We start from the raw sequence: 57,415 nt of genomic DNA on the forward strand, positions 1-57,415 counted from the left end.
GTATCAGTCAAGCATGTATCGACTGACACTCCGCGTTCGCGAGCAAGCCCGCTCCCACAGTTTGAATCGGTGTTTACAAGGGAATTCCGGCCTTGACCCGATACTGATTTCTCACTGGCGTCGCGTATTGCACCACCAGGAATGGTCGGTGTTCAGCCGGGCATTCCGCCAGGCGCCGCTCCCACTCCGTCTTGGCCTTGGCCAGCTCATCGGCCGGAAACACCTCGGCTGCCGTCGGCACCTGCAATTGCGGGTCGGCTTCACTCCACTGGGCGTAAGCCAGGTAGTGCACCGGAAACAACCGGTAACCGCCCAGAATCTGCCGGTCCATTTCCGCAGCCAGCAGCTTGGTGTCTTCGAAACGTTCGGTGATCGGCGGCGCGAAGTTCACATGCACACGGCCCTTGTAGCCGGTAATGCCCAAGGCAATGCTCACGTCGTCTTCGCCCGGCGCCTTGCTGTAGGTGCCCGTGGTGGCGCGGATGTACAGCTCGCGCGCCTTGGCCGAGTCGCAGGGGTCGTACTCGTAGCTGATGGACACCGGCGTCAGGTGCAACGACTGGATCACCTCGGCAAACGGCTCGTCCTTGCGGCTGACATGAAACATCTTGAGGATCGCCGACTCGGTGCGGTCATCGCCGTCTTTGGCACGGCCTTCGGCCTGGGCAATCCAGATGGAGGCGCCGTCGTTACGGATCGAATGGTTGATGTAAGCCGACAGCAATTGATAGGCCGCCATCTTCTCTTTGCGCCCGGTAATCGAGCGGTGCACGATGAAACTCTTGTTCAGGCGCATCAGGTCGCTGACGAACGGCTTTTGCAGCAGATTGTCGCCAATGGCGATGCGCGGCGTCGGCAGGCCCGCGTGGTAGACGGCATAGTTGACGAAGGCCGGGTCCATCACGATATCGCGGTGGTTGGCGAGGAACAGGTACGCGGTGCCGGACTTGAGCTGTTCCACGCCGGTATAGGTCACGCCGTCGGTCGCCCGGTCAATGGTGTGGTCGACGTAGTACTCCACCTTGTCCTGCAACGTAGCCACAGTGGTCACGCCGGCAAATTCACGGCGCAATTTGCGGGCGATCATCGGCTTGAGCAGCCAGCCCAGCGCGCCGGCAAAGCGCGGGAAGCGAAAGTGGGTCAGGATGTCCAGAAAGGCCTTGTCACTGAACAGGCGTGCCAGCACTGCCGGGACTTCGCTGTCGTTGTAAGGTCGGATGGTATCGAATTCGCCCATCATGCTCTCTTGTTAGAAACGGCTAGGGTAAGTAAAGGTTCGGATCGAAAAAAGACAGGGCGCGGTCTGAACAAGCGGTGCAAACGTCAATAGCCCTGCCAATAGACCGGCGATTATACGCACAAGTCACCTGGGAGGCCGCGATGCTGGAAACCGAGTCGTACGATTGTCCTTATTGTGGGGAGCCGGCGGAGGCTTTGCTGGACCTTTCCGGAGGGGATCAGTCATACATTGAAGACTGCCCGGTATGTTGCCGGCCGATTGTTTTTGAGCTGCAGGTTCACGATGACGAATGGATGCTCACGGTCCGCAGCGAGAATGAATGACAGGTGGGCCCATGCAGCGAATCTATGAACCGGAAAACCTGATGGAAGGCGAGTTGCTGCAACAGATGCTCGCCAGCGAGGGCATCGAGGCGTACCTGGTAGGGCGCCATTTGCTCGGTGGCACCGGCGAGCTGCCGATCTTCGGCCTGCTGGGGCTGGAGGTCGATAATGACCGGGCCGTCGATGCCCGTGCGTTGATTACCGCCTATATCGGCGCGCAGCCCTTGCCCGGCGATGAACCCGACAGTTTTCCCGACGTGCTGGTCTGTTAGGCTGTCGGTCGGTTTACCCAAGAGTCGTGTTACCCCATGTGTGGACGTTATGCCCTGTTTCGCTGGAACCCTGCCTTTGCCGCCTTGCCGGGCTTTCCGGCCGATCAGCAGCCCCAGTGGAACATCTCCCCGAATGATTCGGTGCTGATACAGCGTGTTCTCGACGGCCAGCGCAACCTGGCGCGTGCCCGCTGGGGGCTGACGCCGCCCTGGCTGACTGACCTTTCCCGCACACCGGCCCACGCCCGTGCCGAAACCCTGGCCGAACAGCCGATGTTCCGTGAAGCGTTTCGACAGCGCCGCTGCCTGCTCCCGGCCAACGGTTTCTACGAATGGCGCGGTACCCAGCGCAAGCGCCCGTACTGGCTGACGCCAGGGGAGGGCTCCACACTGTTTTTTGCGGCGGTGTGGGAGGCGTATCCGGTGCAGGAGCAGGTGTGGCTGAGTACGGCGGTGGTGACCCAGGCCGCGCAGAATCAGCGGCGACCGCTGATTCTGGACGAAGCCGGACAGGACGCCTGGCTCAATCCCGAGACGCCGCTGCATGTGTTGCAGGGTTTGTTGGCGAGTGAGCCCGCCGCGTTGCGCGAGCGGGTACTGGCCAATATGGTCAATGATCCGAAACTGAATGGGCCGGAATGCCTGACCCCGGCCTGATTGGCCTCATCGCAGGCAAGCCAGCTCCCACACTCGGAGGTGTGAATACAGTCAAATGTGGGAGCTGGCTTGCCTGCAATAGGGCCCTCGAGATCGCCGAAAATCTTAGACTTTGAACTGGTTGATCAGTCGCCGTTGCTGCTCCGCCAGCTTGGTCAGATCCGCACTGGCCGCGCTGGATTCATCCGCACCGCCCGCCACTTCATTGGCCACCTGGCCGATATTGATCACATTGCGGTTGATATCTTCGGCCACTGCGCTTTGTTCCTCGGCCGCACTGGCGATCTGGGTGTTCATGTCGTTGATCACCGACACGGCCTGGGTAATGGTTTCCAGCGCGTCTGCCGCCTTGGCGGCGTGTTGCACGCTCTCGTCGGTACGACTCTGGCTGTCCTCCATCACCCGTACCACGTCCCGCGTGCCTTGTTGCAACTGCTGGATCATGGTCTGGATTTCTTCGGTGGCCTTCTGGGTTTTCTGTGCCAGGTTACGCACCTCGTCGGCAACCACCGCAAAACCGCGACCTTGCTCGCCAGCGCGCGCGGCTTCGATGGCTGCGTTGAGCGCCAGCAAATTGGTCTGTTCGGCAATGCCGCGAATCGCAGTGAGGATGGCATTGATGTTTTCGCTGTCCTTGGCCAGCGTCTGCACCACCCCTACCGCCTTGCCGATTTCCTCGGCCAACGCGCCGATGGACGTTGAGGTGTCCCGCACAATGCGCATGCCCTGGCTGGCGGCCTGGTCGGCATGGCTGGCGGCTTGGGCGGCCTGGGTGGCGTTGCGTGCCACGTCTTGCGCGGTGGCGGTCATTTCGTGCACGGCAGTGGCGACCTGATCAATCTCCACCATCTGCTTGTGCACACCCTGGTTGGTGCGAATCGCGATGTCGGCAGTGTGCTCCGACGAATCGCTGACCTTCTGCACCGAGCTCACCACCTGGGTGATCATGCCTTGCAGCTTGATCAGGAAGGTGTTGAAACCACTGGCGATGGCGCCCAGTTCGTCGGCACGGTCGCTGGTCAGCCGGCGCGTCAGGTCGCCTTCGCCCTGAGCGATGTCATTGAGCATGGCCACCATCTGCTTGAGCGGGCGGGCGATACCGTGGCCTACCAGCCAGATCACCAGCAAACCGATACCGGCGATCAGCAAACCGGCGACGGTCATGCCGAAGATATCGGTCTTGCGTTGGGTTTCCAGGTCGTTCTGCAGCTTTTGCGAGTCGGCCATCACCGCGCTGAGGGGCAGTTGCAGCATCAAGGTCCAACGCGCTTCGGCCTGGCCGATGTTGAACGGCAGGAACAGCTCAATGTGGCCGTGTACCTTGTCGATGTCATAGCGCACTTCGCCGACCTTCAGTTGGCCCAGGTTGGCCAGTTCATTGCTGTCGAGCAGATCGCTGGCTTTTTCGCCCAGTTTGCTGGCGTCCTTGGTATAGGCCACCAGGCGCCCGTTGCTGGAGATCAGGGCCAGTTCGCCGGCGCCGTTGTAGAGCTTCTGATCGGCGTTGGTGAGCATCTCCTGGATGAAGTTCACCGACAAGTCGGCGCCGACAATGCCCTGGAAAGTACCGTCGATCATGATCGGCTCGATGAACGAAGCGAGCATCACCATGGCGTTGCCCACCTTGTACGGGGCGGGATCGATGGCGCAGGGCTTTTTGCTTTCCTTGGAGCACAGGTAGTACTCGCTGGCGCGTACACCGGTGGAGAGGATTTTCTGGTCGGCCACGTCGGCCAGTTTATCCAGGCCCAGGCTGCCATCGGCGTTGCGGTACCACCATGGCATGAAGCGACCGTCGGCATCCACGCCAACCACCGGGCTGTTCACGTAGGCGGCATCGTTGTGGTCGATGGCATTGGCTTCCCAGCCGATGTAGGCGCCGAGGATTTTCGGGTTGCGCACCACGGTTTCGTGCAGCAGGTTGATCAGTTGTTCGCGACTGATCGCCAGGGCCGGCTCGCCCTTGGCGTCTTTCATGCCGAGCAGGGCGTTGGCGGTGGCCAGGCTTTTGGCGGTGACCAGCGGAGCTTCCAGTTCACGCTGGATCAGCGTGGCCTGGGTTTGCGCCAGCGCCGTGAGGCGTTGTTCGATGATCTGTTCGAATTGCACCTGGGTGCGTTCCTGCACCATCTCTTGCGTCCGGGCGCCGGCAAACAAGGCGTAGAGCACCAGTACCGCGACTACGCTCAGGACAATGGCCCCGGCCAGGGCCGCGACAGAAAACTGAATCGACTTGAATTTCATGAAAGCTCCGGGCGCAGGAGAGATGGGCTGCTTTTTTGTATCGGCCACGGAGTCGGCGGTTATAGGGTTTGTCCTACAAAATAATGCGGCATGTCGCAAATTGGATGCTCGCCGCCGCTGTTGAAGTGTGGGATGTATCTGAAAGTCAGCGGTTAAACGTCTGGTGTATCTGGCGTGGATATAAATGAACGCCTAGGATACGCGCCAGGTTTTCAGGGAGAGTCTCATGAATATGAAAGGCATGAAGAAGCCAGCGGCCGTTACCGGGCTGGTTGCAGCGATGTTGCTGGCCGGCTGCCAGTCGGTTAATACCACCAGCGGCGGTGCGGTCGGCGTTGAGCGCAAGCAATACATGTTCAGCATGTTGTCGAGCCAGGAAGTCGACCAGATGTACGCCCAGTCGTATCAGCAGACCCTGGGTGAAGCCAGCGGCAAGGGGCTGGTGGACAAGACCAGCACCAACGCCAAGCGGGTGCAGGCCATTGCCAACCGCCTGATCGCGCAGGCACCGAGCTTCCGTGCGGACGCCGCGCAGTGGAAGTGGGAAGTGAACCTGATCAAGAGCGACGAGATGAACGCCAACTGCGGGCCAGGTGGCAAGATCTTTGTGTACAGCGCGTTGATCGACAACCTCAAGCTGACCGATGACGAGCTGGCTGCCGTGATGGGCCATGAAATCGCCCACGCCTTGCGCGAGCATGGCCGCGAAGCGATGTCCAAGGCCTACGGTATCGAGATGGCCAAGCAGGGTGCGGGTGCGTTGTTCGGCCTTGGACAGGACAGCCTGGCACTGGCGGACACGGTGGCCAACTACGGCATGACCTTGCCCAACAGCCGCAGCAATGAAAACGAAGCCGACCTGATTGGCCTGGAGCTGGCCGCTCGCGCCGGTTACAACCCGAATGCGGCCATCACACTGTGGAACAAGATGGCCAAGGCCTCGGAAGGCGCACCGCCGGAGTTCATGAGTACCCACCCGGCTTCTGACAGCCGAATCGCCTCGTTGCAGGCGGCGATTCCGAAGGTGATGCCGCTGTACCAGCAGGCAAAAAAATCCTGAGTTAACGCAGATCAATGTGGGAGCCGGGCTTGCCCGCGATGCAGGCGGCTCGGTGTTTCAGTTGCACCGGGTTGCTGCCATTGCAGGCAAGCCAGCTCCCACAGGGATCGGGTTTGCAGCCTTAGATCCAGCCGCTGCTCTGCATGGCCTTGTACACCGCCACTACCGCCAGGATGAAGAACGCCGACGCCGCCAACCGGCGAATCAAGGTCAAGGGCAGTTTCTCCGCCGCAAAATTCCCCGCCAAAACCACCGGCACGTTGGCAATCAGCATGCCTGCCGTGGTCCCGATAATCACCAGCCACAGTTCCGGGTATTGCGCCGCCAGCATCACCGTGGCGATCTGGGTCTTGTCACCGATCTCCGCGAGGAAGAACGCGATCAGCGTGGTCAGGAATGGGCCGAATTTGCGCGTGGTGCTGGCTTCGTCGTCGTCGAGCTTGTCCGGCACCAGCGTCCACAGCGCCGTAGCGCAGAAGCTCGCCGCCAGGATCCAGTGCAGCACCGCATCCGAGAAGAAACTTCCGAACCAGGCCCCCACGGCACCGGCGGCCGCATGGTTGGCCAGGGTCGCGGCGACGATGCCGGCGATGATCGGCCAAGGTTTGCGAAAGCGTGCGGCAAGGATGAGCGCAAGCAGTTGCGTCTTGTCGCCGATTTCGGCCAAGGCAACGATTGCGGTAGGAACGAGTAGTGAATCCAGCATCAGGTAGTTTCCAGGGGCGGGTCGACACGGCTATGACACGTACAGCCTTCCCGCCCCGGGTAAGGTGTGCGTGTCATAGGTCTTGTCAAACCCCGGTCCGTCTGTGCGGACTCCTGGGTCGCATACGCCATGGTCTGCTGACCAAGTATGTTGACGTACGCCGGACGAGCGTGGCGCTCGTGGGAGACTACTCCCCTAGGACGGAGCGGATTCTGCCTAGCCAAATGCCATTCGGCAAGCCTTCTTTTTCAAACGCCCGTCAGTCGCGCTTCGCACGGTAGATACGAAAACCGTTGCCCTCGGCCTTGATCGCACACGTGCCCAGATGTTCTTCGATCAGCGGTTGGTATTTCAGGAAGCTGTTGGCAACCAGGCGAAGTTCGCCGCCTTTTGCCAGGTGTTTCGCCGCTTTTCGCAGCAGGTTTTCCGTGGCGAAATAATCGGTGTGCACCCCGACGTGGAACGGTGGGTTGCTCAGGATGGTGTTCAAACCGAGGGGGGCGGCGTCGATGCCATCACCGGTCAACACGTCGGCCTCCAGACCGTTGGCGGCCAGGGTCAGGCGGCTGCTGGCGGCGGCGAAGGCGTCCACGTCCAGCATCGTCACGGTATTGTGCGGGTAGCGACGTTTGACCGCAGCCCCCAGCACGCCAGCGCCGCAACCAAAGTCCAGCAGGTGCCCGCCGGGCAGTTTGTCCAGGTGTTCCAGCAGCAGCTCGGTGCCACGATCCAGCCGCCCATGGCTGAACACGCCCGGCAGGCTCACCACCTTCAAGGGGCCCTCGGCCAGCGGCACCTCGAAGACCTGGGCCAGGCTCTCCAGCTCGACCGCCTGCGGAGCATTGACCACAGTGACTTGCCACAGCTGGCAATGCCGCGCGCTGTCGAGCTTGCGCGGTTTGCCGAAGGGCGTCATCTGCTTGGAAGCACTTTCGATCCCGGCTTTTTTCTCGCCCACCAAGAACAATTCGGCGCCGGGCAGGCGTGCGGCCACGGCGTTGAGCAGGTAGTCGGTGAGATCCTTGGACTTGGGCAGGAAGATCACCGCCGCATCGAACGGGCGCTGCGGTGCCGTTACGCCGAACTGGCTGCGTCCGGGGAAGCGTGCGTCGAGCGCGGCCTGGTCGCCGGCATGCCAGCACCAGCCGTGGGCATTGGGCAGGCGACCCAGCAGGTCGTCGGCGGGCAACCCCACCAACAGCAGGTTGCCTTGAAAAAGTTCGGCCTGACGAAGCAGTACTTCACTGCGCGGATCCATGGTCTGCTCCTTGAAAAAGGCGCGCAGTTTATCAACTCACGACGCGCAGGGGGGCGCCGGCGAAAAAGCCTCGGGCGTTTTCCGTCAGTTGACCGACGATACGTTGCCGCGCTTCGCGGCTGCCCCAGGCGTTGTGCGGCGTGACGATCAGCCGTGGGATATCGCCCGCCAGCAGCGGGTTGCCATTGACCGGCGGTTCCACGCTCAGCACATCGGTGGCGGCCCCGCCCAGATGACCGCTACGCAGGGCGTCGGCCAGTGCCTGTTCGTTGATCAGGCCACCGCGTGCAGTGTTGACGATGAATGCGCCTGGCTTGAGCAAGGCCAGTTCGCGGGCGCCGATAAAGTCGCGGGTGTGTTCGTTGAGCGGGCAGTGCAGGGTGAGGGCGTCGACCTGCGCCAGTAGCTGGTCCAGCGGCACGCGGTCGGGCCGGGCAGGGCGCCCGGGGATCGCACCGAGTACCACGCGCATGCCAAAGGCTTCAGCCAGACGCGCCACGGCACTGCCCAGTTCTCCGTGGCCGAGCAGGCCCAGGGTTTTGCCTTCCAGCTCGACAATCGGGTAATCCAGCAGGCAGAACTGCCGGGCTTGCTGCCATTTGCCGGCAGCCACGTCGCGCTGATAGTCCTTCAGCCGCGTCGCCAGGTTGAGCAGCAGCATGAGTGTGTGCTGCGCCACCGACGGCGTGCCGTAGCCCTGGCAGTTGCTCACGGTGATGCCGTGGGCACGGGCGGCTTCGAGGTCGACGTTGTTGGTGCCGGTGGCCGAGACCAGAATCAGCTTCAAATCGGGGCAGGCTGCCAGGGTTTCGGCGTTTAGAGTGATCTTGTTGCTGATGACCACCTGGGCGCCCTGCACGCGCGCCGTGACGTTCCGGGGCGTGGTGTCGGAAAACAACTGCAACTCGCTGAAGCTGTTGCGCAGCTCGCTGAGGTCGAGGTCTCCCAGGTCCAGGGAGGGGTGATCGAGGAAGACGGCGCGGCGATTGTTCGTCATCAACTGTACCTTTTGCGGCAGGGTTCTAAGGCGTAATCTGCCGAGCCTATCAGATGAAATAATCAGTTACTCAATGGGAGTGAGCATGTACGTCGCCGAGTTTTTGACCGTAGCGCTGATTCACTTGTTGGCGGTGGCCAGTCCCGGACCGGATTTCGCCGTGGTGGTGCGCGAGAGCGTGACCCATGGCCGTCGCGCCGGCACCTGGACTGCCCTGGGTGTTGGCACGGCGATTTTCTTGCACGTAGGCTATTCGTTGCTCGGCATCGGCTTGATCGTGTCCCAGTCCATCGTGTTGTTCAACGCGCTCAAGTGGGCCGCCGCCGCCTACCTGCTGTACATCGGCTTCAAGGCCCTGCGCGCGCAGCCGGCCAAACCAACCGCCGACGGCGAGCTGCACCGCGAGGCGGGCGAGCGCACTCCGCGTGGCGCGTTTACCGCAGGCTTCGTGACCAATGGCTTGAACCCCAAGGCCACGCTGTTCTTCCTGTCGTTGTTCACCGTGGTGATCAACCCGCACACACCGCTGGCGATCCAGGCCGGTTACGGGGTGTACCTGGCGGTGGCGACGGCGCTGTGGTTCTGCCTGGTGGCCATGCTGTTCAGCCAGCAGCGCGTGCGCGCCGGGTTTGCACGCATGGGGCACTGGTTCGACCGCACCATGGGGGCGGTGTTGATTGCGATTGGGGTGAAGCTGGCGTTTACCAGCATGAAGTAACTACGGGAGGCTACCGTGCTCTTAAGTGGGCGCGGGCCAGGTGGGAGCCGGGCTTGCCCGCGATGCAGGCGACTCGGTGTCGTCAGTTGTCACGAGGCGATGCCATCGCAGGCAAGCCAGCTCCCACAGGGAGTCTGTGTGAGGTTGCGATAGTGGCTCAAGGCTAGCATTCGTCGGGCTCTGCAAATCATTCCTTTGGCTGATTTGGTTGAAACATAACGTCTCTAAAGTGCAGGTCTTCAAGCCAAGACCGTGCAGTCAGAAAAGGGATTCGTATGTTGCAGACCCGTGTCATTCCGCCCGCCGAAGGTGCGTACCAATACCCGCTGTTGATCAAGCGTCTGTTGATGTCCGGGACACGCTACGAGAAGACCCGGGAAATCATCTACCGCGACAAACTGCGCTACACCTATCCCACGCTGGTCGAACGGGTGGCGCGCCTGGCCAATGTCTTGACCGAGGCCGGCGTCAAGGCCGGCGATACGGTGGCGGTGATGGATTGGGACAGCCACCGTTACCTGGAGTGCATGTTCGCGATCCCGATGATCGGCGCGGTGATCCACACCATCAACGTGCGGCTGTCGCCTGAACAGATTCTCTACACCATGAACCACGCCGAGGACCGCTTCGTGCTGGTCAACAGCGAATTCGTGGGGCTTTACCAGGCCATCGCCGGGCACCTGACCACGGTCGACAAGACCTTGCTGCTCACCGACGGCGACAGCAAGACCGCCGAGCTGCCCGGCCTGGTTGGCGAGTACGAAACCCTGCTGGCCGCCGCCAGTCCCAGGTACGACTTCCAGGACTTCGACGAAAATTCGGTCGCCACCACCTTCTACACCACCGGCACCACTGGCAACCCCAAGGGTGTGTACTTCACCCATCGCCAATTGGTGCTGCACACCATGGGCGTGGCGACCATCATGGGCAGCGTCGATAGCGTGCGATTGCTGGGCACCAATGACGTGTACATGCCGATCACGCCGATGTTCCACGTGCATGCCTGGGGTCTGCCTTACGTGGCGACCATGCTCGGGCTGAAACAGGTCTACCCGGGCCGTTACGATCCTGAATACCTGGTTGAGCTGTGGCGTAAGGAAAAGGTCACCTTCTCCCATTGCGTGCCGACGATCCTGCAGATGGTGCTCAACGCGAAGGCCGCCCAGGGCGTGGATTTTGCCGGCTGGAAAATCGTAATCGGCGGCAGTGCGCTCAATCGTTCCCTGTACGAAGCGTCCAAGGCGCGCGGCATTCAGCTGACCGCCGCCTACGGCATGTCCGAGACCGGGCCGCTGGTGTCCTGCGCCCATCTCAACGAAGAATTGATGGCCGGCAGCGAGGACGAACGCACCACCTACCGCATCAAGGCCGGCGTGCCGGGGCCGCTGGTGGAGGCGGCGATCATCGACAGCGACGGCAACTTCCTGCCCGCCGATGGCGAGTCCCAGGGTGAGTTGGTGCTGCGCGCGCCGTGGCTGACCGAGGGCTATTTCAATGAGCCGCAGAAGGGCGCCGAGCTGTGGGAAGGTGGCTGGATGCACACCGGTGACGTGGCCACGCTGGATGCGTTCGGCGTGATCGACATTCGCGACCGCATCAAGGATGTGATCAAGACCGGGGGCGAGTGGATCTCGTCCCTGGCCCTCGAAGACCTGGTCAGCCGCCACCCGGCGGTACGCGAAGTAGCGGTGGTAGGCATCGCCGACCCGCAGTGGGGGGAGCGCCCGTTTGCGCTGCTGGTGGTGCGTGATGGCCACGAGATAGACGCCCGTGTGCTCAAGGAACACCTCAAGCCATTCGTGGAATTGGGCCACCTGAGCAAGTGGGCGATCCCGAGCCAGATTGCCGTTGTTACGGAAATTCCCAAGACCAGCGTCGGCAAGCTCGACAAAAAACGTATCCGCGTTGACATCGTCGAATGGCAGGCCAACAACAGCACATTCCTGTCTACCCTCTGAGCCCATCTGCCGTGCCCGTGTGGCACGGCAATGCTCTATCTTGCGCCTTCACTTGTGATTTGCCGATTTTCAGCCATCCTTCCCGCGTCGGCTGTTGCCGATATGGCGAAAGGACTGTGGCAGACGGGTTGGTGATGCAAATCACACTTTAGAGGGATCAAGCGGTACCCCTTGCTGGCTATAGTCCCTCCCAGAGTTTTTCACGGATGTTCCGCGTCGGGCCAAGGGGGCCTGGTTGCCGAGCGGCATTGGAATCGTTGTATTCCGGCCGTTACATGCATCACACAAAGAACTCACTGCCATAACAATAATGCACATGGAGTAGCGTCGATGACCTCAGTAAACCAGTTCTGGCGCCGGGCAAGACTGCCCCTGGCCGTCAGTCTCGCCTCTACGCTCGCCGGGCCCGCATTCGGCGTCAGTTTCAATATCGGTGAAATCGAAGGGAGTTTCGACTCCTCCCTGTCCGTGGGTGCCAGCTGGTCCACAGCCAAGCCCAATCGCGACCTGATCGGCGTCAACAATGGCGGCAAGGGGCTGTCCCAGACCTCCGATGACGGCCACTTGAACTTCAAGCGTGGGGAGACGTTCTCGAAGATCTTCAAGGGTATTCATGACCTGGAACTGAAATACGGCGACACCGGCGTGTTCGTGCGCGGCAAGTACTGGTACGACTTCGAACTCAAGGACGAAAGCCGGCCGTTCAAGGACATCAGCGACAACAATCGCAAGGAAGGCGCCAAGTCCTCCGGCGGGCAGATCCTCGACGCCTTCATCTACCACAACTACAACATTGCCGATCTGCCGGGCAACGTGCGTTTCGGCAAGCAGGTGGTGAGCTGGGGTGAAAGTACCTTCATCGGCGGCGGCATCAACTCCATCAACCCGATCGACGTGTCGGCATTCCGTCGTCCGGGGGCCGAAATCAAGGAAGGCTTGATTCCGGTCAACATGTTCTATGTGTCGCAAACCCTGACCGATAACCTGTCGGCCGAAGCGTTCTATCAGTTGGAATGGGACCAGACGGTTACCGACAACTGCGGCACGTTCTTCTCGCAGCCCGACGTGATTTCCGACGGTTGCAATAACAACCTGCGCGTACTCAACAGCCGCCGCTTCCTACCAGCTGCTGTGCTGCCGGGGCTCGCCGCGAATGGTGTCGACGTTAATAACGAGGGCGTACTGGTGCGTCGCGGCCCGGATCGAGACGCGCGCGATAGTGGGCAGTTCGGTGTCGCGTTTCATTACAACTTCGAGCCTCTGGACACAGAGTTCGGCGCTTACTTCATGAACTACCACAGTCGGGCGCCGATCTTCAGCGCACAGGGCGCGCCACAATCGGCATACACGGGCGCAACACCCGGTGTGCCTGCCCAGTTGCGTCCGTTGGTGGTCGCGGGTAACTCCAACTACTACGTTGAGTACCCGGAGGACATCCGTCTATATGGCTTGAGTTTCTCCACCACGCTTCCGACGGGCACCGCCTGGAGCGGCGAGCTGAGCTATCGCCCTAATGCCCCGGTGCAGCTGAGCACGACCGACATTCTGTATGCCGGTGTCACCCCGCTTCCGCCCTTCAGCAATGCGTCGGTGTTGAAGGGGTCGCCGGGTCAGGACTTGCACGGCTACAACCGTAAGGAAATTACCCAGTTCCAGACCACTTTTACGCACTTCTTCGATCAAGTCATGGGCGCCAGCCGCTTGACCACCGTCGGTGAGATTGGCGTGACTCACGTCGGTGGACTGGAGAGTAAATCCGAGGCGCGTTATGGCCGCGATCCAGTATTCGGTCCGGGCCAGTTGCCTGGTGGTTTCTGTACCGCGCTTAATAACTCCACCGCCCAAGGCGGAGGCTTGGCCAACGCGGCCAACCTCAATACCAACTGCAATAATGACGGCTTTACCACCGCAACTTCCTGGGGCTACCGCGCACGCGCAATCTGGGAATATCCGGACGTGTTCGCTGGTGTCAACCTCAAGCCCAACGTAGCCTGGTCCCACGACGTCAAAGGTTACTCGCCAGGCCCTGGCGGTAACTTTGAAGAAGGTCGCAAGGCGGTCAGCCTGGGCCTGGATGCCGAGTATCAGAACACCTACACCGCCAGCCTGGCCTACACCAACTTCTTTGGTGGCAAGTTCAGTACGGTGGATGACCGCGACTTCGTCGCTTTGAGCTTCGGCGCCAACTTCTAAGCACACTGGATTTCAGGAAGACCAGAACATGAAAATAACTAAAAGTCTGTTGCACGTGGGTGTGCTTGGGCTGTCGATCCTGGCGAGCAGCGTCATGGCGGCAGTCTCGGCGGATGAAGCCGCCAAACTGGGCACGACCCTGACGCCGATGGGCGCCGAGATGGCCGGTAACGCGGCGGGCACCATTCCCAAGTGGTCGCCGCTGCCGACCAACGCCGGCGCGGTCGATTCCCGCGGGTTCCTGGCCAACCCTTACGCCAGTGAGCAACCGCAATTCACCATCACCGCCGCGAACGTCGAGCAGTACAAGGACAAGCTGGCGCCGGGGCAGTACGCGATGTTCAAGCGCTACCCGGAAACCTTCAAGATGCCGGTCTATCCGACCCATCGCGGCGCCACCGTGCCGGCGGATGTGTTCGCGGCCATCAAGAAGAACGCCACCACCACCAACCTGGTGTCGGGCGGCAACGGTCTGGAGAACTTCGAGACCGCCATCCCGTTCCCGATTCCAAAAAGCGGCGTGGAAGTGATCTGGAACCACATCACCCGTTATCGCGGTGGCAGCGTGACGCGCCTGGTAACCCAGGCCACGCCGCAAACCAACGGCTCGTTCAGCCTGGTGTATTTCAAAGACCAGTTCGTGTTCCGCGACAAGATGAAGGACTTCGACCCGAAAAACCCGGGCAACGTGTTGTTCTACTTCAAGCAGCAAGTGACCGCGCCGGCGCGTCTGGCCGGTGGTGTGCTGCTGGTGCACGAAACCCTGGACCAGGTGAAGGAACCGCGTTCGGCCTGGGTCTACAACGCCGGCCAGCGCCGTGTGCGCCGGGCGCCGCAAGTGTCGTATGACGGCCCGGGTACCGCCGCCGACGGCCTGCGTACTTCCGACAACCTCGACATGTACAACGGTGCACCGGACCGCTACGACTGGAAGCTGGAGGGCAAGAAAGAAATCTATATCGCGTCCAACAGCTACAAGATCGACGATCCGAAGCTCAAGTACGCCGACATCATCAAGGCCGGCCACATCAACCAGGACCTGGCACGTTACGAGCTGCGCCGCGTCTGGCACGTCGTTGCCACCTTGAAGGAAGGCCAGCGCCACATCTATGCCAAGCGTGACTTCTTCATCGACGAAGACACCTGGCAAGCGGCGGTCATCGACCACTACGACGGTCGTGGCCAACTGTGGCGCGTCGCCGAGGCCCATGCCGAGAACTACTACGACAAGCAAGTGCCGTGGTACGCCCTGGAAACCCTCTACGACCTGCAGTCCGGTCGCTACCTGGCCTTGGGCATGAAGAACGAAGAGAAGCAGGCGTATGACTTTGGCTTCACCGCCACCACCAGCGACTTCACCCCGGCGGCTCTGCGTCAGGATGGGGTTCGCTAAGCTGCGATAAATCGCCCATCCGGAAGTCGGGCTTGTGTGGGAGCTGGCTTGCCTGCGATAGCATCACCTCGGTAGGTCTGACAGACCAAGGTGACTGCATCGCGGGCAAGTCCAGCTCCCACATTTGTTTGGGTTGAGATTTCTTGTCGCAGTTCTTTTTCAGACAAATGTTGCAAAGCTCTACAACCTCGCCGCTTTTACCGCTAGTCTGCGGACATCTGCAATGCCGACCACAGCCTTCTACAAGAGCCCGGCGATGACTGATCTGTCCCGCATCCAGGGGCCTGCCAGTGCGGTAATTCCGACCCTGGAAGGTCGCTTCTACAGGCCTCCGCTGCCTGACGGCTATGTGCCGCGCCCGCGTTTGTGCGAGCGGCTGAGCGCCGGGCTGGAAGGGCGGTTGCTGCTGGTCAGTGCACCCGCAGGGTTCGGCAAGAGCTCATTGGCGGTGGAATTCTGCCAAAGCCTGCCGGCCCATTGGCAAAGCCTGTGGCTGGGCCTTAGCCCGCGTGACAACGACCCCGGACGTTTTCTGGAACGTCTGCTCGACGGCTTGCAGCAATACTTCCCGCAGCTTGGCGCCCAATCCCTGGGGCTGCTGAAGATGCGCCAGCGCCACCAACCCTTTGCCTTTGAAGAATGGCTCGATGGCCTGCTCGATGAGCTGGCGGTGCACCTGTCCACCCGCGCGCCGCTGTTGCTGGTGCTGGATGACTACCATCTGGCCCAAGGGCCGGTGCTTGACCGCTGCCTGCAGTTCTTCCTCAATCATTTACCTGATGGTCTGGTGGTCTTGGTCACCAGTCGTCAGCGCCCGGACTGGCATCTGGCGCGGCTGCGTTTATCGCGCCACCTGATGGAACTGTATGAGCAGGACTTGCGCCTGACGCATGGTGAATCTCTGGCTGTGCTCGATCATCACAGCACCTCTTTACGGGGGGAGGCCCTCGACAACCTGATCCGCCGCAGCGAGGGCTGGGTCGCTGGTCTGCGTTTCTGGCTGCTGGCAGCCTCCGAGGCCGGTAACGACGGCGTCTTGCCGCAAAGCCTGCACGGCGGGGAAGGGCTGATCCGCGATTACTTGCTGGAAGAAGTCATCGACTGCCTGCCGACCGACGTGCAGGCGTTTTTATACGACACAGCCCCGCAGGACCGTTTTTGCAGCGCACTGTGCGACGCGGTGCGTGAAGCCCACGACAGCGCCGAAATCCTGCGTTACCTGCAAGCCCATCAAGTGTTCCTGGTGCCGCTGGACGACCAGGGGCATTGGTATCGTTATCACCATCTTTTTTCTGATCTGCTGCGTACACGACGTGCCAGCAGCCACGTGCTGCCGACGGCCAGCCTGCACCTGCGCGCCTGTCGCTGGTTCAACGCCCAGGGCCTGATCGATGAGGCGGTGGAACAGGCGCTGCGTGCCGGCCATCTCGATGTCGCGGCCAACCTGGTGCAAAACCTGTCGGAAGAACAATTGCTGGCCGAGCAGAACGTGGGCATGTTGCTGCGCTGGAAAATGGACTTGCCCGACAGCCTGCTGATCAGCACGCCACGCCTGATCGTGCTGTATAGCTGGGCGCTGGGCCTGGCCTGCCAGCTGGATGCGGCGCAGGAGTTGTCCAGCTACCTCAGCCGTTTTCTGCCGGCACCTTCGGCCACTGCGCAAAAATCAATGTTGGCGCAGTGGCTGGCGCTGAGCGGGATCATCGCCCGAGGGCGCGGGGATCGCGAGTTGACCCAACGCTATTGCAGCGAGGCCCTGGAGAGCCTCCCGCAGCGGCGTTACGGGCAGCGGTTGATGTGCTTGTCGACGTTGTCCAACCTGGCGATTGTCGATGCCGACCTGTGGCGCGCCCGAGGCCTGAACCGCGAATCCCTGGAGCTGGCGCAGCGCGTAGGCAATCCCTTGTTCGAGGCGCTGGCCCATTACGATCGGGCTCGCGTATTGCAAGCCCGTGGTGAAATCCTGCGCGCCCTCGACGAAGTGCGTCAGGGTTTGCAGCGCTTGCAGGGCCTGGCACCGCAGCGCTTGTACGCTGTACGTGCCCGGTTGTCGCTCTACGAAGGCTTTTTGCTGGTGGTGCGCTGCCAGCCCGAGGCTGGCCTTGCACGACTGCGTGCCGGCCTTGCCGAAGCCCGTGCCTGTCGCGATATCAGCGTGCTGATCGGTCATTGCGTGATCGCCAGCTTCGAGGGGCGCAAGGGTGATTTTTCCAAGGCTTTCGCCGAGCTGGCCGAGGCCGAGCGCTTGATGCACATCTGGGACGTGCCGCCGATCTACTACCTGGCGATGATCACCCTTATCAAGTGCGAGCTCTGGCTGGCCCAGGGCCGGACCGACCTGGCCGACGCCTGGCTAACGCGGTTGGGGCAGACCTACACCGGTGAACACGCCGCCGCAGCGCCCGAATATCACCCGCACCTGCCGCAGCATATCGAGCTGCAGCAAGCTGCGCTGGACGCCACGCGTCATCAGGCTGCTGTTGCGTTGCAGCGGCTGGAAGATCTGGCGAACCAGGCAATGGACAACGGGCGCCAGATGATTGCCTTGATGGCGCTGACCCAGCAGGCCCACGTGCTGTTGGAGGGCGGGCACGACGCCAGAGCGCGCGCTGTATTGGCCCGGGCGCTGGAAGTGGGTGTCGGCGGTGCGCTGCAACCTTTCCAGCGCCTGCTGGAGCATTATCCTGGCTGGATGCGCGAACAACTGGCCAAAGACCCCCATGGCCTGCTGAGTCAGAGCTTGCTGGCGCTGTTGCCGGCAGATGTGGTGATCGATACGGCGTCCACCCACGAAACCCTCAGTGCACGCGAACTGGCGGTGCTGCAATTGATCGCCCAGGGCTGCTCGAACCAGGAAATCAGCAACCGCCTGTTTATCTCCTTGCACACGGTCAAGACCCACGCCAGCCACATCAACAGCAAGCTGGGTGTGGAGCGGCGCACGCAGGCGGTAGCCAGGGCGCAGGAGCTGCGGTTGATCGGTTGAGCCTGTCTGTTTTACTCGTGCAGGCAATCTGGCGACAATCGTCGCAAATATTCAATGATTTGCACGTGAGGCCCTTGATGGAACCTGTACAGCCGACACTTATCCGCGAAACCTTCCCCGTCGGCCCTTTGCAGTGCAACTGCACGATCATTGGCGACCCGGTCACCAAAAAGGCGATTGTGGTCGACCCGGGCGGCAACCCTGAATTGATCCTCGCGCGGCTCGATGCCTTGGGGCTCAAGGTGGTGAGCATCATCCATACCCATGCCCACCTCGATCACTTCCTCGCGTCTGGCCAGATGAAGGAAAAGACCGGCGCGACCCTGCACTTGCACAAAGAGGATCAATTCCTCTGGGACAACCTGGAAATGCAATGCCAGATGTTTCGCGTGCCCTACACCCCGGTGCCGTCGCCTGACCGTTGGCTGGAGCATGACGAGGAATTGGCTTGCGGTTGCGGGGTGGCCATCCATACCCCTGGACATACGCCAGGCTCGATGAGCTTCTGGTTCGCCGATGCCAAATTGTTGATAGCCGGTGATACGCTGTTTCGGCGTGGAGTGGGGCGTACCGACCTATGGGGCGGCGACCAGGCGACCATCGTGCGTTCGATCAAGCAACGGCTCTACACCTTGGATGAAGGCGCGACGGTCGTGGCCGGTCACGGGCCCGATACCCGCCTCGGGGATGAGATGCGCGAGAATCCGTTTGTGCGGGCCTGAAGGTTGGTGTGGGAATAATCCAGGGACCAGCGCTGTTCTCCACGGAGAATCGTCGTAGCAAAAACACAGGTCGCGTTCAGCCTGCGTCTGCTACGGTTTCTGTAGCGGCGATGGGGGTCAGTGTTTGGTGGCGGGCACGGAATTTTTGCCGTTTATCGCGTTCCAAGCTCGGCACGGGTCCATTGCCAATGTCCTTTGCGCCACAGAATGCAAAAGTAGGAGCTCCCTTCATGTTTACTCCGCGTCGTCTTCTTGTTGTTGCTACCGCCGTGGCCCTGTTATCGGGTTGCGCCACACCTAATCCTTATGACGGCAGCCAGGGGCAGGCAAATAACGAATCGGGCGGTATCAGCAAAACCGCCAAGTACGGTGGCCTGGGTGCCCTGGCCGGTGCATTGGCCGGTGCCGCAATCGACCACAACAACCGTGGCAAGGGCGCGCTGATCGGCGCGGCGGTTGCGGGTATCGGTGCGGCGGGCTACGGCTACTACGCCGACCAGCAGGAAAAGAAGCTGCGTGAAAGCATGGCCAACACCGGCGTTGAAGTGCAGCGCCAGGGTGACCAGATCAAGCTGATCATGCCGGGCAACATCACCTTCGCCACCAACTCGGATGCGATCTCCAGCAGCTTCTACCAGCCGTTGAACAACCTGGCCAACTCGCTCAAGCAGTTCAACCAGAACACCATCCAGATCGTTGGCTACACCGACAGCACCGGCAGCCGACAGTTGAACATGGACCTGTCCCAGCGTCGTGCGCAGAGCGTGGCCAATTACCTGACTTCGCAAGGTGTCAGTCCGACCAACCTGAGTTCCCGTGGTGCCGGTCCGGATAATCCGATTGCCAGCAACGCCGACGTCAACGGGCGTGCCCAGAACCGTCGTGTCGAGGTGAACCTCGGCCCGATCCCTGGCCAGCAATACGGTCAGCCCGGTGCCCAGCAGCAGGCGCCGCAGCAGAACAACCAGTTCCAGGGCAACCCGTACTCCCAGTACCAGTAAACAGCCTCAATGAAAAAGGGCGCCGTGCAGTTCATGCACGGCGCCCTTTTTTGTGGCTGTCGCCTGGATCAATCGATGTATTCGAACACCTTCACGATCTTCTGTACGCCCGACACGCCCTGCACCAAATTGGCTGCACGGGTAGCCTCGGCCTGGGTCAGCAGGCCCATCAGGTAGACGATGCCGTTGTCGGTGACGACTTTGATGCGCGAGCCCGGAATAGCGCTGTCGGTGAGCATTTGCGTCTTGATCTTGGTCGTCAGCAGGGCGTCATTGCTGATAGCCAGCAGGGTGATCGGGTCCATCACCTGCAATTCGTTGTGGACCTTCTTGACCCGTTGTACCGCCGAGGCGGCTTGCTCGGCCTGGGCCTTGAGGTCGGCACGCGGTGTCTGGCCGGCGAGCAGCACCACACCGTTGAAGCTGGTCACGACGATGCGCGAGGCACCGTTGCCCAGGTCGGGGGCCGCCTTGGCCACGTTGACTTCGACCTTGGTCTCGATCAGGGAGTCATCGATCTTGCTGCCAAAGGTGCGGGTGCCTTTGTCGTCCTCGATGGGGGTGTCGCGTGTTGCGGTGATTGCCGTGCTGCAACCGCTGATAGCGAGGCACAGCGTGATGGCCAAAAGGCTAAGGCGATTAACGGTCATTCTTCACTCCCGAACAGTTGGCTGTCGATCAGATCGCACAGGCAGTGGATCGCCAGCAGGTGGACTTCCTGGATACGTGCGGTGACGTTGGCCGGGACGCGAATTTCCACGTCCTCGGGCAGCAGCAACGAGGCCATGCCGCCGCCGTCGCGCCCGGTCAATGCTACGACAATCATTTCGCGATCATGTGCGGCCTGGATCGCCTGAATAATATTCGCCGAGTTGCCGCTGGTGGAAATCGCCAGCAGTACATCGCCCGGTTGACCAAGGGCACGAATCTGCTTGGAGAAGACTTCGTTGTAGCTGTAGTCGTTGGCGATCGAGGTGATCGTTGACGAGTCGGTGGTCAAGGCGATGGCCGGCAGGCTCGGACGCTCGCGTTCGAAACGGTTGAGCAGTTCGGATGAAAAGTGCTGGGCATCGCCGGCCGAACCGCCGTTGCCGCACGAAAGCATTTTGCCTTCGTTGAGCAGGGCATTGACCATGACTTGACTGGCTTGCTCGATGTGCGGTGCAAGTACGTCCATCGCCTGTTGCTTGGTGTCGATGCTGGCCTGGAAAAGCTGGCGAATTCGGGATTGCATGTCCATCTGTGTGACCTTAAGTAGCGCGGCTCTTCAGCACGGAAATGTGCAGCCCGCAAAGCAAAGAGCAAAAGTGTGGGGTGAAAATGTCCGGAAAATCAGCTGTCGAAGGCCTCTTTGAGCCAACTCAGATCAGTCTGGCCAGACGGTGTGCTTTGTATGGCAACCACATCGAAACGGCAGGGAGCGTCAGCCCAGCGATGCTCTTCGTGCAGGAAAAACTGCGCGGCGAGTATCAGTTTCTGACGCTTGCGCTCGTCGATACTGGCGAGCGCGCCACCCCATTGTGCGTGTTTTCTGTAGCGGACTTCGACGAATACTACTGTATCGCCGTCAAGCATGACCAGATCAAGCTCGCCGCGTTTACACAACCAGTTCTGCGCCAGCAGGCGCAGACCTTGTTGTTGCAAGTAATGGAGCGCTTGACGTTCGGCTTCCTTGCCGCGGTTGGCGTCGGGACGCTCAGGCATCAGCGCGGGGTGTCGGGCAGGCGCTGGACTTCGCCACCGACGAACTTCGCCCACGGCATCTGGCGGTCAACACGCTGGTGGGTGCCGACACCCAGGCTGCCGGAGAGGCCATCGACACGGGTGTCCGGCAGCGCCTTGAGCTGACCCAGGCGGGGGGCCAGGCGGTAGGCGTCGACGCCCATCGCATACAGGCGACCGAGGCTGCTATTGGCTTGCGGCCATTGCGCGGCAACCTGGTTGCGCAGTGGATCCGTGGTGTTGAGCAGCCAAGGGGTTTCGCAGAACATCACGTTGGTCATGTCCAGGTACTGGTTCTTGTCGCCGCTGGCGCTGAACACATGGGAAGTTGCGTAGACAGGTACGTCACCGGCGTACTGGAAGTTCAGTGTCGGCTTGATCTGCTGGGCCAACTGCGGAGGCACGGCCAGGAAGATCATCTCGATGTCCTGGCGACGCGAAGGCTGTGCGGCAACATCGGTGCCGACGGTGCTTTGCAGGCTTTTGGCGCGGCCTTCGCTCTTGCGCAACTGGAACAGGTCGGCGATCTGCTGGGCAAGGGCCACCGGCTGGTCGACATACTCGACGCCCAGGACGGTACCGCCATTGGCTTCCCAGTCCTGGCGGAAGGCTTTATAGACGCGCTCGCCCCATTCGCCGCGGGGCACCATGGCAGCGGCACGGTGCAGGCCGTCGGCACGGGCGCGACGCGATACTTCGCGTGCTTCGTCTTCAGCCGCCAGACCGAACTGGAACAATTGGGGTGGGTTGTTATCGATTTCGCTGTAGTTCAATGCCAGGGTGGTGATCGGCAGTTGCCCGCGTGCACTGAGTTGCTTGACCAGCGGTTTCTCCAGCGGGCCGACGACCAGTTGCACGCCGGCGGCCTGGGCCTTGGCATAGAAGTCGTCGAGCGCGTTCAGGCGTGAACTGTCGTAGAACTCGATGGCCGGCGGCTTCTGCCCGGCTTGTTCAGCCTGGTAGTGGGCGGCCATGAACCCTTCACGCAGGGCTTTGCCGACGGAGGCCAGAGGGCCCTCCTGAGGCAGCAGCAGGGCGATCTTGTTCAGCGGCTGGGTGGTCAGCTCCTTCAACTTGGTCAGTGGCAAAGGCAGTTGCACCGCAGCTGGATGCCCCGGGTTCCGCGCGCGCCAGGTGTCGATGGCCTCCTGCTGCTGTTCCAGGGTGCCGGCGCCCTTGACCGCCTGGGCCAGGGTGATCCATCCGTCCAGTTCCGGATTGCCGGAGGCTTGCAATTGTTCGGCAGGCAGCGCGGCAATCAGGGTCCAGATGGCTTCGTGATTGCTTTTGGCGGCGTCACCGCTGAGCAGGGGGGCCAGAGCGACGCGCTCACGGGCGGCGGCCAGGGTCTGGCCGTCGGCTTCATAGGCGCGGGCATGAACAGTGCCGGTGCGGACCTGCTGGTCGGCTGGCAAGTCCTTCAGGTTCTGCAAGCTCGGGTGGTTCAAGGCGGTCAGCGCGGCCTTGGGCTGGTTGCGCGCCATGGCCAGTTCGGCGGCCAGGGTGCTGGCGTACACTTGCGCTGCAGGCTTGAGAACATCCAGTGGCACCTGCGCAAGAATCTGCGACGAGCGGGCCGGGTTGTTTTGGTGGAAGGCCATATCCGCTGCACTCAAACGCAGCAATGCGGCCTTTTCTGGTGTCTTGGCGCTGGTGGCCTGTTCGAGCAGTTGCTCGATACTGGCGTCCGGGGTTCGTGGAAGGTCGCCAAGGCTGGACGAGGGCGAGCTGGCGCAAGCGGCCAGCAAGGCAGCGAGGCAGAGGGCGGAGAGCAGCCGCAGGCAAGCGATCATGTAAGTGTTCCTGATACCGATCAAATTAGTGTGGAAGTGTACCCAAGCACTGGCCCAGGCGCGATGTTGCTGGCGTGAAACCGTCTATTTAGGTCGTGGAAATGTTGCGAACCCCCATCGACGGCTGACCTTGTGGGCATATTATCGAGGCGTCTACGCGCTACAATGCGACTTTTCCCAACCGTCGAGGTGTGCGTTTTGACTGCTCCAGGTCCTTTGAATTCCACTGCTGGCTCGCTTTTTGTGGTGGCGACGCCCATTGGCAACCTGGACGACATCAGTGCGCGGGCATTGAAAGTGTTGCGCGAGGTGAAGCTGATCGCGGCGGAAGACACGCGCCACTCCCAGCGGCTGATGCAGCATTTTGGTATCGGTACGCCACTTGCGGCCTGCCACGAGCACAACGAACGTGAAGAGGGCAGCCGCTTTATCACGCGCCTGCTGGCTGGCGATGATGTGGCGCTGATCTCCGATGCCGGCACGCCGCTCATCTCCGACCCCGGCTATCACTTGGTACGCCAAGCGCGCGCCGCTGGTATCAATGTAGTACCCGTTCCGGGGGCGTGCGCGCTGATCGCGGCGTTATCGGCGGCGGGCCTGCCGTCTGACCGCTTCATTTTCGAAGGTTTTCTGCCGGCCAAGGCGGTAGGGCGTCGCGCGCGTCTTCAGGCGCTGAAAGAAGAGCCCCGCACGTTGATCTTCTATGAAGCGCCACACCGCATCCTTGAATGTCTGCAGGACATGGAGTCGGTATTTGGCGGCGAGCGCGTGGCGTTACTGGCCCGGGAACTGACCAAGACGTTTGAAACCTTGAAGGGCTTGCCGCTGGAAGCGCTGCGTGCCTTCGTCGAGGGCGACAGCAACCAGCAACGTGGCGAATGCGTGGTGCTGGTCGCGGGCTGGACGGCGCCGGAGAGTGAAGATGCCGTGAGTAGCGAAGCCTTGCGTATCCTGGACCTGCTGCTTAAGGAGATGCCCCTCAAGCGCGCTGCGGCGCTGGCGGCGGAAATCACCGGCGTGCGCAAAAATGTGTTGTATCAGGTGGCGCTCGATAAACAGAAGGCTGAATAGTTCCGGGGTTGAGCCGGCATTTCGTCTGAAGATGATGGCAATGCTGTACTTTTAATACTTGTTCTAAGTGCGCCGTGCCGTTAACCTGCGCGGCGGAGAGTCGATTGGACAGTCGCTGCCCTCTATGAAAATTAGAGGGGGGAGGAAAGTCCGGGCTCCATAGGGCGAAGTGCCAGGTAATGCCTGGGAGGCGTGAGCCTACGGAAAGTGCCACAGAAAATAACCGCCTAAGCACTTCGGTGCCGGTAAGGGTGAAAAGGTGCGGTAAGAGCGCACCGCACGTCTGGCAACAGTTCGTGGCTAGGTAAACCCCACTTGGAGCAAGACCAAATAGGGTCCCAAGGCGTGGCCCGCGCTGGGACCGGGTAGGTTGCTAAAGATGTCCAGTGATGGCCATCGTAGACGAATGACTGTTCAAGACAGAACCCGGCTTATAGATCGACTCTCCACCTTTTTCCTTCTGTCCGAATCTCGAGCAGAAACCCGGTAGTAGCGCAAGAATCCCTCGCTGCCGAATCATTGGCAGATACATCTTCGTAATACCAAAAAAATCTTACTCTTAATAAATTACTTTAACTTCGCGCTATAGCTCTCTGAGTTATTTGCAGTTGCCGGGCGAAAATCATCTCCGAACTCCTGTTTCTCCTCCTTTTACGCTCCTAAATCTCCGTTCTGTAAGGCTTTTCCTTGAATCCGCGCCTTGACGGTGTGGTGGGCGCATTCCTATAGTGTGCGCAAGTGGCGGAAAGTGGCACAAAGTGGGTTTTTTGAACGTAAAACGCTAAAATTTGGAGAAACGCATCTGTGTTTCGCGGAGCTAACGCTATCAGTCTCGATGCAAAAGGCCGTCTCGCCATGCCGAGCCGGTATCGTGACGAGCTCATTTCGCGAAGTTCCGGACAGTTGATCATTACGATCGATGCCGTTGATCCCTGTTTGTGCGTTTACCCGCTCGATGAGTGGGAGTTGATCGAAACCAAGTTGCGCGCCTTGCCTTCATTGCGTGAAGAGAACCGCCGCCTGCAGCGTTTGCTGATCGGTAATGCCGTCGACCTCGAACTCGATGGCAGTGGTCGTTTTCTGGTGCCGCCGCGTTTGCGCGAGTACGCCAAGCTGGATAAGCGCGCGATGCTGGTGGGCCAACTGAACAAGTTCCAATTGTGGGACGAAGATGCCTGGGATGCTGTGGCTGCAGCTGACCTGGCGGCTATTCAACAACCGGGCGCCATGCCTGATGAACTGCGTGATTTGATCCTGTGACTATTGATAGCGGCTTTAACCACATCACCGTACTGCTCGACGAAGCCGTTGAGGCTCTCGCCGTACGCGCGGATGGCTGCTATCTGGACGGTACGTTCGGCAGGGGCGGGCACAGTCGGTTGATACTCAGCCAGCTCGGGTCCGACGGAAAACTCCTCGGGTTCGACAAAGACCCTCAAGCGATTGCCACCGGGCAAGCGCTAGCGGCCGAAGACGGCCGCTTTGTCGTTGTACAGCGCAGCTTTGCCGAGCTGGGCGCGGAAGTGGCCGAGCGCGGCATGGCAGGCAAGGTGGCCGGGGTTCTGCTCGACCTGGGCGTGTCCTCGCCTCAGCTCGATGACCCGGAGCGCGGCTTCAGCTTCATGAACGACGGCCCCCTCGACATGCGCATGGACCCCACCCGGGGCATCAGTGCTGCGCAGTTCATCGCCACCGCTCCCCACGAAGAAATTGCCCGCGTGTTCAAGGAGTACGGCGAAGAGCGCTTCGCCGGGCGCATGGCCCGTGCCGTGGTCGAGCGTCGTGAAATCCAGCCGTTCGAACGCACCGCCGATCTGGCCGAAGTGCTGAAAGTCGCCAACCCTGCCTGGGAGAAGGGCAAGAACCCGGCTACCCGTGCGTTCCAGGGGCTGCGCATTCACGTCAACAATGAATTGGGCGATCTGGAGGCAGGCCTCGAGGCTGCCCTCGAGGCGCTGGAAGTAGGCGGTCGCCTGGTGGTGATCAGCTTCCACTCCCTTGAAGACCGCATCGTCAAGCTGTTCATGCGTCGTCTGGTCAAGGGCGAATCCGATAACCTGCCGCGCAACCTGCCGGTGCGTTTCGACGCCTTTGTGCCGAAAATCAAAATCCATGGCAAAGCGCAGTTCGCTTCCGAAGCCGAACTCAAGGCCAACCCGCGTGCCCGCAGTGCTGTCATGCGTGTTGCGGAGAAGTTGCGGTGAGCAAGCTCTTCGCCAAGCCCCTCCCGGGCGGCAGCTTCTTCATGTTGCTGCTGTTTGTCGGCGTGCTGGTGTCCGCGATTGCGGTGTCCTACAGCGCTCACTGGAACCGCCAATTGCTCAACACCCTGTACGGGGAATTGAGTGTGCGCGACAAGGCTCAGGCGGAATGGGGTCGGCTGATCCTGGAACAAAGCACCTGGACGGCCCACAGCCGTATCGAAGTGCTGGCCACCGAGCAATTGAAAATGCACATCCCCGGCGCAGCTGAAGTGCGCATGGTGGCGCCATGATGAAGCTCGAAGGCGCACTCTACCCCTGGCGCTTCCGCCTGGTGCTTGGCTTGCTGGCACTGATGGTGGGTGCGATTGCCTGGCGGATCATCGACCTGCAAGTGGTCGACCGTGACTTCCTTATCGGTCAGGGCGATGCCCGCAGCTTGCGTCATATTCCCATTCCAGCGCACCGCGGCCTGATCACCGACCGTAACGGTGAGCCTCTGGCCGTCAGTACGCCGGTGACCACCCTGTGGGCCAACGCCAAGGAACTGCAGGTCGCCAAGGACAAGTGGCCGGAGCTGGCGGCGGCTCTTGGTCAGGATCCAAAAGCCCTGGCTGAGCGTCTGGAAGCTCAGGCCAACAAAGAGTTCATCTACCTGGTTCGTGGCCTGACGCCCGAGCAAGGCCAGCAAGTGCTCGACCTTAAAGTCCCCGGTGTCTACGGCATCGAGGAATTCCGTCGTTTCTACCCGGCGGGTGAAACCACCGCGCATATGGTGGGGTTCACCGACATCGATGACCACGGCCGCGAAGGGGTGGAACTGGCCTACGATGAATGGCTGGCCGGGGTGCCCGGCAAACGACAAGTCATCAAGGATCGGCGTGGCAGACTGATCAAGGATGTCCAGGTCACCAAAAACGCCAAGGCCGGTAAGCCCTTGGCGTTGTCGATTGACCTGCGTCTGCAATACCTGGCCAACCGCGAGCTGCGTAACGCGATCATCGAAAACGGCGCCAAGGCCGGCAGCCTGGTGATCATGGACGTCAAGACCGGCGAAATCCTCGCCATGGTCAACCAGCCGACCTACAACCCGAACAATCGTCGCAACCTGCAACCGGCGATGATGCGCAACCGCGCCATGATCGACGTGTTCGAGCCGGGCTCGACCATGAAAGCCATCTCCATGAGCGCCGCCATCGAGACCGGTCGCTGGAAACCCACCGACAAGGTCGAGGTGTATCCGGGTACGTTGCAGTTGGGTAAATACACCATTCGCGACGTGTCCCGTACCGAAGGTCCGGTGTTGGATCTGACAGGTATCCTGATCAACTCCAGTAACGTGGGCATGAGTAAGGTCGCCTTCGATATCGGCGGCGAAACCATCTATCACCTGGCGCAGAAAATCGGCCTGGGCCAACCCACCGGTCTGGATTTCCCCGGCGAGCGCGTGGGTAACCTGCCCAACTACCGCGACTGGAAAAAGGCCGAGACGGCCACGCTTTCCTATGGTTACGGCCTCTCGGTGACCGCTATCCAGCTGGCTCACGCGTTCTCGGTGCTGGCCAACAATGGCCGCATGGTGCCGTTGAGCCTGATCCATGTCGACGAAGCGCCGAAAGCGACGCAGATCATCCCGGAAAACGTCGCCAAGACCATGCAGGGCATGTTGCAACAAGTGATCGAAGCGCCTCGCGGCGTATTCCGTGCCCAGGTGCCGGCTTATCACGTGGCTGGCAAGTCGGGTACTGCGCGTAAGACGTCGGTGGGCACCAAGGGCTACGCCGAAAACTCCTACCGTTCGTTGTTCGCCGGCTTCGGCCCGATGAGCGACCCACGCTACGCCATCGTCGTCGTGATCGATGAGCCGAGCAAGGCCGGCTACTTCGGTGGCCTGGTATCGGCGCCGGTGTTCAGCAAAGTGATGTCCGGCACCCTGCGCCTGATGAACATCACCCCTGACAACCTGCCGCCGACCCAACAGGCGAACGCCGGACCACCGGCCGCTGCAGTAAAAGCCAATGGAGGGCGCGGCTGATGTCTCTTAGCCTGAACAAGATTTTCGCCCACGCCGGCCGTGATCTGCTGATTCGCGAATTGAGCCTGGACAGCCGCAATGTACGCGCCGGTGACCTGTTCCTGGCGGTGCCGGGTGGCAAGTACGACGGCCGTGCCCATATTGCCGACGCGCTTCAGCGCGGTGCGGCGGCGGTGGCCTATGAAGTCGAAGGTGCCACCGTGCTGCCGATCACCGACGTACCGTTGATTCCGGTGAAAGGGCTGGCCAAACAACTGTCGGACATCGCCGGGCGTTTCTATGGCGACCCGAGCCGTCAGCTCAACCTGGTGGGCGTGACCGGTACCAACGGCAAGACCAGCGTGACGCAACTGATTGCCCAGGCGCTGGATCTGCTGGGCCAGCACTGTGGCATCGTCGGCACCCTGGGCACCGGCTTTTATGGTGCGCTGCAAAGCGGCCTGCACACCACGCCGAACCCGATTGCCGTGCAAGCGACCCTGGGCGACCTGAAAAAGGCCGGCGCCAAGGCGGTTGCCATGGAAGTGTCGTCCCACGGTCTGGACCAAGGTCGCGTCACCGCCCTGGCGTTCGACGTAGCGGTGATGACCAACCTGTCCCGCGACCACCTGGACTACCACGGCACCATGGAAGCGTACGCCGCCGCCAAGGCCAAGTTGTTTGCCTGGAATGACCTGAAGTGCCGGGTGGTGAACCTGGATGATGAGTTCGGTCGCCAGTTGGCTGCCGAGGGCCGCGAATCACGCCTGATCAGCTACAGCCTGGAAGACGCCAGCGCCTACCTGTATTGCCGCGAAGCCCAGTTCAATGACCAAGGCGTGCGCGCCACACTGGTCACGCCGCAGGGCGAGCACCATCTGCGCAGCAGCTTGCTCGGTCGCTTCAACCTGAGCAATGTGTTGGCCGCCATCGGGGCCTTGCTCGGCCTGGACTACGCCCTGGATGAAATCCTGCGGGTGCTGCCGAAGCTGGAAGGCCCGGCCGGCCGCATGCAGCGCCTGGGAGGCGGCACGCAGCCGCTGGTGGTGGTCGATTATGCGCACACCCCGGACGCACTGGAAAAAGTCCTGCTCGCGCTGCGCCCCCACGCCAAGGGCAGATTGCTGTGCCTGTTCGGCTGCGGTGGTGATCGCGATCGCGGCAAGCGTCCGTTGATGGCCGAGATCGTCGAGCGCCTGGCCGATGGTGTGCTTGTCACCGACGACAACCCGCGCACTGAAGACCCAAGCACGATTTTCGATGACATCCGCGTCGGCTTTAAAGATGCGTCCAAGGCCACGTTTGTGGCAGGTCGCGGTGCAGCCATCGCCCAATTGATCGCCAGTGCCAGTGCCGATGACGTCGTGGTGCTGGCTGGTAAAGGGCACGAGGACTATCAGGAAATCAACGGCGAGCGCCATGCGTTCTCCGACCTGGTCGAAGCTGATCGCGCCCTGACCGCCTGGGAGGTTGCCCATGCTTAAGGCACTGAAATTCAGCGAACTGACCCAGGCCTTGTCGGCCCGCGTGCTGTCGAGCGATTGCAGCTTCGACGGTGTCAGCATCGACAGCCGCAACATCAAGCCGGGCCAGTTGTTCGTTGCTCTGGCCGGCCCGCGTTTTGATGGCCACGATTACCTTAACGATGTCGCCGCCAAAGGTGCCGTGGGTGCACTGGTGCAGCGCGAGGTGGCTGATTCCACCTTGCCGCAACTGCTGGTGGCGGACACCCGCCTGGCCCTCGGCCAGTTGGGCGCACTCAACCGTGCCTCTTTTGACAAGCCAGTGGCGGCCGTCACCGGTTCCAGTGGCAAGACAACGGTCAAGGAATTGCTCGCCGGTATCCTGCGCACGCGCGGTCCGGTGCTGGCGACCCGTGGCAACTTGAACAACGATTTCGGTGCGCCCCTGACCCTGCTCGAACTGGCCCCGGAACACACCGCAGCGGTGATCGAGCTGGGTGCTTCGCGCATCGGCGAAATCGCCTACACCGTGGCGCTGACCAAACCCCACGTGGCCATCATCAACAACGCCGGAACCGCCCATGTCGGCGAGTTCGGCGGCCCGGAAAAGATCGTTCAGGCCAAGGGTGAAATCCTTGAGGGCCTCGATGCCTCGGGCACTGCGGTATTGAACCTGGACGACAAGGCCTTCGAGACCTGGCGTGTACGCGCCGCCGGTCGCAAGGTCCTGACATTTGCCGTGCTCAATGCTGCCGCTGATTTCCATGCATCCGACATCAATGTGGATGCCCGTGGTTGCCCGTCCTTTACCTTGCACACCCCGCAAGGCAACGAGCATGTGCAACTGAATCTGCTGGGCAATCACAACGTTGCCAATGCCTTGGCCGCCGCCGCTGCCGCGTACGCCCTGGGCGTGTCGCTGTTCGGTATCGCCACGGGTCTGGGCGCGGTGCAGCCGGTCAAGGGTCGCACGGTGGCGCAGTTGGCCACCAACGGCATGCGCGTGATCGACGACACCTACAACGCCAACCCCTCGTCCATTAATGCGGCGGTAGATCTGCTCACCGGTTTCAGCGGTCGCAAGGTTCTGGTCCTGGGCGACATCGGCGAGCTGGGCGACTGGGCCGAACAAGGCCATCGCGAGGTCGGTGCTTATGCGGCCGGCAAAGTGGACGCGCTTTACGCCGTCGGTACGAACATGGCTCACGCCGTCAACGCTTTCGGGCCCGGCGCGCGGCATTTCGCGACCCAGGCCGAGCTGATTCAGGCCCTGACAGGCGCTGAACACGACAAACACACAACCATTTTGATCAAGGGATCGCGCAGCGCGGTGATGGAAAACGTCGTCGCGGCCTTGTGTGGCTCAAGTACGGAGAAACATTAATGCTGCTGCTGCTGGCTGAGTATCTGCAACAGTTCTACAAAGGCTTCGCGGTCTTTCAGTACCTGACCCTGCGCGGGATCCTGGGTGTGCTGACCGCGCTGTCTCTGTCGCTGTTCCTGGGACCGTGGATGATCCGCACCCTGCAGAACCTGCAAATTGGTCAATCGGTTCGCAATGACGGCCCGCAGTCGCACCTGTCCAAATCCGGCACCCCGACCATGGGCGGCGCGTTGATCCTGTCGTCCATCGGCGTGAGCACCCTGCTGTGGGCCGACCTGCACAACCGCTATGTCTGGGTGGTGTTGCTGGTGACCCTGCTGTTCGGAGCCATCGGTTGGGTGGATGACTACCGCAAGGTGATCGAGAAAAACTCCAAGGGTCTGCCAAGCCGCTGGAAATACTTCTGGCAGTCGGTGTTCGGCATTGCCGCCGCGGTGTTCCTGTACACCACCGCGCCCAGCGCCGTGGAAACCACGCTGATCATCCCGATGCTCAAGGACGCCAGTATTCCGCTGGGCGTTGGCTTCATGGTGCTGACCTATTTCGTGATCGTTGGCTCCAGCAACGCGGTCAACCTTACCGACGGCCTCGATGGCCTGGCGATCATGCCGACGGTGATGGTGGGCGGCGCGCTCGGCATCTTCTGCTACCTGTCGGGTAACGTGAAATTCGCCGAATACCTGCTGATCCCGTATGTCCCGGGCGCGGGCGAGTTGATCGTGTTCTGCGGCGCCCTGATCGGTGCGGGCCTGGGCTTCCTGTGGTTCAACACCTACCCGGCGCAGGTTTTCATGGGCGACGTCGGTGCGCTGGCGCTGGGCGCGGCCTTGGGCACTATCGCGGTGATCGTTCGCCAGGAAATCGTGCTGTTCATCATGGGCGGTGTGTTCGTGATGGAAACCCTGTCGGTGGTCATCCAGGTGGCCTCTTTCAAATTGACCGGGCGCCGTGTGTTCCGCATGGCGCCGATTCACCACCACTTTGAACTCAAGGGTTGGCCCGAGCCGCGTGTGATCGTCCGTTTCTGGATCATCACCGTGATTCTGGTGCTGATCGGCCTTGCCACCCTGAAACTGAGGTAGAAACGAGTGTCCCTGATCGCTTCAGACCACTTCCGCATCGTTGTCGGCCTCGGCAAGAGCGGCATGTCCCTGGTTCGCTTCCTGGCGAGCCGGGGCAAGCCGTTTGCTGTGGCCGACACGCGGGAAAATCCACCGGAGCTGGTCACGCTGCGCCGTGACTACCCGCACGTGGAAGTGCGTTGTGGCGAGCTGGACGTCGAGTTTCTGTGCCGCGCCGACGAGCTCTACGTGAGCCCTGGTCTGGCCCTGGCCACACCGGCCCTTCAAGCCGCGGCTGCCCGTGGCGTGAAGCTGTCCGGCGATATCGACCTGTTTGCGCGCCACGCGAAGGCGCCGATCGTGGCAATCAGTGGTTCCAACGCGAAAAGCACCGTGACCACCCTGGTCGGCGAGATGGCGGCTGCGGCCGGCAAGCGCGTGGCGGTGGGCGGCAATCTCGGCGTACCGGCGCTGGATTTGTTGAGCGACGACGTCGAGTTGTACGTGATGGAACTGTCGAGCTTTCAGCTGGAAACCACCCACGACCTGGGCGCTGAAGTGGCTACCGTACTGAACGTGAGTGAAGACCACATGGACCGCTACAGCGGCCTGCCGGCCTATCACCTGGCCAAGCACCGGATCTTCCGGGGGGCCAGGCAGGTGGTGGTCAATCGTCAGGATGCGTTGAGCCGTCCGTTGATGGGCGAGGGCCTGCCGTGCTGGACCTTCGGCTTGAGCAAGCCCGACTTCAAAGCCTTCGGCATCCGTGAAGAGAACGGCGAGAAATACCTGGCCTTCGAATTCCGGAACCTGATGCCGGTGCGCGAGCTGAAAATCCGTGGCGCCCATAACCAGTCCAATGCGCTGGCCGCCCTGGCGCTGGGGCATGCGGTCGGCTTGCCGTTCGACGCGATGTTGTCGAGCCTGCGCACCTTCGGCGGCCTCGAGCATCGTTGCCAGTGGGTTCGCGACCTGGACGGCGTCAGCTATTACAACGACTCCAAGGCCACCAACGTGGGCGCCGCATTGGCGGCCATCGAAGGCCTGGGTGCGGATATCGAAGGCAAGCTGGTGCTGATCGCCGGTGGCGATGGCAAGGGCGCCGACTTCAAGGACCTCAAGGCCCCGGTCGCCGCGCATTGCCGCGCCGTGGTGCTGATGGGCCGCGACTCCGACCTGATCGCTGCGGCGTTGGGGGAGGCCGTGCCGCAAGTGCGTGCCACGTCTTTGGACGACGCGATTGCCCAGTGCAAGGCCCTGGCTCAGCCGGGCGACGCGGTGCTGCTGTCGCCAGCCTGCGCCAGCTTCGACATGTTCAAGAACTACGAAGAACGCGGCCAGTTGTTCGCCCGCGGCGTGGAGGCCTTGGCATGAGCCTCAATCTCAGAAACATCATCAAGCCGTACCCGTCGCCGATCATTACCGGGCGCGGTATCGACCTCGATTTCCCGATGCTCGCCGGTTGCCTGGCGCTGCTGGGCCTGGGCCTGGTGATGATCACCTCCGCGTCCTCCGAAGTGGCCGCCGTGCAGTCGGGCAACACCCTGTACATGATGATCCGTCACCTGGTGTACCTGGTGCTTGGCCTCGGCGCCTGCATCGTGACGATGATGATTCCTATCGCCACCTGGCAACGCCTGGGCTGGCTGATGCTGATCGGCGCGTTCGGTTTGCTGATCATGGTGATCCTGCCCGGCATCGGGCGCGAGGTGAACGGTTCGATGCGCTGGATCGGTTTCGGCGCTTTCAACGTGCAGCCGTCGGAAATCGCCAAGGTGTTCGTGGTGATCTACCTCGCGGGCTACCTGGTGCGGCGCCAGAAAGAAGTACGCGAAAGCTGGATGGGTTTCTTCAAGCCGTTCATTGTGCTGCTGCCCATGGCCGGCCTGTTGCTGATGGAGCCCGACTTCGGTGCCACCGTCGTGATGATGGGGGCGGCGGCGGCGATGCTGTTCCTCGGCGGTGTCGGTCTGTTCCGCTTTACCTTGATGGTGGTGCTGGCGGTGGCGGCGGTGACGATCCTGGTCCAGGCGCAACCTTACCGGATGGCCCGTCTGATTACCTTTACCGACCCCTGGTCCGACCAGTTCGGTTCCGGCTACCAGTTGACCCAGGCGCTGATCGCTTTCGGTCGCGGCGAATGGCTGGGCGTGGGCCTGGGCAACAGTGTGCAGAAGCAGTTCTACCTGCCCGAGGCGCACACCGACTTCGTGTTCTCGGTATTGGCCGAGGAGCTGGGCGTGGTCGGTTCGCTGTGCACCGTCGCGCTGTTCGTGTTCGTGTGCGTGCGCGGCATGTACATCGGTTTGTGGGCCGAGAAGGCCAAACAGTTTTTTGCCGCCTATGTGGCCTACGGCTTGTCGTTCCTGTGGATCGGCCAGTTCCTGATCAACATCGGTGTGAACGTCGGCTTGCTGCCGACCAAGGGCCTGACCCTGCCGTTCCTCAGTTATGGCGGCAGTTCGTTGGTGATCTGCTGCGCTTGTCTCGGCCTCTTGTTGCGCATCGAGTGGGAGAGTCGTACCCACCTGGGCAGCGAAGAGATGGAATTCAGCGAGAGCGATTTTGCCGAGGAGCCGATCCATGGGCGCTAACGTGCTGATCATGGCGGGCGGCACCGGGGGCCATGTGTTCCCGGCCCTGGCGTGCGCGCGGGAATTCCAGAGCCGTGGCTACACCGTGCATTGGCTGGGGACGCCGCGCGGTATCGAAAACGAGCTGGTGCCGAACGCCGGCTTGCCGCTGCACCTGATCAATGTCACCGGCCTGCGCGGCAAGGGCAAGCTGTCCCTGCTCAAGGCACCGTTCGTGTTGCTGAAGGCGGTGTGGCAGGCGCGCAAGGTGATTCGTGAATTGAAACCGGTGTGTGTGCTCGGTTTCGGCGGTTATGTGACCGGTCCGGGTGGCGTCGCAGCCCGGCTGGCCGGCGTGCCGGTGATCGTGCACGAACAGAACGCCGTCGCCGGCACGGCCAACCGTTTGCTGGTGCCGTTGGCCGCCCGGGTCTGCGAGGCGTTCCCGAAGACCTTCGGCGCCTCGGACAAACTGCGCACCACCGGCAACCCGGTGCGCACCGAGCTGTTCATGGACATCGCCCGCCAGGCACTGGACGGGCGCAAGCCACACCTGCTGATCCTGGGCGGAAGCCTGGGCGCCGAGCCGCTGAACAAATTGCTGCCGGAAGCGCTGGCGCAGCTGCCTGTGGAGCTGCGCCCGGAGATCTTCCATCAGGCCGGCAAGCATCACGATGAAGTCACCGCCACACGTTATCGCGAAGCCGGTGTGGAGGCCAATGTGCAGCCCTTCATCAAAGACATGGCCCATGCCTATGGCTGGGCCGACCTGGTGGTCTGTCGCGCTGGTGCGTTGACCGTCAGTGAACTGGCCGCCGCCGGTCTGCCGTCCTTGCTGGTGCCTTTGCCCCATGCGATCGACGATCACCAGACCCGCAACGCCGAATATTTGGCCGGGGAGGGCGCTGCCTTCCTGCTGCCGCAAAGAACGACTGGCGCCGCCGATTTGGCCGCACGCCTGACCGAGGTTTTGATGCAACCGGAACGACTCAACAGCATGGCGAGCACCGCAAGCCGCCTGGCTAAACCTGACGCAACCCGCACCGTGGTCGATATCTGCTTGGAGGTGGCCCATGGTTGAGAATCAGAAAGCCATGCCGCAACCGGAAATGCGCCGTATCCGTCGCATCCACTTCGTCGGGATCGGCGGCGTGGGCATGTGCGGTATTGCCGAAGTGTTGCTTAACCTGGGCTACCAGGTCTCCGGCTCGGACTTGAAAGAGTCGCCGGTCACCGATCGCCTGAAGACCTTCGGTGCACAGATCTTCATCGGGCACCGCGCCGAGAACGCCGCCGAGGCGGACGTGTTGGTGGTGTCCAGTGCCGTGAACACCTCCAACCCGGAAGTGGCCACCGCCCTCGAGCGCCGCATTCCCGTGGTGCCGCGCGCCGAGATGTTGGCCGAGCTGATGCGCTATCGCCATGGCATCGCCGTGGCCGGCACCCATGGCAAGACCACCACCACCAGCCTGATCGCTTCGGTGTTCGCCGCCGGTGGCCTGGACCCGACTTTCGTGATCGGTGGCCGTCTGAACGCTGCGGGCACCAATGCCCAGCTCGGCACCAGCCGCTACCTGATCGCCGAAGCCGATGAAAGCGATGCGAGCTTCCTGCACCTGCAACCGCTGGTCGCAGTCGTCACCAACATCGACGCCGATCACATGGCTACCTACGATGGCGACTTCAACAAGTTGAAGAAAACCTTCGTCGAGTTCTTGCACAACCTGCCGTTCTACGGCCTGGCCGTGGTGTGCCTGGACGATCCGGTGGTGCGCGAGATCCTGCCGCTGGTCAAGCGCCCGACCGTGACCTACGGCTTCAGCGAAGATGCCGACGTGCGCGCCATCAATGTGCGTCAACACGGCATGCAAACCTTCTTCACCGTGCTGCGCCCGGACCGCGAACCGCTGGACGTTTCGGTGAACATGCCGGGCAACCACAACGTGCTCAACTCCCTGGCGACCATCTGCATTGCGTCCGACGAGGGCGTCAGCGATGAAGCCATCGTCGAAGGCCTGTCGCGCTTTGCCGGCGTGGGCCGCCGCTTCCAGGTCTACGGCCAGCTGCCGGTGGACGGTGGCGACGTGATGCTGGTGGACGACTACGGTCACCACCCGACCGAGGTCGCCGCGGTGATCAAGGCCGTGCGCGGTGGCTGGCCGGAGCGCCGTCTGGTGATGGTCTACCAGCCGCACCGTTACAGCCGCACCCGCGATCTGTACGACGACTTCGTCAATGTGCTGGCCGACGCCAACGTGTTGCTGCTGATGGAGGTGTACCCGGCGGGTGAAGACCCGATCCCGGGCGCCGACAGCCGCAAGCTGTGCAACAGCATCCGTCAGCGTGGCCAACTGGACCCGATCTACATCGAGCGTGGCGTGGACCTGGCGCCCATCGTCAAGCCGCTGCTGCGGGCCGGTGACATCCTGCTGTGCCAGGGCGCCGGTGATATTGGCGGCCTTGCGCCCAAGCTACTGGCGAGCCCGCTGTTTGCCGCTGCCAAGGGAGCGTCGAAATGACCACTGACTACGGCTCCCTGTTTTCGACAATCGCGCCCGCCGACTTCGGTCGCGTCGCCGTACTGTTCGGCGGCAAGAGCGCCGAGCGCGAAGTGTCGCTCAAGTCCGGCAACGCGGTGCTCGAGGCCCTGCAAAGCGCCGGCGTGAATGCGTTCGGCATCGACGTGGGCGACGACTTCCTCGCCCGCCTGCAGGCCGAGAAGATCGACCGCGCCTTCATCATCCTCCACGGCCGTGGCGGTGAAGACGGCAGCATGCAAGGCCTGCTGGAGTGCGCCGGTATCCCTTACACCGGCAGCGGCATCCTCGCGTCGGCACTGGCCATGGACAAGTTGCGCACCAAGCAGGTGTGGCACAGCCTGGGCATTCCAACCCCGCGTCACAGTGTTCTGTGCAGCGAAGACGATTGTATTTTGGCCGCCAAGGAACTGGGCCTGCCTTTGATCGTCAAACCTGCCCATGAAGGCTCCAGTATCGGCATGGCCAAAGTGAACTCGGCCGCCGAATTGATCGACGCATGGAAAGCGGCAAGTACCTACGATTCGCAAGTGTTGGTGGAACAGTGGATTTCCGGTCCCGAGTACACCATCGCCACCCTGCGTGGCCAGGTATTGCCGCCCATCGCCCTGGGCACACCGCACACTTTCTACGACTACGACGCCAAGTACCTGGCTTCCGATACCCAGTACCGGATCCCGTGCGGCCTTGACGCAACCAAAGAACAGGAATTGATGGACCTCACGGCGAAAGCCTGTGAGGCGCTGGGTATCGCCGGTTGGGCGCGGGCAGACGTGATGCAGGATGAGCAAGGGAATTTCTGGTTCCTGGAAGTCAACACCGCGCCAGGGATGACCGACCACAGCCTGGTCCCCATGGCCGCTCGTGCCGCCGGTCTGGATTTCCAGCAGTTGGTGCTGTCGATCCTTGCAGCCAGCATCGAGCCTCGAGGCTAAGCACATGAACGGCGCATCGCTTCGTCATCAGCCCCCACAAGCACCGAGCCGGAAGCCGGTGCCACGGGGTGCCAGCCGAATGGTGGCTAAAGAGCCGATGTCGGCGCGCCTGCCGAAACCCAACTTTGGTTTCCTCAAGGCGCTGTTCTGGCCGGTGTTGCTGGTGGTGCTGGGCTTCGGAACCTACGAGGGCGCCCAGCGTCTGTTGCCGTATGCCGACCGGCCGATCACCAAGATCAGCGTGCAGGGCGACCTAAGCTACATCAGCCAGCAAGCGGTACAGCAGCGCATCGGCCCTTACCTGTCGGCGAGCTTCTTCACCATCGACCTGGCTGGCATGCGCTCGGAGCTGGAACAGATGCCGTGGATCGCCCATGCCGAAGTCCGCCGGGTATGGCCGGACCAGGTGACGATCCGCCTGGAAGAACAACTGCCCGTGGCCCGTTGGGGTGACGAAGCGCTGTTGAACAACCAGGGCCAGGCGTTCACCCCGCGTGAGCTGGCCAACTACGAGCACCTGCCACAGCTGTTCGGGCCGCAGCGGGCGCAACAGCAAGTGATGCAGCAGTACCAGGCCTTGAGCCAGATGCTGCGGCCACTGGGCTTCTCCATCGCACGCCTGGAACTGCGTGAACGGGGCAGCTGGTTTTTGACGACCGGGGCAGGCAGTTCCGGCCCGGGCATCCAGTTGTTGCTGGGACGCGACCGCTTGGTGGAGAAGATGCGCCGCTTTATTGCCATCTATGAAAAAACCTTGAAAGAACAGATTACGAACATTGCGAGCGTCGACCTGCGTTACGCCAACGGCCTGGCCGTCGGCTGGCGTGAACCGGCTGCGCCCACGACCGCGCAACCCGCGGTCGCGAAGAATTAAGAAGAGGCAGGACCCATGGCAAACGTGCAAAGCGGCAAAATGATCGTCGGTCTCGATATCGGCACCTCCAAGGTGGTGGCGCTGGTGGGCGAGGTCGGGGAAGACGGCGCGATCGAAATCGTCGGTATTGGCACGCATCCGTCCCGGGGCCTGAAGAAGGGCGTGGTGGTGAACATCGAGTCCACCGTGCAATCGATCCAGCGCGCCATCGAAGAAGCGCAGTTGATGGCCGGTTGCCGGATCCACTCGGCGTTTGTCGGCGTGGCCGGCAACCATATCCGCAGCCTGAACTCCCACGGCATCGTGGCGATCCGCGACCGTGAAGTCAGCTCGGCCGACCTTGAGCGCGTGCTCGACGCGGCCCAGGCCGTGGCGATCCCGGCTGACCAGCGCGTGCTGCACACCCTGCCGCAGGACTATGTGATCGACAACCAGGAAGGCGTTCGCGAGCCTCTGGGCATGTCGGGCGTGCGCTTGGAAGCCAAGGTCCACGTGGTGACCTGCGCCGTCAACGCCGCTCAGAACATCGAAAAATGCGTGCGCCGCTGCGGCCTGGAAATCGACGACATCATTCTTGAGCAACTGGCGTCCGCTTATTCGGTACTCACCGACGACGAAAAAGAACTGGGCGTGTGCCTGGTGGACATCGGCGGCGGTACCACCGACATCGCGATCTTCACCGAGGGTGCGATCCGTCACACCGCCGTGATCCCGATTGCCGGCGACCAGGTCACCAACGACATCGCCATGGCGTTGCGTACCCCGACCCAGTACGCCGAAGAAATCAAGATCCGCTACGCCTGCGCCCTGGCCAAGCTGGCCGGTGCCGGTGAAACCATCAAGGTGCCGAGCGTGGGCGACCGTCCACCGCGCGAGCTGTCGCGCCAGGCATTGGCCGAGGTGGTCGAGCCGCGCTACGACGAACTGTTCACCCTGATCCAGGCCGAGCTGCGTCGCAGTGGCTACGAAGACCTGATCCCGGCTGGCATTGTGCTGACCGGCGGTACGTCGAAGATGGAAGGCGCGGTCGAGCTGGCCGAGGAAATCTTCCACATGCCGGTCCGCCTGGGCGTGCCTCACGGCGTCAAGGGCCTGGGCGACGTGGTGCGCAACCCGATCTATTCCACCGGCGTGGGCCTGCTGTTGTACGGGCTGCAAAAGCAGACCGACGGCATTTCCCTGTCGGGCCCCAGCAACCGCGAAAGCTACCGCAGCGACGACGAAGAGAAAGCGCCGTTGCTGGACCGGATCAAAAGCTGGGTCCAGGGCAACTTCTAACGATTTACCGCGACACCGCAGCACCGTTGTAAGCAGTAGGCGAAAAAACTAGAGAAATGAAAGGAGAGGGAACATGTTCGAACTCGTAGACAACATCCCCGCAAGCCCGGTCATCAAAGTGATCGGTGTCGGCGGTGGCGGCGGCAACGCTGTCAACCACATGGTCAAGAGCAACATTGAAGGCGTCGAGTTCATCTGCGCCAACACCGATGCCCAGGCCCTCAAAAACATCGGTGCACGCACCATCCTGCAATTGGGCACCGCCGTGACCAAGGGCCTGGGTGCTGGCGCCAACCCTGAAGTGGGCCGTCAGGCTGCACTGGAAGACCGCGAGCGTATCGCCGAAGTACTGGCCGGTACCAACATGGTGTTCATCACCACCGGCATGGGCGGTGGTACCGGTACCGGTGCTGCGCCGATCATCGCCGAAGTGGCCAAGGAAATGGGCATCCTCACCGTTGCGGTGGTGACCCGTCCGTTCCCGTTCGAAGGTCGCAAGCGTATGCAGATCGCCGACGAAGGCATCCGCATGCTGTCCGAAAGCGTCGACTCGTTGATCACCATCCCCAACGAGAAGCTGCTGACCATCCTGGGCAAGGATGCGAGCCTGTTGTCCGCTTTCGCCAAGGCTGACGATGTACTGGCCGGTGCCGTTCGCGGTATCTCCGACATCATCAAGCGCCCGGGCATGATCAACGTCGACTTTGCCGACGTGCGTACCGTGATGAGCGAAATGGGCATGGCGATGATGGGCACTGGCTGCGCCAGCGGTCCGAACCGTGCACGCGAAGCCACCGAAGCGGCCATCCGCAATCCGTTGCTGGAAGACGTGAACCTGCAAGGCGCACGCGGCATCCTGGTGAACATCACCGCCGGTCCTGACCTGTCCCTGGGTGAGTACTCCGACGTGGGTAGCATCATCGAAGCCTTTGCGTCCGAGCACGCGATGGTCAAGGTGGGTACCGTGATCGATCCGGACATGCGCGACGAACTGCACGTGACCGTGGTTGCCACCGGCCTGGGTGCCAAGATCGAGAAGCCTGTCAAGGTCATCGACAACACCCTGCACAACAGCCAGGCCAGCCAGTCGGCAGCCGCTCCAGCGCCTGTGCGCCAGGAACAGCCGTCGGTGAACTACCGTGACCTGGACCGTCCGACCGTGATGCGCAATCAGGCTCAGGCCGGTGCAGCGGCGTCCCGTAGCCCGAATCCGCAAGACGATCTGGACTACCTGGACATCCCGGCTTTCCTGCGTCGTCAGGCCGATTAATGGAATGTATCAGGGCTATGAAGGTGATTGGTGTTCAGCAAAGGTCTGGTCTGCTATTATCGCCAGCCTTTGTTGATACCAGTTCGCAATTTGCGCTGAAGCGGTCCAAGCCATGATTAAACAACGCACTCTGAAGAATATTATTCGTGCCACAGGTGTAGGTCTGCACTCCGGGGAGAAGGTATACCTGACCCTCAAGCCTGCACCTGTCGACACCGGCATCGTGTTTGTGCGTGCCGACCTGGACCCTGTGGTGCAGATTCCTGCTCGCGCGGAAAACGTTGGCGAAACCACAATGTCGACCACGTTGGTCAACGGTGACGTCAAAGTGGACACGGTGGAGCACTTGCTCTCGGCCATGGCTGGCCTGGGCATCGATAACGCCTACGTCGAGCTCTCCGCGTCCGAAGTCCCGATCATGGATGGCAGCGCTGGCCCCTTCGTATTCTTGATTCAATCTGCCGGCCTGGAAGAACAGGACGCAGCGAAGAAGTTCATTCGCATTCTGCGGGAAGTGACAGTAGTCGATGGCGACAAGCGCGCCACCTTCGTCCCGTTCGAAGGCTTTAAAGTGAGCTTTGAGATCGATTTCGATCACCCGGTATTCCGTGACCGCACCCAAAGTGCAAGCGTGGATTTTTCCAGCACTTCGTTCGTAAAAGAAGTCAGCCGCGCCCGTACCTTCGGTTTCATGAGTGACATCGAGTACCTGCGCAAGCATAACCTCGCACTCGGCGGCAGCGTTGAAAACGCCATTGTGGTCGACGCGGATGGTGTACTGAACGAAGACGGCCTTCGCTACGAAGACGAATTCGTGAAGCACAAGATCCTCGATGCAATCGGTGACCTCTACCTGCTGGGCAATAGCCTGATAGGCGAGTTCAAAGGCTTCAAGTCGGGCCACGCCCTTAACAACCAGCTGCTGCGCAAGTTGATTGAGCAGACAGACGCTTGGGAAGTCGTGACCTTCGAAGATGCCAGCACCGCACCGATCTCTTACATGCGTCCCGTTGCGGCGGTGTAAGTAACAACTCTCTTTCTTTAGTTTTGAAAGGCCACCTTCGGGTGGCCTTTTTTTATTTGTGTGCGCCGCTCCCACAGGTTGACCTCATAGGGCGGTGCTCTGTTTAGGGTTCATAAAGCCGTCGCGTCGACGATCCGGTTGCGGCCCGTGTGCTTGGCCTCATACAACGCCTGGTCGGCACTGAGCAGCAAGGCTTCCAGGGAGAGACGGCTGCGTTTGTCCCAGGTACTCAAGCCAATGCTCACTGTGACCGGCGGCTCTTCGGCCGCCACGCGGGGCAAGCGTTCGACGCTGCAACGGATATGCTCGGCAATCACCCAGGCGCCCTTGGCGTCGGTGTGCGGGAGCACCACGGCAAATTCTTCCCCGCCATAACGCGCCGCCAAATCGGCCGGGCGGCGAATATTGTCGACGATCACCTGAGCCACACTGCGCAGCGCTGCATCGCCGCCATGATGGCCGTGGCGGTCGTTGAACGCCTTGAAATGGTCCACGTCGATCATCAGCAGGGTCAGCGGCTCGGTGGAACGCTGGGCACGGTCCCACTCCAGGCGCAGGCGCTGGTCGAGCACGCGGCGGTTGGCCAGGCCGGTGAGCGCGTCGGTGCCTGCCAGTTCTGACAGCACTTGCTCGGCGTGGTGGCGTCGTCGCAGCTCCATGCACAGCATCCAGGTCAGCCACAGCAGTCCGGTGCACAGCACGCCCGTGGCAACCCCCACCAGCAAGGCCGCGCGCCGCCATTGGGCAAAGATCTCGTCGCTGGACAGCGCCACCACCACGATCAACGGCAAGTTACCCACCGTGGAGAAGGTGTAGAGCCGTGGCTGGTGGTCAACGCTGGAGACGCCTTCGAAGCCGCCGTCACCTTCATGCAGGATGCGCAGCACGTTCGGGCGCTGGCTCAGGTCCTTGTCGATCATGTCCAGTTCCAGCATCGGGTGCTGGGCCAACAGCACGCCCTCGCGGTTGATCAGGTTGATGGTGCTGTTGGTGCCGATGTTCAGGCTGCTGAACAACTGATGGAAATACGACAGTCGCATGGACGCCACGGCCACACCCTGGAAATGTCCGTCCGGGGTCGAGATTCGACGGCTGAACGCGATGCGCCACTGGTCATCGCACACGCAGCGCGCCATGAATGGTCGGCTGACGAACAGGCCTGCGTCAGGGTTTTTGCGATGGACCTGGAAATAGTCCCGGTCGGCAAAGTTGCCGGTCTTGGGGGTCAGCAAGGAGGAGTCGGCGATCACTTCTCCATTGGCGTCCAGCAACAGAATATCGCCCTTGTACGGCGCGGCGGCGGAACGATCGAACAGCACCAGATGACGAATGCTTGCAGACACGCCCTGCAGGTCGCTGCGCTCGGTGGCGGCGATCAGGCCCTTGAGGGCCATGTCGTACAGCTCGACGTTGCGCAGCACATCCGCATCGATCAACTGGGTGATGTTGTTGGCCGAGCGCTTGGCGGTCTGCAAGGTATTGGCATGTTCGCGGATCATCAGCGCGGTCACGATCGCCACGATCAGCAAGACCGTGAGGCAACTGCCCACAATCAGCAGGCGCTCGGGACGACGGGTAGGGCGGGCGAGGCTTGGGCTCATCGGGCACACTTTTGCGGCATGGATGCCAATAGCGTAGTAGCTGCACGCTCTTGTGTGTGCCCGCGAGAACCAATCAGAACAGGCTGACGGGGTAATCCACGATGACGCGGTATTCATCCACATCCCGATCCACCGCAGAATAGCCATCGCCACCCCGGTTGGTCGCCCATTGCAGGCGTACCGCCAGGTCCTTGGCTTGGCCACCCTGCACCACATATTTCAGGTCGATGTCCCGTTCCCAGTGCCTGGCATCCTTGCCATCGGCGCTGTACCAGGCGCTGTAGCCACGGCTGTCGGGATCGACCTTCGTCAAGTCGGTCTTGCCGCTGATGTAGGACACGGCAGACGTCAGGCCGGGCAAGCCAAGGCCGACGAAGTCATAGGCGTACTTGAGTTTCCATGAGCGCTCGTTGGGACCGTTGAAGTCCGAATACTGCTGGGAGTTGTCCAGGTAGATGCTGTCGCCCTGGGTGACGTAGTCGAACGGGGTATTGCCGTTGACCCGTTGGTAGGTGGCGGTCACGTTGTGGTTGCCCACGCCCACGCTGAAATGCAGGCTGTAGGTGTTGTTGTCGATCGCCCCCAGCAGCGACTGGCCGGTGTCCTGCGTGTGGTAGTAATGCAGGCCCGGGTTGAGACTGATCAGGTCGTTCAGTGCGTAGGTATAGTCCAGGTCGTAGTAGTACTGGTGCCACACGTCCTTGAGTTCGGCGGCGTAGAGGTTGCTGGTCAGCCCTGGTACGCCGCTGAACGACACGCCGGCCCAATCCAGGTGCTGGCTGTCGGTGTGAGCCGGCAGTGCGCCGTAGCTGGTGCCGATGCGTCGGTGACCGCTCTGGTTGTAGAGCTTGGTGAAGCTGGCCTGGCCACCTTCGAACAGCCAACCATCGAGGCTGTGGTTGCTCAGGCTAATTCCACGGAAGGTCTGGGGCAGCATGCGGGTCATGCCGCCGGCGATTACCGGATTGTTGAGAAACAGGTCGCCGGCCTTCAATTCGGTGTCCAGAGCCCGCACTTTCAAGGTCCCGCCCGCTGTGGAGAACGCGCCAGGCGCTTTGCCGTTGCCGCCGCCGTAGGGAAGGATGCTGGAGCCATCGGTGCCGCCGCCGCCGTCGAGCTTGAGGCCGAGCATCCCGTGGGCATCCAGGCCGAAGCCGACCGCACCGGGGGTGTAGCCGGACTCGAAGAGGCCGAGAAACCCTTGGCCCCACTCTTTACTGTCATCGGTGTGCAGGTCGCGACGGTCGCGGTTCATGTAGTAATTGCGGGCGTTGATGTTGAGGTGAGCGCCTTCGACGAAACCGTCGGCGGGGGTGGTGTCTGCCGCGTGGGCAAGGGGTGCGATCGTTGCGGCTACTGCGAAAAATAACGGGGTGAACGTCAGTGAGTTCTTCACCGGTGAAGCTCCTTGGGTCAATCGGAAACGGCCAGTGTCGTGGGCGTGCCTGGCCTTTTTTACGGCAAAAAAAAGCCGCTGAACTCAGCGGCTTTGGCACAGATCCCCAGCGTAGAGCCCTGGAAATATGTCGAGGGAAATTCGGGTAAGCGGGAAGCTGTCTTTGCCGTCGCGCTCATCGGTGCGTCAAAGTAGCGCAGGCGAGCGGTGCGAAACAGAGTGTAACAAGATAAGGACTGTTGCCCAAACCGCAACAGTCTGTGATCACTGATCGGGCTCAGACGGGCAGGGTTATCCCAAAGGTATTCCCGCCCCCGTCACTGCGCACGAATACATCGCCGCCGTGCATCAGCGCAATCGCCTTGACGATGGCCAGTCCCAGCCCATGATTAGCGCCGCTGTTGCTGCGTGACGCATCCACCCGATAGAAACGTTCGAACAGCCGTGGCAGATGCTCACTGGCAATCGCTTCACCGGGGTTGGTTACGCCGATTGCTACCTGATGGTCCTGCACGTCGATGTTCACCTGGATCACCTGCCCGGGCGAGGTGTGTTGCACGGCGTTGCTCAGCAGGTTGATCAATGCGCGGCGCAGATGGGCTTTTTCGATCTGCACTTGCGCATCGCCATAGACCTGGACCTTGACCTGGGCGTCTTCGAGGATGAAATCCAGGTAGTCGAGGGTGGTGGCCACTTCATCGGCCAGGGAGGTTTCGATCAGCTTGGTGGCCTTGCTGCCCTGGTCGGCACTGGCGAGGAACAGCATGTCGTTGATGATCGACCGCAGGCGTTCCAGCTCTTCCAGGTTCGATTGCAGCACCTCGAAGTAATGTTCCGCCGAGCGCCCACGGGTCAGCGCCACTTGGGTCTGGCCGATCAGGTTGGTCAGCGGCGAGCGCAATTCATGGGCGACGTCGGCGTTGAATGACTCCAGCCGTGAATAAGCCTGCTCGACCCGGTCGAGGGTGGAGTTGAACGAATTGACGAACTGGCTTAGCTCCGGCGGCAGCGGCGACAGTTGCAGGCGTCCGGAGAGCTTGGGCGGCGCGAGTTTCTGCGCTTCATCAGACAGCTTGCTCAAGGGCTTGAGGCCAATGCGCGACACCCAGAAACCCAGCAGCGCGGCCAGGACCACGCCGACCATCGCGAGGCTCACCAGCGCCACCAGCAGTTGGTGCTGGGTGGTGCGGAAGTTCTCGGTGTCGATGGCGATCATGAACCGCAGCGGCGGGCGCTGATCCTTGGCCGGGAACTGGCTCACCAGCACCTTGAGCGGGTACTCGCGCCCGGGCAGGCGCAGGTCGCGTTTGCCGGTCTGCCCTTGGGCGAAGGCGCGGATCTGTGGGTCGGGGTTGCCGTACTCGTAAGTCGGGTCGCTGCTCACCACCCAGAAGCGGATGCGCTTGTCTTCTTCGCCGAGCAACTTGAGCTTGGCGGTGATCTTGGCCCAGTGGTCCGGCGTGCCGAAACGGTTCACAGAGGATTCCAGTACGCTGTAGCGCGCGTCCAGCTCGGCACCCGGCAACAGGCCCAGGCCGCGGTCCACCTGCTGGTACAGCGCACCGCCGATCAATACGAAAATCAGCAGCGCCACCAGCGTGAACATACCGCTCAGGCGCAGGGCAATGGAGTTAGCCGACACTGCGATTCTCCAGCACATACCCCATGCCACGGATGGTGTGCAGCAGCTTGGTGTCGAACGGCCCGTCGAGCTTGGCGCGCAGGCGCTTGATCGCCACTTCCACCACATTGGCGTCGCTGTCGAAATTGATGTCCCAGACCATCTCGGCAATGGCCGTCTTGGAGAGGATTTCACCCTGGCGCCGCGCCAATACGCTGAGCAGCGAGAACTCCTTGGCGGTCAGATCCAGACGCGTGCCGTTGCGACTGGCCTTGCGGCTGATCAGGTCGATCCACAGGTCGGCGACGGTGACCTGCACCGGCTCATGGCCGCCGCTGCGGCGCGTCAACGCTTGCAGGCGCGCCACCAGTTCCAGGAAGGAAAACGGTTTGCCCAGGTAATCGTCGGCGCCTTCGCGCAATCCACGAATGCGGTCTTCGACGCGTTCGCGGGCGGTGAGCATGATCACCGGCGTTTGCTTGCGTGCGCGCAGGGCGCGCAGGACGCCGAAGCCATCGAGGCCGGGCAGCATCACGTCGAGCACGATCACTGCGTAATCGTTTTCCAGTGCCAGGTGCAGCCCTTCGACACCTTCGCGGGCCACGTCGACGGTATAACCCTGTTCCGTCAGGCCGCGGTGCAGGTAGTCCGCGGTTTTTTCTTCGTCTTCGATAATCAGGACGCGCATGAGCCTTTTGCTCCAGGGCGGGGCCTTGGCCTCACTGTGTGGTTGCCAGCTCGAGCGCTGGTTTGGGCTTATGGAAAAACTTCTCAAGGTACAAGTATATGACCGGCGTGGTGAACAGCGTCAGCGCCTGGCTCACCAGCAGGCCGCCGACCACTGCGATCCCCAGCGGTTGGCGCAGTTCGGCGCCGGCGCCATAGCCGAGCATCAGCGGCAGGGCGCCGAGCAGCGCGGCCAGGGAGGTCATGATGATGGGCCGGAACCGCGTGATACAGGCTTCGAAGATCGCGTCATGGGGCGTCAGCCCCCGCGTGCGCTGGGCCTCCAGGGCGAAGTCGATCAGCAGGATGCCGTTTTTCTTCACGATGCCGATCAACAGCACCAGGCCGATCAGCGCCATGATCGAGAAGTCCTGGCCCAGCAGCCACAGCATGATCAATGCGCCCAGGCCCGCCGACGGCAGGGTCGAGATGATGGTCAGCGGGTGCACGAAGCTTTCATACAGCACCCCGAGGATGATGTAGACCGCCACCAGCGCCGCGAGGATCAGCCAGGGTTGGCTGGCCAGCGAGCTCTGGAACGCCTGGGCCGCGCCCTGGAAGTTGCCGATGATCGATGTCGGCATGCCGATTTCGTTTTTCGCCTGGTTGAGCAGGATCACCGCGTCGCCCAGGGCCACGCCGGGCGCCAGGTTGAACGACAGGTTGGCCGCCGGGAACATGCCGTCATGGCTGATGGACAACGGCCCGACGGTGGGCGGGTCGACCTGGGCCAGCGCCGACAACGGCACCATTTCGTTGGTCAGCGGCGAGCGCAGGTAAAAGTAATTCAGGCTCTCGGCCTTGCCCCGTTGGTGCGTATCCAGCTCCAGCACCACCTGATACTGGTTGATCTCGGTCTGGAATTCATTGACCTGGCGCTGGCCGAAGGCGTCGTACAGCGCCTGGTCGACGTCGGTGGCGGTCAGGCCGAAACGCGCGGCGGCGCGTCGGTCGATGGTGATATGGGTAATGCTGCCGCCCAGTTGCAGGTCGTTGGAAATATCGCGAAACGCGGGGATGGAGCGCAGTTTTTCGGTCAGGCGCTGGGTCCAGGTATTGAGCGTCGCGCCGTCGTTGCTCTTGAGCACGTACTGGTACTGGCTGCGGCTCGGGCCGGAACTGAGGTTGATGTCCTGGCCGGCGCGCAGGTACAGCACGATCCCCGGCACTTTGGCCAGCTTGGGCCGGATGCGGTCGATGAACTGGCTGGCGGACACGTCCCGGTCACCCCGGGGCACCAGGGAAATCCAGAAACGACCGTTGGCGATGGTCTGGTTGCTGCCCGTCACGCCGACCGAATGGGAGAACGCCCGTACGGCCGGGTCTGCCTTCATGATTTCGGCCAGCGCCTTGTGCTTGGCGACCATGTCCGGGTACGACACATCCGCGGCGGCTTCGCTGGTGCCGAGGATGAAGCCGGTGTCCTGCACCGGAAAAAAGCCCTTGGGGATAAACACGTAGCCGACCACCGCCAGGACCAGGCTCAGCAGGAAGATCCCGGCCATGCTGCGTTGGTGCGCCAGGGCGCGGCGCAGGGTTTTTTCGTAGCCGGCCAGCAAGCGTTCGCCAAAGCCGGGTTGGTCGTGGGGACGATGGCTTGGGGCTTTCATGAACAGTGCGGCGAGGGTCGGCGCCAGTGTCAGCGACACCACCACGGAAATCAGAATGGTCGAGGTGGCGGTCAAGGCGAACTCCTTGAACAGCCTGCCGACCACGCCGCCCATGAACAGCAGCGGAATAAAGGCCGCCACCAGCGACACGCTGATGGACACCACGGTAAAGCCGATTTCGCTGGCGCCCTTGATCGCCGCCTCACGCTTGTCCAGGCCGGTTTCGAGATGGCGATGGATGTTCTCCACCACCACGATCGCATCGTCCACCACAAACCCCACGGCCACCACGATGGCCACCAGGGTCAGGTTGTTCAGGCTGAAGCCCATCACGTACATCAGGGCAAAACTCGCGATCAGCGACACCCCCAGCACACTCGACACAATGACGGTGGCCGACCATTGGCGCAGGAAAATCGCCATGACTCCGACCACCAGCAGAATGGCGATCAGCAGGGTCATTTCCACTTCGTGCAACGAGGCGCGGATGGTGGTGGTGCGGTCCATCAGCACGCTGACCTGCACCGACGCCGGCAGCATGGCTTCCAGGCGTGGCATTTCAGCCTGGATGCGTTCTACGGTCTCGACGATGTTGGCGCCCGGCTGGCGGGTGATCACCAGGTTGACGCCGGGGGTGTCGACGGCCCACGCCTGGACGTAGGCGTTTTCCGAGCCGTTGACCACTTTGGCCACATCCCGCAGTTGTACGGGCGCGCCGTTCTTATAGGAAATGATCAGGTCGCCGTATTCGTCCGGGTGAAACAGTTGGTCGTTGGTGGCCAGGGTCGACACGCTGTTCTTGCCGTACAGCGCACCCTTGGCCAGGTTCAGGCTCGATTGCTGGATCGCCAGGCGCACATCCGCCAGGGTCAGGCCGATGGCCGCGAGCTTGTCGGGCGATGCCTGTACCCGGATGGCCGGGCGTTGCTGGCCGGTGATGTTGATCTGGCCGACGCCGTCGACCTGACTGAGTTGTCGCGCCAGCAGGGTTTCCACCAGATCGCTCAACTCTGTGCCCGGCATATCGTGGGAGCTGAAACTGATGATCAGTACCGGGCTGTCGGCCGGGTTGACCTTGCGCCAGGTCGGCAGGCTGGGCATATCGCTTGGCAGTTTGCCGGCGGCGGTGTTGATGGCGGCCTGCACTTCCTGTGCGGCGGTGTCGATGCTTTTGTCGAGGGTGAACTGCAAGGTCAGCAGGGTGGAGCCCAAGGCGCTGCTGGAGGTCATCTGGGTCATGCCGGGGATGGCACTGAATTGCACTTCCAGCGGTGTCGCCACCGAGGACGCCATGGTGTCGGGGCTGGCGCCGGGCAGTTGGGCCGTCACCTGGATCGTCGGAAATTCCGCTTCAGGCAGTGGGGCGATCGGCAAGCGGGGGAAGGCAATCAGCCCCAGCAACACGAGGGCGAAGGTCAGCAGCAGGGTGGCGACCGGACGGTCGATGCACCAGGCGGAAACCGAGCCCCGCGACGTCATGGCTGCACCTTGGCGTCGGCGGTCTGGATCAGCTGGGGCGGCTCCTTGAGAATTTCGATCTGGGCACCGGCCTTGAGCCGCGACTGGCCATCGCTGACCAGTACGTCGCCGACCTGGATGCCTTTGAGAATATTGCGCTCGCTGTCCTGATACAGCACCTGCACCGGCACGATTTCGACCTTGTCACCTTTGACGCGGTACACGAAGTGCGAATCCAGGCCGCGTTGCACCACGTTCGGCGGCACGGCGAGGGCGTTGCGGTCGAGGGCGGTCTGGATCTTGATCGTCACCAGTTGGCCCGGCCAGAGTTTTTGGCTGCCGTTGCTGAACTCGGCCTTGGCGCGGATGGTGCCGGTGGTGCTGTTGATCTGGTTATCGATCAGGCTCAGGCGACCTTTGCCCAGCAGGTCGCTTTTCTCGCTGTCAGTGTCGGCCCCCAGGAAGGCATCGACGCTGGCGGGGTAATTGGCGGAAACCAGGCCCTGCAGTGTAGGCAGCATCTGCTGTGGCAGTGAGAACTCGACGGCAATCGGGTCGATTTGCGTCACCGAGAACAGCCCCTGGGTGTCGCTCATGCGCAGGAAATTGCCTTCATCCACGGTGCGAATACCCACTCGGCCCGTCACCGGGGAGCGAATTTGTGTGTAGGACAGCTGCACCTGGGCCGAGTCGATGGCGGCCTGATTGCCCTGAATCGTGGCCTTGAGCTGGTTGACCAGAGCCTGCTGCTGGTCGTAGGTCTGTTTGGACACGCCGTCATCGACGCTCAGTTCCTTGTAGCGCTTGAGGTTGACCTGCGCCACCTGCAACTGCGCCTGGCTTTCGCCGAGTTGCGCCTTGGCCTGATCGAGGCTGGCGCGGATCGAGCGGTCGTCGATGGTTGCCAGCAGGTCGCCGGCCTTCACCAGTTGCCCTTCCTTGACCAGCAGTTTGGTGAGGATGCCGTCGATTTGAGGACGGATCACCACGCTGTGCAGCGACAGCACCGAGCCAATGCCCGTGACGTAGCGCGGCAAGTCCTGCTCCACGACGCTCATCACCCGTACCGGTACGGCCGTCGAGGCCACCAGCCTGGTTTTGGCGGGCCGGGTCAACGCCCAGGCCACCACCGCCAGTACCAGGAGGACGCCCACGATCAAGACCGTTTTTCTTCTAAGAGTGTGCATGCCGTAAGACGCCAGGATCAGGAGTAAGGAGATGGGAGGGTATTTATAGCGCGCGGACCCGGTCAGTAAAGTGACCGCTATCTGACGGCGGTGTCAGTTAACGCCTTTTCATCCGTACGACGCTGGTTAAAGTGGGCAGGGCCGCAGGTATACTGCGCGCCAGCGTGGCCCGCAAGCCGGTCCCTCTCCATTTTTTGAACGCCCCGGAGCTTCCATGACTTCCCCGACACAACCCCCTTCTGACGCGGTCGACATTGTCGATCCGGCCAGCGCTGAAAGCGTTGAACAAGCCGTGATCCCGGCCTTCAAGTTTCCTTTCAAGCCGGGTGAACTGGCCGGCGCCAAAAGCGCGGCCCAGCCCTGGTACAAAAATGGCGCGAAGAATGGCCACACCAAGACGCCGGGCATGGCTCCACCGGGTACCCGCCGTTCGATGGGTAAACGCTGAGAGTAATAGGCCGCAAGTCGCAGGGGTGATTGCCTACAACTTCCGTTGATATTTCCACTTGAAGGCCCGCGACCCTTTCTTGAAAGCTTGCACAGCCTCCGCTCTACCACGGCGCCCGATCATCGGGGTTGTGGGGCGATGAGGCTGGTCTTTCCGGAAAAGGACGTTTCCCGTGGCTCTTATACACAGGTGTGTATTGTTCGCCTTATGGCTGGTGGCCGATGTGGTGGCTGCCAGTGATTCTCCGCAGCGCGACATCCGCTTTGCCGTCGCCGCGCAGTTTCCTCCCTTTCAGAGCCGTAACCAGCAAGGGCAGTTGGTCGGCCTGAATATCGAGCTGGGCAATGCCCTGTGCGAACAGCTCGACGCGCGCTGTACCTGGGTGGACCAGGTGCTGGTAGAAAACTTTCCGGCCCTGGAGGCCCGACAATTCGATGCGATCATGGGCATGGCGCCCACGTCGAAAAGACGGCAATGGGTGAACTTCACCGCCAATCTCTATCCCTTCACTACGCACCTGGTAGCGCGCAAGACCTCCGGTCTGATGCCGACCGTGCGCTCGCTCAAGGGCAAGTGCGTCGGTGTACTGCTGGGCAGTAACCGCGAAGCCTTCGTACTGTCGCAGTGGGCGCCGAAGGGCGTGCGAATCAAAAGCTTCTGGCTCAATGCCGAGCTCATCCGCAGCCTGCTGGCGGGCGAAATCGACGCAACGCTGCAAGGCACTGTGGAAATCCGTGAGTTGCTGCTCGACACCGCCGGCGGCGACGATTTCGACTTCCTGGGTCCCCCCGTGTCGGCCGATCTACTGGGCGATGGCGTGGCGATTGCGCTGCGCAAACCCGACACGGCGCTGCTCAATGAGCTCAATGGCGCCCTTGAGCATTTGATGCAGAACGGCGAATACCAGCGGATCGTCCAGCGCTATCGCCTGGACGCCGCACCTGCAAGGCTTTAGGCGCGTAAAGGCTACGCTGCGCGCAACGGGATAAACGCATAGTTGGCCGGCACGTCGGTGGCAATCTGCGCCCCGGCATCGAGCACCTGTTCGGCGATATCCACGCCAGATACATGAAACACCCATTCATGGGCCGTTGCGGGTTGCGCGACCGCCAGTTCGATCGCCTGGGCAAATGCGCCCATATCCGGCAGGTACGCGGTGAACCCGTCGCCCTTGAGCGCCGTGGTGCGAATGCCGAGCAGGGCGCACACCGCGTCCTTGGTCTGCACATCGTCACGGTCGGCCTGACGTGAACGGCGGATCAGCTCCGCCAGTTCGGCGTCCATCAACTCACCTCCCACGATCAGCGCCGGGCCCTGTTCCCAGGACTCCGGCGGGCAGTCCTTGGCGCCCGGGTTCAACGGGATGTGCGGATTGATCTCCATCGGGTAGATACGGCACACCAGCGGTCGGCGTTCGTAGATGCGGCAACGGTTGTCTTCGTCAAGATTCCGGCAGCGTCCGGCATTGAAGGCGGCAAAGGTGATTGCCACGAACGCCTCGGTATTGCCGCTGGGCACCCGCACCGACCGGCGTTCGGCATGCTCGCGCTGTTGCACCGGCAACCCCAGGCCATTGCCCAGGAAACCTTCCACCAGCACGATGACGTTACCGCCATCCGCCGCCCACTGGCGGGCTTCTTCGAGGGTCAGGGGAACATGATGGTCAGAGCAGCACTTGCCGCAACCAACGCAGGAAAAATGAGTGTTCATGGAGGATCTGTCACCAGGCAAGGTCAGAGGGCACTCGTGAGCGGTGACGGGTTTTTTACCTCTGTCCAGCGCTCGCGCTCTCTGGAAGCAAGTTATGCGCCAGTGCCTGTCAGTCCTGGGTAACCCGATCACGCAGGACAAATACCATTCCCGCGCTTTCATACAATTGCCGTGCGCGCAGGTTGCTCTCCAGTACCTTGAGGTCCACGTAGGGCTCGCCGCGTTGCTTGAACACATGGAAGGCATGCAGCAGCAGGGCACGGCCCAGCCCCTGGCCCTGGGCGCAAGGGTGCACCGAAAGATTCTTGATGAACGCGCTGGTCCAGCATTGCGCCACGCCCAGAATGCCGTCGGCGTTGCTGGCGACCAGGCACAGCGTGGGGTCGAACTCGGCATCGGTGACGAACTGCTGTCGCCACTCCTCCAGACTGCCGACGCGGCCACCGCCCTGGTCCTGGGTCATGCGCAGTACCGCGTGAATGGCTGGCGCCAGTTCAGGGCGGTAGTGATCCAGCCGGGTGTGCGCCGGCCATTGTGGAGCCGGCAGGCTGCCGTCGAGGTGACGGCGCAGCAGTTGGAAGTAGTCAGCCAATGATTACAGGCCCTTTTGCGCCACGGCCTGGGCCGCGACCACCAGGCATTTGGTCAGGTCGGGTGAAGAGAACTTGGTCAGCACCGCATCGGCGCCCGCCAGCCGGGCCTTTTCGCTGTTCATCGCGCTGTCCAGCGAGGTGTGCAGCAGCACGTAGAGGTTCTGGAAATCCGGAGTCTCGCGCAGGGTGCGGGTCAGGGCGTAGCCGTCCATTTCCGACATCTCGATGTCCGACACCACCACGTTGATCTGCTCGGCGGTGCCTTGCAGCTCCAGCAGTACGTCGATGGCTTCCTTGGCGCTGCGCGCGGTGTGGCATTGCAGGCCGAGGTTGCGCAGGGTGTGCACCGACTGTTGCAGCGCCACCTGGCTGTCGTCCACCACCAGAATGCGCGCGTTGCCCAGCACTTCGGCTTCTTCCATGCTCAGGTCGGTGGGGGCCGCTTCGATCTGGGCCGGGGCGATGCCGTGGATGACTTTTTCAATGTCCAGCACTTGCACCAGACCGCCTTCAACCTGGGTGACACCGGTGATGAACGCGCGGTTGCCGCCGGAGCCATAGGGCGGTGGGCGAATGTCGGTGGTCAGGCAATGCACGATCTTGCTTACCGCCTGCACATGCAATCCCTGCTTGGAACGGCTGACATTGGTGACGATCAGGCAACCACCGTCCGGGTCCTGCAGGGGCATTTCACCCAGGGCACGGCTCAGGTCAATCACCGACAACGAGGCACCGCGCAACGTGGCGATGCCTTTGACATGGGGGTGGGACTCCGGCAGCCGGGTCAGCGGCGGGCAGGGAATGATTTCACTGACTTTGAGCAGGTTGATCGCCATCAGCTTGCCGCTGCGCAAGGTAAAGAGCAGAAGCGAGAGTGAGTCTGCGCGGGCTTTGGTGGTGGACATAAAAACCTTCTGTGAATCAGGGATGACGATCTATGGAAGGTTATCGACTTGGGGGAGCCAGGCTTTAACCCGATTTCGCTCCCACACAAGCGGGCTCCCACAGGGGATTTATGTCAATCCTTCCAGACTTGCGGGTTCACCAGGTCCTGGGGGCGCTGGCCCAGCAAGGCGCTGCGCAGGTTGTCCAGGGCACGGTTAGCCATGGCTTCACGGGTTTCGCTCGTCGCCGAGCCGATATGCGGCAGGGTCACCGCGTTGCTCAATTGGAACAGCGGCGATTCGGCCAGCGGCTCCTGCTCGTACACGTCCAGCCCGGCACCACGGATACGCCCGTTTTGCAGGGCTTCGATCAGTGCCGGTTCGTCCACCACCGGCCCCCGGGAAATATTGATCAGGATCGCGCTGGACTTCATCAGCCCCAGTTCGCGGGTGCTGATCAGGTGGCGGGTCTTGTCGCTCAATGGCACCACCAGGCACACGAAGTCCGCTTCGGCCAGCAGTTGGTCAAGGCTGCGGAACTGCGCGCCCAACTCGTGTTCCAGTTCGGTCTTGCGGCTGTTGCCGCTGTACAGGATGGGCATGTTGAAACCCAAGCGACCGCGCCGGGCCACGGCTGCGCCGATATTGCCCATGCCGACGATGCCCAGGGTCTTGCCGTGTACGTCGCAACCGAACAGTGGCGCGCCGACACTGGCTTTCCACTGACCGGCCTTGGTCCAGGCGTCCAGCTCGGCCACGCGTCGCGCGCTGCTCATCAACAGGGCGAAGGCCAGGTCGGCGGTGCTTTCGGTCAGCACGTCCGGGGTATTGGTGAGCATGATCCCGCGCTCGTTGAAGTAGGGCACGTCGTAGTTGTCGTAGCCTACCGACACGCTGGACACCACCTCCAGCTTGCTCGCACCTTCCAACTGCGCGCGGCCGAGCTTGCGACCCACGCCGATCAAACCGTGGGCGTGGGGCAGGGCTTCATTGAACTGGGCATTGATGTCTCCGCGCTTGGGGTCGGGCGAGATCACCTCGAAATCCTGTTGCAGGCGTTCGATCATCTGCGGGGTGACACGGCTGAAGGCGAGGACAGTCTTTTTCATTGCAGGCGGGCTCATCGACTACGGAAGATTGCCAAGCACGCTAACATTCCTCGTTACGATTGTCAGGACACCACCAGTCCAAAATGGGCAGTGGCCCTTGTGGGAGCTGGCTTGCCTGCGATAGCGGTTTGCCTGATACACCGC

49 protein-coding genes, 1 other RNA gene, 1 pseudogene and 1 riboswitch are annotated in these 57,415 nt (G+C 61.8%); of the genes and pseudogenes, 31 read left to right on the forward strand and 20 right to left on the reverse strand.

The window, feature by feature from the left end:
* Window positions 1-73: 73 nt before the first annotated feature.
* Window positions 74-1,237: a 1-acyl-sn-glycerol-3-phosphate acyltransferase gene (locus ACW9IB_RS18295; protein WP_457365413.1), complete on the reverse strand. Its 1,164-nt coding sequence runs from the start codon at window positions 1,235-1,237 to the stop codon at window positions 74-76.
* A 143-nt stretch (window positions 1,238-1,380) separates the two neighbouring features.
* Here ACW9IB_RS18295 and ACW9IB_RS18300 point away from each other — a divergent pair, with 143 nt between their 5' ends.
* Genes ACW9IB_RS18300 through ACW9IB_RS18310 form a run of 3 tightly spaced genes read left to right on the forward strand, consistent with a single transcriptional unit; the run spans window position 1,381 to window position 2,492 of the window.
* The gene (locus ACW9IB_RS18300; RefSeq protein ID WP_457365414.1) at window positions 1,381-1,563 is read left to right on the forward strand and encodes a CPXCG motif-containing cysteine-rich protein; all 183 of its coding nucleotides are present in this window, start codon (window positions 1,381-1,383) and stop codon (window positions 1,561-1,563) included.
* An 11-nt stretch (window positions 1,564-1,574) separates the two neighbouring features.
* Window positions 1,575-1,835 (forward strand): putative signal transducing protein, encoded by a 261-nt coding sequence (locus ACW9IB_RS18305; protein ID WP_457365415.1) that lies wholly within the window; start codon window positions 1,575-1,577, stop codon window positions 1,833-1,835.
* 36 nt (window positions 1,836-1,871) lie between these two features.
* A complete protein-coding gene (locus ACW9IB_RS18310; RefSeq protein WP_457365416.1) occupies window positions 1,872-2,492 on the forward strand; it encodes an SOS response-associated peptidase in 621 nt (206 codons plus the stop codon).
* Between the two features lie 105 nt (window positions 2,493-2,597).
* Here ACW9IB_RS18310 and ACW9IB_RS18315 read toward each other — a convergent pair whose 3' ends face one another.
* Window positions 2,598-3,440, reverse strand: coding sequence for a methyl-accepting chemotaxis protein (locus ACW9IB_RS18315; RefSeq protein WP_457365454.1), 843 nt, complete (start codon window positions 3,438-3,440; stop codon window positions 2,598-2,600).
* Between the two features lie 15 nt (window positions 3,441-3,455).
* Window positions 3,456-4,736 (reverse strand): annotated as a pseudogene (locus ACW9IB_RS18320) (cache domain-containing protein); the annotation flags it as partial.
* A gap of 241 nt (window positions 4,737-4,977) precedes the next feature.
* On the opposite strand from ACW9IB_RS18320, the gene ACW9IB_RS18325 reads away from it, so the two are divergent.
* Window positions 4,978-5,796 carry a M48 family metalloprotease gene (locus ACW9IB_RS18325; protein ID WP_457365455.1) on the forward strand — a complete coding sequence of 273 codons (819 nt, stop codon included), beginning with the start codon at window positions 4,978-4,980 and terminating at the stop codon, window positions 5,794-5,796.
* Between the two features lie 121 nt (window positions 5,797-5,917).
* Here ACW9IB_RS18325 and ACW9IB_RS18330 read toward each other — a convergent pair whose 3' ends face one another.
* The 3 genes from ACW9IB_RS18330 to ACW9IB_RS18340 form a co-directional block, all read right to left on the reverse strand.
* Entirely contained in the window at window positions 5,918-6,502 is a 585-nt protein-coding gene (locus ACW9IB_RS18330; protein WP_457365417.1) for a TMEM165/GDT1 family protein, read from the reverse strand.
* Between the two features lie 87 nt (window positions 6,503-6,589).
* Window positions 6,590-6,711, reverse strand: a riboswitch (yybP-ykoY riboswitch).
* 50 nt (window positions 6,712-6,761) lie between these two features.
* Window positions 6,762-7,760 carry a methyltransferase gene (locus ACW9IB_RS18335; RefSeq protein ID WP_457365418.1) on the reverse strand — a complete coding sequence of 333 codons (999 nt, stop codon included), beginning with the start codon at window positions 7,758-7,760 and terminating at the stop codon, window positions 6,762-6,764.
* 31 nt (window positions 7,761-7,791) lie between these two features.
* On the reverse strand, window positions 7,792-8,757 hold the full coding sequence (locus ACW9IB_RS18340; protein WP_457414802.1) for a 2-hydroxyacid dehydrogenase: 966 nt from the start codon (window positions 8,755-8,757) through the stop codon (window positions 7,792-7,794).
* Window positions 8,758-8,842: 85 nt separating this feature from the next.
* On the opposite strand from ACW9IB_RS18340, the gene ACW9IB_RS18345 reads away from it, so the two are divergent.
* The 7 genes from ACW9IB_RS18345 (at window position 8,843) to ACW9IB_RS18375 (ending at window position 19,728) form a co-directional block, all read left to right on the forward strand.
* A complete protein-coding gene (locus ACW9IB_RS18345; RefSeq protein ID WP_457365420.1) occupies window positions 8,843-9,475 on the forward strand; it encodes a LysE family translocator in 633 nt (210 codons plus the stop codon).
* 275 nt (window positions 9,476-9,750) lie between these two features.
* A complete protein-coding gene (locus tag ACW9IB_RS18350) occupies window positions 9,751-11,433 on the forward strand; it encodes a fatty acid--CoA ligase (RefSeq protein ID WP_457414804.1) in 1,683 nt (560 codons plus the stop codon).
* Between the two features lie 330 nt (window positions 11,434-11,763).
* On the forward strand, window positions 11,764-13,626 hold the full coding sequence (locus ACW9IB_RS18355; protein ID WP_457414806.1) for a DUF1302 domain-containing protein: 1,863 nt from the start codon (window positions 11,764-11,766) through the stop codon (window positions 13,624-13,626).
* 28 nt (window positions 13,627-13,654) lie between these two features.
* Window positions 13,655-15,019, forward strand: a complete 1,365-nt coding sequence (locus ACW9IB_RS18360; protein ID WP_457414807.1) for a DUF1329 domain-containing protein — start codon at window positions 13,655-13,657, stop codon at window positions 15,017-15,019.
* A 256-nt stretch (window positions 15,020-15,275) separates the two neighbouring features.
* Entirely contained in the window at window positions 15,276-18,005 is a 2,730-nt protein-coding gene (locus ACW9IB_RS18365) for a LuxR C-terminal-related transcriptional regulator (RefSeq protein WP_457414808.1), read from the forward strand.
* 77 nt (window positions 18,006-18,082) lie between these two features.
* A complete protein-coding gene (locus ACW9IB_RS18370; RefSeq protein ID WP_457365425.1) occupies window positions 18,083-18,727 on the forward strand; it encodes an MBL fold metallo-hydrolase in 645 nt (214 codons plus the stop codon).
* A 230-nt stretch (window positions 18,728-18,957) separates the two neighbouring features.
* Complete coding sequence (locus ACW9IB_RS18375) at window positions 18,958-19,728, forward strand: OmpA family protein (RefSeq protein WP_457365426.1); 771 nt, start codon at window positions 18,958-18,960, stop codon at window positions 19,726-19,728.
* Window positions 19,729-19,796: 68 nt separating this feature from the next.
* Here ACW9IB_RS18375 and ACW9IB_RS18380 read toward each other — a convergent pair whose 3' ends face one another.
* From ACW9IB_RS18380 to ACW9IB_RS18395, 4 genes are all read right to left on the reverse strand, one after another.
* Window positions 19,797-20,378 carry a BON domain-containing protein gene (locus ACW9IB_RS18380; RefSeq protein WP_457365427.1) on the reverse strand — a complete coding sequence of 194 codons (582 nt, stop codon included), beginning with the start codon at window positions 20,376-20,378 and terminating at the stop codon, window positions 19,797-19,799.
* Window positions 20,375-20,968 carry a phosphoheptose isomerase gene (locus ACW9IB_RS18385; protein ID WP_007928463.1) on the reverse strand — a complete coding sequence of 198 codons (594 nt, stop codon included), beginning with the start codon at window positions 20,966-20,968 and terminating at the stop codon, window positions 20,375-20,377. Before ACW9IB_RS18385 ends, ACW9IB_RS18380 begins: the two co-directional genes overlap by 4 nt.
* A gap of 92 nt (window positions 20,969-21,060) precedes the next feature.
* Entirely contained in the window at window positions 21,061-21,432 is a 372-nt protein-coding gene (locus ACW9IB_RS18390; RefSeq protein WP_457365428.1) for a YraN family protein, read from the reverse strand.
* On the reverse strand, window positions 21,432-23,243 hold the full coding sequence (locus ACW9IB_RS18395; RefSeq protein ID WP_457365429.1) for a penicillin-binding protein activator: 1,812 nt from the start codon (window positions 23,241-23,243) through the stop codon (window positions 21,432-21,434). Before ACW9IB_RS18395 ends, ACW9IB_RS18390 begins: the two co-directional genes overlap by 1 nt.
* 165 nt (window positions 23,244-23,408) lie before the next feature.
* Between ACW9IB_RS18395 and rsmI the strand changes: the two genes are divergently transcribed.
* From rsmI to lpxC, 18 genes are all read left to right on the forward strand, one after another.
* Window positions 23,409-24,314, forward strand: a complete 906-nt coding sequence (gene rsmI, locus ACW9IB_RS18400) for a 16S rRNA (cytidine(1402)-2'-O)-methyltransferase (RefSeq protein ID WP_457365430.1) — start codon at window positions 23,409-23,411, stop codon at window positions 24,312-24,314.
* A gap of 96 nt (window positions 24,315-24,410) precedes the next feature.
* An RNA gene (gene rnpB, locus ACW9IB_RS18405) (RNase P RNA component class A) lies at window positions 24,411-24,764 on the forward strand.
* A gap of 354 nt (window positions 24,765-25,118) precedes the next feature.
* Window positions 25,119-25,574 (forward strand): division/cell wall cluster transcriptional repressor MraZ, encoded by a 456-nt coding sequence (gene mraZ / locus ACW9IB_RS18410; RefSeq protein ID WP_457365431.1) that lies wholly within the window; start codon window positions 25,119-25,121, stop codon window positions 25,572-25,574.
* Window positions 25,571-26,518, forward strand: coding sequence for a 16S rRNA (cytosine(1402)-N(4))-methyltransferase RsmH (gene rsmH / locus ACW9IB_RS18415; protein WP_457365432.1), 948 nt, complete (start codon window positions 25,571-25,573; stop codon window positions 26,516-26,518). The genes mraZ and rsmH overlap by 4 nt, the downstream gene beginning before the upstream one ends.
* A complete protein-coding gene (ftsL, locus tag ACW9IB_RS18420) occupies window positions 26,515-26,808 on the forward strand; it encodes a cell division protein FtsL (RefSeq protein ID WP_003188663.1) in 294 nt (97 codons plus the stop codon). Before rsmH ends, ftsL begins: the two co-directional genes overlap by 4 nt.
* Window positions 26,808-28,550: a peptidoglycan D,D-transpeptidase FtsI family protein gene (locus ACW9IB_RS18425; RefSeq protein WP_457365456.1), complete on the forward strand. Its 1,743-nt coding sequence runs from the start codon at window positions 26,808-26,810 to the stop codon at window positions 28,548-28,550. The genes ftsL and ACW9IB_RS18425 overlap by 1 nt, the downstream gene beginning before the upstream one ends.
* Window positions 28,550-30,013, forward strand: coding sequence for a UDP-N-acetylmuramoyl-L-alanyl-D-glutamate--2,6-diaminopimelate ligase (locus ACW9IB_RS18430; protein WP_457414809.1), 1,464 nt, complete (start codon window positions 28,550-28,552; stop codon window positions 30,011-30,013). Before ACW9IB_RS18425 ends, ACW9IB_RS18430 begins: the two co-directional genes overlap by 1 nt.
* The gene (locus ACW9IB_RS18435; RefSeq protein WP_457414811.1) at window positions 30,006-31,376 is read left to right on the forward strand and encodes a UDP-N-acetylmuramoyl-tripeptide--D-alanyl-D-alanine ligase; all 1,371 of its coding nucleotides are present in this window, start codon (window positions 30,006-30,008) and stop codon (window positions 31,374-31,376) included. Before ACW9IB_RS18430 ends, ACW9IB_RS18435 begins: the two co-directional genes overlap by 8 nt.
* Complete coding sequence (mraY, locus tag ACW9IB_RS18440) at window positions 31,376-32,458, forward strand: phospho-N-acetylmuramoyl-pentapeptide-transferase (RefSeq protein ID WP_457365435.1); 1,083 nt, start codon at window positions 31,376-31,378, stop codon at window positions 32,456-32,458. Before ACW9IB_RS18435 ends, mraY begins: the two co-directional genes overlap by 1 nt.
* Window positions 32,459-32,464: 6 nt before the next feature.
* A complete protein-coding gene (murD, locus tag ACW9IB_RS18445; RefSeq protein ID WP_457414813.1) occupies window positions 32,465-33,811 on the forward strand; it encodes a UDP-N-acetylmuramoyl-L-alanine--D-glutamate ligase in 1,347 nt (448 codons plus the stop codon).
* Complete coding sequence (gene ftsW, locus ACW9IB_RS18450) at window positions 33,808-35,031, forward strand: putative lipid II flippase FtsW (protein ID WP_457414815.1); 1,224 nt, start codon at window positions 33,808-33,810, stop codon at window positions 35,029-35,031. The genes murD and ftsW overlap by 4 nt, the downstream gene beginning before the upstream one ends.
* A complete protein-coding gene (gene murG, locus ACW9IB_RS18455) occupies window positions 35,021-36,091 on the forward strand; it encodes an undecaprenyldiphospho-muramoylpentapeptide beta-N-acetylglucosaminyltransferase (protein WP_457414817.1) in 1,071 nt (356 codons plus the stop codon). Before ftsW ends, murG begins: the two co-directional genes overlap by 11 nt.
* Window positions 36,084-37,529 carry a UDP-N-acetylmuramate--L-alanine ligase gene (gene murC, locus ACW9IB_RS18460; RefSeq protein ID WP_457365439.1) on the forward strand — a complete coding sequence of 482 codons (1,446 nt, stop codon included), beginning with the start codon at window positions 36,084-36,086 and terminating at the stop codon, window positions 37,527-37,529. Before murG ends, murC begins: the two co-directional genes overlap by 8 nt.
* A complete protein-coding gene (locus ACW9IB_RS18465) occupies window positions 37,526-38,482 on the forward strand; it encodes a D-alanine--D-alanine ligase (RefSeq protein WP_457414818.1) in 957 nt (318 codons plus the stop codon). Before murC ends, ACW9IB_RS18465 begins: the two co-directional genes overlap by 4 nt.
* Before the next feature lie 4 nt (window positions 38,483-38,486).
* Window positions 38,487-39,356, forward strand: a complete 870-nt coding sequence (locus ACW9IB_RS18470; protein ID WP_457365441.1) for a cell division protein FtsQ/DivIB — start codon at window positions 38,487-38,489, stop codon at window positions 39,354-39,356.
* Window positions 39,357-39,371: 15 nt separating this feature from the next.
* Entirely contained in the window at window positions 39,372-40,634 is a 1,263-nt protein-coding gene (gene ftsA / locus ACW9IB_RS18475) for a cell division protein FtsA (protein ID WP_457365442.1), read from the forward strand.
* A gap of 73 nt (window positions 40,635-40,707) precedes the next feature.
* Window positions 40,708-41,904, forward strand: a complete 1,197-nt coding sequence (gene ftsZ, locus ACW9IB_RS18480; protein WP_457365443.1) for a cell division protein FtsZ — start codon at window positions 40,708-40,710, stop codon at window positions 41,902-41,904.
* Between the two features lie 112 nt (window positions 41,905-42,016).
* Entirely contained in the window at window positions 42,017-42,928 is a 912-nt protein-coding gene (gene lpxC, locus ACW9IB_RS18485) for a UDP-3-O-acyl-N-acetylglucosamine deacetylase (protein WP_457414819.1), read from the forward strand.
* A 110-nt stretch (window positions 42,929-43,038) separates the two neighbouring features.
* Here lpxC and ACW9IB_RS18490 read toward each other — a convergent pair whose 3' ends face one another.
* The 6 genes from ACW9IB_RS18490 to ACW9IB_RS18515 all read right to left on the reverse strand — a co-directional run bounded on the left by ACW9IB_RS18490 (window position 43,039) and on the right by ACW9IB_RS18515 (window position 52,527).
* On the reverse strand, window positions 43,039-44,529 hold the full coding sequence (locus ACW9IB_RS18490) for a diguanylate cyclase (protein WP_457369046.1): 1,491 nt from the start codon (window positions 44,527-44,529) through the stop codon (window positions 43,039-43,041).
* A 73-nt stretch (window positions 44,530-44,602) separates the two neighbouring features.
* Window positions 44,603-45,925: an OprD family porin gene (locus ACW9IB_RS18495; protein ID WP_457414821.1), complete on the reverse strand. Its 1,323-nt coding sequence runs from the start codon at window positions 45,923-45,925 to the stop codon at window positions 44,603-44,605.
* Window positions 45,926-46,202: 277 nt separating this feature from the next.
* Window positions 46,203-47,567, reverse strand: a complete 1,365-nt coding sequence (locus ACW9IB_RS18500; protein WP_457369044.1) for a heavy metal sensor histidine kinase — start codon at window positions 47,565-47,567, stop codon at window positions 46,203-46,205.
* The gene (locus tag ACW9IB_RS18505; protein WP_457369043.1) at window positions 47,557-48,234 is read right to left on the reverse strand and encodes a heavy metal response regulator transcription factor; all 678 of its coding nucleotides are present in this window, start codon (window positions 48,232-48,234) and stop codon (window positions 47,557-47,559) included. The genes ACW9IB_RS18500 and ACW9IB_RS18505 overlap by 11 nt, the downstream gene beginning before the upstream one ends.
* Window positions 48,235-48,265: 31 nt before the next feature.
* Window positions 48,266-51,361, reverse strand: coding sequence for a multidrug efflux RND transporter permease subunit (locus ACW9IB_RS18510; protein ID WP_457414823.1), 3,096 nt, complete (start codon window positions 51,359-51,361; stop codon window positions 48,266-48,268).
* Window positions 51,358-52,527, reverse strand: a complete 1,170-nt coding sequence (locus ACW9IB_RS18515) for an efflux RND transporter periplasmic adaptor subunit (protein WP_457414824.1) — start codon at window positions 52,525-52,527, stop codon at window positions 51,358-51,360. Before ACW9IB_RS18515 ends, ACW9IB_RS18510 begins: the two co-directional genes overlap by 4 nt.
* Window positions 52,528-52,741: 214 nt before the next feature.
* Here ACW9IB_RS18515 and ACW9IB_RS18520 point away from each other — a divergent pair, with 214 nt between their 5' ends.
* Complete coding sequence (locus ACW9IB_RS18520) at window positions 52,742-52,975, forward strand: hypothetical protein (RefSeq protein ID WP_457414825.1); 234 nt, start codon at window positions 52,742-52,744, stop codon at window positions 52,973-52,975.
* A 172-nt stretch (window positions 52,976-53,147) separates the two neighbouring features.
* Complete coding sequence (locus tag ACW9IB_RS18525) at window positions 53,148-53,930, forward strand: transporter substrate-binding domain-containing protein (RefSeq protein ID WP_457414827.1); 783 nt, start codon at window positions 53,148-53,150, stop codon at window positions 53,928-53,930.
* Between the two features lie 11 nt (window positions 53,931-53,941).
* On the opposite strand, the gene ACW9IB_RS18530 is transcribed toward ACW9IB_RS18525, so the two are convergent.
* The 4 genes from ACW9IB_RS18530 to ACW9IB_RS18545 all read right to left on the reverse strand — a co-directional run bounded on the left by ACW9IB_RS18530 (window position 53,942) and on the right by ACW9IB_RS18545 (window position 57,271).
* A complete protein-coding gene (locus ACW9IB_RS18530) occupies window positions 53,942-54,685 on the reverse strand; it encodes a YkgJ family cysteine cluster protein (RefSeq protein WP_457414829.1) in 744 nt (247 codons plus the stop codon).
* Window positions 54,686-54,794: 109 nt separating this feature from the next.
* Window positions 54,795-55,277: a GNAT family N-acetyltransferase gene (locus ACW9IB_RS18535; RefSeq protein WP_457369037.1), complete on the reverse strand. Its 483-nt coding sequence runs from the start codon at window positions 55,275-55,277 to the stop codon at window positions 54,795-54,797.
* 3 nt (window positions 55,278-55,280) lie between these two features.
* Window positions 55,281-56,183 (reverse strand): chemotaxis protein, encoded by a 903-nt coding sequence (locus ACW9IB_RS18540; RefSeq protein ID WP_457414831.1) that lies wholly within the window; start codon window positions 56,181-56,183, stop codon window positions 55,281-55,283.
* 113 nt (window positions 56,184-56,296) lie between these two features.
* Complete coding sequence (locus ACW9IB_RS18545) at window positions 56,297-57,271, reverse strand: 2-hydroxyacid dehydrogenase (protein ID WP_457414832.1); 975 nt, start codon at window positions 57,269-57,271, stop codon at window positions 56,297-56,299.
* Between the last annotated feature and the right edge of the window lie 144 nt (window positions 57,272-57,415).

Source organism: Pseudomonas sp. SDO524_S393 (assembly GCF_054071875.1).

Excerpts from the sequence above, each read along its gene's own strand:
- ACW9IB_RS18395 (WP_457365429.1), bottom strand. The coding sequence starts at position 23,243 with ATGATCGCTTGCCTGCGGCTGCTCTCCGCCCTCTGCCTCGCTGCCTTG.
- ftsZ (WP_457365443.1), top strand. The coding sequence starts at position 40,708 with ATGTTCGAACTCGTAGACAACATCCCCGCAAGCCCGGTCATCAAAGTG.
- ACW9IB_RS18335 (WP_457365418.1), bottom strand. The coding sequence starts at position 7,760 with ATGGATCCGCGCAGTGAAGTACTGCTTCGTCAGGCCGAACTTTTTCAA.
- ACW9IB_RS18470 (WP_457365441.1), top strand. The coding sequence starts at position 38,487 with ATGAACGGCGCATCGCTTCGTCATCAGCCCCCACAAGCACCGAGCCGG.
- ACW9IB_RS18370 (WP_457365425.1), top strand. The coding sequence starts at position 18,083 with ATGGAACCTGTACAGCCGACACTTATCCGCGAAACCTTCCCCGTCGGC.
- ACW9IB_RS18515 (WP_457414824.1), bottom strand. The coding sequence starts at position 52,527 with ATGCACACTCTTAGAAGAAAAACGGTCTTGATCGTGGGCGTCCTCCTG.
- ACW9IB_RS18465 (WP_457414818.1), top strand. The coding sequence starts at position 37,526 with ATGACCACTGACTACGGCTCCCTGTTTTCGACAATCGCGCCCGCCGAC.
- ACW9IB_RS18430 (WP_457414809.1), top strand. The coding sequence starts at position 28,550 with ATGTCTCTTAGCCTGAACAAGATTTTCGCCCACGCCGGCCGTGATCTG.
- ACW9IB_RS18380 (WP_457365427.1), bottom strand. The coding sequence starts at position 20,378 with ATGACCGTTAATCGCCTTAGCCTTTTGGCCATCACGCTGTGCCTCGCT.
- ACW9IB_RS18490 (WP_457369046.1), bottom strand. The coding sequence starts at position 44,529 with ATGAGCCCAAGCCTCGCCCGCCCTACCCGTCGTCCCGAGCGCCTGCTG.
- ACW9IB_RS18330 (WP_457365417.1), bottom strand. The coding sequence starts at position 6,502 with ATGCTGGATTCACTACTCGTTCCTACCGCAATCGTTGCCTTGGCCGAA.
- ACW9IB_RS18530 (WP_457414829.1), bottom strand. The coding sequence starts at position 54,685 with ATGAACACTCATTTTTCCTGCGTTGGTTGCGGCAAGTGCTGCTCTGAC.
- ACW9IB_RS18310 (WP_457365416.1), top strand. The coding sequence starts at position 1,872 with ATGTGTGGACGTTATGCCCTGTTTCGCTGGAACCCTGCCTTTGCCGCC.
- ACW9IB_RS18340 (WP_457414802.1), bottom strand. The coding sequence starts at position 8,757 with ATGACGAACAATCGCCGCGCCGTCTTCCTCGATCACCCCTCCCTGGAC.
- ACW9IB_RS18295 (WP_457365413.1), bottom strand. The coding sequence starts at position 1,237 with ATGGGCGAATTCGATACCATCCGACCTTACAACGACAGCGAAGTCCCG.
- ACW9IB_RS18540 (WP_457414831.1), bottom strand. The coding sequence starts at position 56,183 with ATGTCCACCACCAAAGCCCGCGCAGACTCACTCTCGCTTCTGCTCTTT.
- ACW9IB_RS18385 (WP_007928463.1), bottom strand. The coding sequence starts at position 20,968 with ATGGACATGCAATCCCGAATTCGCCAGCTTTTCCAGGCCAGCATCGAC.
- ACW9IB_RS18505 (WP_457369043.1), bottom strand. The coding sequence starts at position 48,234 with ATGCGCGTCCTGATTATCGAAGACGAAGAAAAAACCGCGGACTACCTG.
- ACW9IB_RS18345 (WP_457365420.1), top strand. The coding sequence starts at position 8,843 with ATGTACGTCGCCGAGTTTTTGACCGTAGCGCTGATTCACTTGTTGGCG.
- lpxC (WP_457414819.1), top strand. The coding sequence starts at position 42,017 with ATGATTAAACAACGCACTCTGAAGAATATTATTCGTGCCACAGGTGTA.
- ACW9IB_RS18520 (WP_457414825.1), top strand. The coding sequence starts at position 52,742 with ATGACTTCCCCGACACAACCCCCTTCTGACGCGGTCGACATTGTCGAT.
- ACW9IB_RS18350 (WP_457414804.1), top strand. The coding sequence starts at position 9,751 with ATGTTGCAGACCCGTGTCATTCCGCCCGCCGAAGGTGCGTACCAATAC.
- ACW9IB_RS18300 (WP_457365414.1), top strand. The coding sequence starts at position 1,381 with ATGCTGGAAACCGAGTCGTACGATTGTCCTTATTGTGGGGAGCCGGCG.
- ACW9IB_RS18545 (WP_457414832.1), bottom strand. The coding sequence starts at position 57,271 with ATGAAAAAGACTGTCCTCGCCTTCAGCCGTGTCACCCCGCAGATGATC.
- ftsW (WP_457414815.1), top strand. The coding sequence starts at position 33,808 with ATGAGCCTCAATCTCAGAAACATCATCAAGCCGTACCCGTCGCCGATC.
- ACW9IB_RS18425 (WP_457365456.1), top strand. The coding sequence starts at position 26,808 with ATGAAGCTCGAAGGCGCACTCTACCCCTGGCGCTTCCGCCTGGTGCTT.
- ACW9IB_RS18360 (WP_457414807.1), top strand. The coding sequence starts at position 13,655 with ATGAAAATAACTAAAAGTCTGTTGCACGTGGGTGTGCTTGGGCTGTCG.
- ACW9IB_RS18390 (WP_457365428.1), bottom strand. The coding sequence starts at position 21,432 with ATGCCTGAGCGTCCCGACGCCAACCGCGGCAAGGAAGCCGAACGTCAA.
- mraY (WP_457365435.1), top strand. The coding sequence starts at position 31,376 with ATGCTGCTGCTGCTGGCTGAGTATCTGCAACAGTTCTACAAAGGCTTC.
- murG (WP_457414817.1), top strand. The coding sequence starts at position 35,021 with ATGGGCGCTAACGTGCTGATCATGGCGGGCGGCACCGGGGGCCATGTG.
- ACW9IB_RS18355 (WP_457414806.1), top strand. The coding sequence starts at position 11,764 with ATGACCTCAGTAAACCAGTTCTGGCGCCGGGCAAGACTGCCCCTGGCC.
- murC (WP_457365439.1), top strand. The coding sequence starts at position 36,084 with ATGGTTGAGAATCAGAAAGCCATGCCGCAACCGGAAATGCGCCGTATC.
- ACW9IB_RS18365 (WP_457414808.1), top strand. The coding sequence starts at position 15,276 with ATGACTGATCTGTCCCGCATCCAGGGGCCTGCCAGTGCGGTAATTCCG.
- ACW9IB_RS18305 (WP_457365415.1), top strand. The coding sequence starts at position 1,575 with ATGCAGCGAATCTATGAACCGGAAAACCTGATGGAAGGCGAGTTGCTG.
- ftsA (WP_457365442.1), top strand. The coding sequence starts at position 39,372 with ATGGCAAACGTGCAAAGCGGCAAAATGATCGTCGGTCTCGATATCGGC.
- ACW9IB_RS18435 (WP_457414811.1), top strand. The coding sequence starts at position 30,006 with ATGCTTAAGGCACTGAAATTCAGCGAACTGACCCAGGCCTTGTCGGCC.
- rsmI (WP_457365430.1), top strand. The coding sequence starts at position 23,409 with ATGCGACTTTTCCCAACCGTCGAGGTGTGCGTTTTGACTGCTCCAGGT.
- ACW9IB_RS18510 (WP_457414823.1), bottom strand. The coding sequence starts at position 51,361 with ATGACGTCGCGGGGCTCGGTTTCCGCCTGGTGCATCGACCGTCCGGTC.
- ACW9IB_RS18315 (WP_457365454.1), bottom strand. The coding sequence starts at position 3,440 with ATGATCACCCAGGTGGTGAGCTCGGTGCAGAAGGTCAGCGATTCGTCG.
- ACW9IB_RS18325 (WP_457365455.1), top strand. The coding sequence starts at position 4,978 with ATGAAGAAGCCAGCGGCCGTTACCGGGCTGGTTGCAGCGATGTTGCTG.
- ACW9IB_RS18375 (WP_457365426.1), top strand. The coding sequence starts at position 18,958 with ATGTTTACTCCGCGTCGTCTTCTTGTTGTTGCTACCGCCGTGGCCCTG.